Below are 55,440 nucleotides of genomic sequence, written 5' to 3'. Positions count from 1 at the left end.
CCGCCACTCCGGCACGGCCGAGATCGACGCCGTGAGCCTGGTGCGCGACGAACTGCTGCCGCTCGCCGAGGCCGGGCTGAACGGGTGGGGCATCGAACCGGCGGACCGGGACCGCTACCTCGGCGTCATCGAGGAGCGGTGCCGGCGGCGGACCAACGGCGCCCAGTGGCAGGCCGCCACCTTCCACCGGGCGCGCGAGGAGCAGGGCATGGGACGGGAAGCGGCCCTGGCCGCCACGACCCGCCGCTACTGCGAGCTGATGCGGCTGGGCGAGCCCGTCCACACCTGGCCGGTCGGCCTGCCGGAGCCGGTTCCGCTGGGCTGAGGGCTGAGGGCTGCGGCTGAGGGCGGAGAGCGGAGGGCCGTGGGCCGCCGCTGACGCGCCGCCGTCGCCGGTCACGGCCGTCCCTGCCGGGGGTCGGCCGTGACCGGGCGGGCCGGATCGGGCAAGCTGTGACCTCCTACGACGGTGTACGGGAGGCGCGTGTGCAGGCGGAGGCGGGACCGGAAGCCGATTCCTCGCCCGGGGAACGGCCGGCGCGGCGGATCGTGCGGGACGAGACGCTGCTCGTCCTGGCCCTCTCGCTCGGGGCGAGCGGAGTGTCCGCCCTGATCAGCTTCATCGGCTCGCTCACCAAGCCGGGCGGCCTCAAGCACCAGGCCGCCACCCTCAACGCCTCCGCCGCGCCGGGCCGCCCCTGGCTCGACCTCGCCTGGCAGCTCTTCGGCATCGCCGGCGCGCTGGTGCCGGTCGCCCTGGTCGCGCACCTCCTGCTGCGCGAGGGCCGGGGTCTGCGCACCCTCGGCTTCGACCGCACCCGCCCCTGGCCCGATCTCGGCCGGGGCGCCGCGGTCGCGGCGGTCATCGGCAGCACCGGGATCGCCTTCTACCTGGCCGCCCGCGGTCTCGGCTTCAACCTCACCGTGGTGCCGGAGGCACTGCCCTCGGTGTGGTGGAAGTTCCCGGTGCTGGTGCTGTCGGCGGTGCAGAACGCGGTCCTCGAAGAGGTCATCGTCGTCGGCTACCTGCTGCGCCGCCTCGGGCAGCTCGGCTGGGCCCCCGGCGCGGCGCTGGCCGCCAGTGCGGTGCTGCGCGGCTCGTACCACCTCTACCAGGGCGTGGGCGGGTTCGTTGGCAACATGGTCATGGGCGTGGTGTTCGTCTGGCTGTACCGGCGGTGGGGCCGGGTCGGGCCGCTGGTGGTGGCGCACTCCCTGCTCGACATCGGCGCCTTCGTGGGCTACGCCCTGCTGGCGGGGAAGGTGGGCTGGCTGCCCACGGCGTGACCCCGACCCGGGAGATCGCGGGGAGTACGGGGCCGGCGTGCGTACGGGATCGTCGTGTCCTACGGGATCGTCGTGCCCTACGGGACCGTCGTGCCGTACGGGATCGCCCTGCCGTACGCCTCTTTCCGCTTCCGCGGGTCAGGCCAGCAGTTCGCCCTCGATGACCGTGACGGCGTGGCCGGTGAGCAGGGTGCGCGCGCCGCGCAGGCCGGTGCGGACCAGACCGGAGCGCGGCGACGCCTGCAAGCCGGTGAGGTCGGGGCGGCCCAGGCGCTCGGACCAGTAGGGGGCCAGGGCGGTGTGGGCGCTGCCGGTGACCGGGTCCTCGTCGATGCCGACGTTCGGGAAGAAGCAGCGGGAGACGTAGTCGTAGCCGCGGGCGGGGTCCTCGGCGCGGGCGGTGGCGATGATGCCGCGCGCCGAGTAGGCGGCCAGGGCCTTGTGGTCGGGGGCCAGGCCGCGGACGGTCCTCTCGTCGGCGAGTTCCAGCACCAGATCGCCGACGTGCGGGCCCGTGTCGAACGCGGTGCGCGGCTCGGCGCCGAGCGCCTCCGCGACCCCGTCGGGCAGGTCCACCGCGGTGAGCGGGGCGGTGGGGAAGTCCAGGGTGATCGCGCCGCCGTCGGCGGGTGTGGCGATGAGGACGCCGCTGCGGGTGGCGAAGCGCACCGGGCCCGTGTGCGCGCCGGTGGTGTGCAGGACATGGGCGGTGGCGAGCGTGGCGTGGCCGCACATCGCCACCTCGGTGGCGGGGGTGAACCAGCGCAGCGCCCAGTCGGCCTCCCCGCCCTCGGGCAGCGGGTGCGCGAAGGCCGTCTCGGCGTGGTTGACCTCCAGGGCCACCTGCTGGAGCCGGTCGTCCTCGGGGAAGGCGTCCAGGAGCAGGACCCCGGCCGGGTTGCCGGCGAAGGGACGGTCGGTGAAGGCGTCGACGATACGAATCCGCATGGCTCGACCGTAGGGGGCGGGGGGAGCGGACGGCCAAGGCCAATTCGGGGTCGGCGGCATGGAAACCCGGAGGCGGTGCTGCGCGCTGCGGCCTGCCGCTCTTCAGCGGCGCGGGCGGGGGGCGAGCCGGTCAGTGGTGCGGGCGGGTGTTGAGGCGGGCGGCCTGGCGTGTCAGGTGGTCGCGTTCGGCGAGATTGGACGCCTTCCCGGCCGCCTCCGCGTACAGCCGCGCGGCCGTCGCCAGGTCGCCGTCGCGTTCGTGCAGGTGGGCCGCCACCGCCGTGTGCCGGGGGAGGGAGGCGTCCAGCGAGGCCAGCGCCGCCAGTCCGGCGCGCGGGCCGTCGGCCTCGCCGACCGCCACCGCGCGGTTGAGGCGGGCGAGGGGGCTGCCGGTCAGGCGTACCAGTTCGTCGTACCACTCGACGATCTGGACCCAGTCGGTCTCCCCGGCCGTGGGCGCGTCGGCGTGGAGTGCCGCGATGGCGGCCTGGGCCTGGAACTCGCCCAGCCGGTCGCGGGCGAGGGCCGCCTGGAGGATCCCGACGCCCTCGGCGATCGCCCTGGTGTCCCACCGGCCGCGGTCCTGTTCCGCGAGCGGCACCAGGCTGCCGTCCGGCGCGGTCCGCGAGGCGCGCCGGGCGTGGTGGAGCAGCATCAGGGCGAGCAGCCCCGCCACCTCGGGGTGGTCGATCGCGGCCGCGAGCCGCCGGGTGAGCCGGACGGCCTCTGCGGCGAGGTCGACATCGCCCGAGTAGCCCTCGTTGAAGACCAGGTACAGGACGCGCAGCACGGTGGCGACATCGCCGGGCCGGTCGAACCGCGCGCCGGACACGGTCCGCTTGGCCCGGCTGATCCGCTGGGCCATGGTCGCCTCGGGCACCAGATACGCCTGGGCGATCTGCCGGGTGGTCAGCCCGCCCACGGCACGCAGGGTCAGCGCGACCGCCGAGGACGGCGTCAGCGCGGGGTGCGCGCACAGGAAGTAGAGGTGGAGGGTGTCGTCCGCCGAGGGCACGGGCCCGGGCGCCGGCTCGTCCTCGACGAGGTTCTCGCGCCGGCGGCGGGCGGTGTCCGACCGGGCCGCGTCGAGGAAACGCCGCCAGGCCACGGTGACCAGCCAGCCCTTCGGGTCCCGCGGCGGGGTGTCCGGCCAGACGCGGAACGCCTCCACCAGCGCGTCCTGTACGGCGTCCTCCGCCGCCGCGAAGTCGGCTCCGCGGCGGACGAGGACGGTGAGCACCCCGGGCGTGAGACTCCTCAGCAGGGCCTCGTCCATCGGGGAGGTCACTCCGTGACGGTGGGCGGCTCGGTCAGGAAGGGGCGCAGCTCCAGCCACTCGTGCAGCGGCTCGCCGCCGGAACCGGGCGCGGCCGACAGCTCGCCGGCCAGTTCGAGGGCGCGCTCGTAGCTGTCGACGTCGATCACCATCCAGCCCGCGATGAGGTCCTTGGTCTCGGGGAACGGTCCGTCGGTGACCGGCGGGCGCCCCTCGCCGTCGTAGCGGACGAACGTCCCCTCGGGGGCGAGCGCCTGGGCGTCGACGAACTCCCCGGTCCCCTCCAGCCGGGCCGCGAAGTCCTGCATGTACCGCACGTGCGCGGAGATCTCCTCGGGCGTCCACCGGTCCATGGGCACGTCGTTCGCGCAGGCCGGGGCGCCGCGGTAGTGCTTGAGCAGCAGGTACTTGGCCATGGTGACTCTCCTCGGTGCGGGTGCGGCCCATTGTGGCCGCCTTCGCCCCGGGGACGGAGCCGGCCGCGGGTTCTCGACATCGTCGGCCGAGAAATCTGAAAACTCGGGCAGGGCGTTGTCAGGCGAGCTATTCCGATATATCGTTGAGACATCGCGACAGATCAACGATGGAATGGAGTGGTAGCGATGCGTTCCCACGGATACGAGCGTGGACACCGGCACGAGGGCTCCCGGCACGGCCGGGACGGATTCGGCGGCTTCGGTGGTTTCGAGGGGCGGCGGGCGGCCTTCGGCCCGTTCGGGCCGGGTGGCCCGGGCGGACCCGGCTTCGGGCCGGGCTTCGGGCCCGGCCCCTGGGGCGGGCGCGGGCGCGGCGGACCGCGCGGCCGGGCGCGGCGCGGCGACGTACGGGCCTCGATCCTGGCCCTGCTGAAGGACCGTGCCATGCACGGCTACGAGATGATCCAGGAGATCGCCGAGCGCAGCGGCGGCGCGTGGAAGCCGAGCCCCGGTTCGGTCTACCCCACCCTCCAGCTGCTGGAGGACGAGGGCCTGATCGCCAGCGAGTCCGAGGGCGGCAAGAAGCTGTTCTCGCTCACCGAGGAAGGCCGCGCCGCCGCCGGAGAGGGGCCGGACGCGCCCTGGGAGGAGGCGACGCGCGGGGTCGACTGGGAGGCGCTCGGCGAGATCCGGCAGGCCGGCTTCGGTCTGATGGAGGCGTTCGGGCAGGTCTGGAAGACCGGCAGCAAGGAGCAGCGGGAGAAGGCGCTCGCCGTCATCAACGAGGCCCGCAAGAAGCTGTACCTGATCCTGGCCGACGAGGGCTGACCGCCGGCCGGGTCAGGAGGGAAGGCGCCCCGCGAGTGTTCGCGGGGCGCCTTCGCGTGCGGCTGTGTGCCGCCCCGGCAGTGTCTGTGCGGATTGGCCTGATCTCATCCGTAAGGAGGAGATTCGGATCGCTCGGGTCCACTTTTCGCGGGACGTGGAAATGCTTCCCGCCGGGGATGACGGGGGCTTGCGGGGCTGATGGGCTGGGAGCTGTGCACCCCCGTATCCCCAGGCAGCCGGTGCCCGAGCAGGGCGGCCCGCTTCCGGACATCGATGTCAGGCTCGGCGCGGAGCTGGCGGCGGTGGTCGCCGGTGCCCGCAGGAGAGCGGTCAGGGACGGGGACCGGCAGGTCGACACCGCCCATCTGCTGCACTCACTCCTGGAATCCGACCCGCGGGTACGGGCTCTCTTCGGCAGCGGCCCGCGGATCGTCCGGCTGCTCGGCTACCTCGTGCAGCGCAGCATCGGCTACGGCCTGCGCTGGCAGAGCGGTGTCGAGGATTCCGGGGCCCTGCCCGTGGTGACCGCCGCGGACGGGGACGGGGACGGGGACGGGGACGGGGACGGAGGCGGAGGCGCGGGGGCCGGGAGCGCCGGGGCCGGGGGCGACGGCTGCTCGCCCGTGGCGTCGGCCGCCCTGGAGTACGCCTGGGAGCGCGCCGCCCGCCGCGGCGACGGCCCGGTGTCCGGCCCCGACCTGCTCGCCGGGGTCGTCGCGGACCCGGAGGCACGGGCCGTCGAGGTGCTCGTCCACGCCGGGATCGACGTGAGGGAGCTGGCCGCCCGCCTCGACGACGATGCCGCGGCGCGCGGTGGCCCGTACGCCCGGGAGGACGGGGCCGCCTGCTGAACCGCCGCCGCGCGTGCCCCACGTCCAGCCCGTGAGACAGGTGCCATCGAGAGTGACGCTCATGTCGTCCCCTGTCATCATGTGCCGGTGGTGACCTCTCTTTTCAGCCAGGGGAAGACCGGCAAGGGAGCCGGTCTCTGCCTCGCACTCGTCTCCGCGGTCGCCTTCGGCGGCTCCGGTGTCGCGGCCAAGCCGCTGATCGAAGCGGGCCTCGGCCCGCTGCACGTGGTCTGGCTGCGGGTCACCGGCGCCGCGCTCGTCATGCTGCCGCTCGCGGTGCGCCACCGCGCGCTGCCCCGCCGCCGCCCCGCCCTGCTCGCCGGGTTCGGACTGCTCGCCGTGGCGGGCGTCCAGGCCTGCTACTTCGCCGCCCTCTCCCGCATCCCGGTCGGCGTCGCGCTGCTCGTCGAGTACCTGGCCCCGGCCCTGGTGCTCGGCTGGGTGCGGTGCGTGCAGCGCCGGCCGGTGACCCGGGCCGCCGCGCTCGGCGTGGTCCTCGCGGCCGGCGGACTGGCGTGCGTGGTCGAGGTGTGGTCGGGCCTGAGCTTCGACGCCCTCGGCCTGCTGCTCGCCCTCGGCGCCGCCTGCTGCCAGGTCGGCTACTTCGTCCTGTCCGATCCGGGCGCCGACGCCGGTGAGCAGGCCCCGGACCCGCTCGGCGTGATCGCGTACGGGCTGCTCGTGGGCGCCGTCGTACTCACCGCCGTGGCCCGCCCCTGGGCGATGGACTGGTCGGTGCTCGCGCACACCGCGCACATGAACGGCACCCCCGTACCGGCCGCCTTCCTGCTGGCCTGGATCGTGCTGGTCGCCACGGTGCTGGCGTACGTCACCGGGGTGCTCTCGGTGCGCCGGCTCTCCCCGCAGGTCGCGGGCGTGGTGGCCTGCCTGGAGGCGGTCATCGCCACCGTGCTGGCCTGGGTGCTGCTGGGCGAGCACCTGTCGGCGCCGCAGGTCGCGGGCGGTGCCGTGGTCCTGCTGGGCGCGTTCATCGCGCAGTCCTCGGCGCCCGCGGAAGCGGCGGCGGAGCCGGTGGCGGCCGGCGGCGCGGAAAGGGAGTTGTCGGCCCGCGGAACGGGTGCCTAGGGTGGCCGTCATGCACGCACGCGCACTCGTCCTCCCGCCTCCGGCCGCCTGAGCGCGGGCCCCCGGTGACCGAGCCCGGCGTCTCGCCGGGCCGGACGGTGCTGCCCGCAGAAGAAGTCCGACGACCCCGCCTGCCGGGGTCCTCCCTGCCGAACTTCTGCACCGCTGCGGAGAGAACTCGTGTCGCACACTTCCTCCGGCCTGCCCGTCGGGCGTGGCCTTCTGTATCTGACCTTCGCCGGCGCCGCCTGGGGCACCGCGGGCGCGGCGGCCTCACTGGTCTACCGGGCCAGTGACATGGGGCCCGGCGCCCTGTCCTTCTGGCGCTGCGCGGCCGGTGCCGTGCTGCTGTCCGCGGCGCGCCTGCTGCGTCCCCGCGCGCGCGGCCGTACCGGCTCGCGCACCCGCACCCGTCCGGCGGCGGCCGTCGCGCCGGTCCGCAGGCTGCTGCGGGCCGGGGCCACGGGCGCCGGGCTCGCCGTGTTCCAGACCGCGTACTTCGCCGCCGTGGCGGCCACCGGGCTGGCCGTGGCGACCGTCGTCACCCTCGGCGCCGGACCGGTGCTCATCGCGCTCGGGGCCCGTATCGCGCTGGGCGAACGCCTGGGCCGGGCCGGACTGCCGGCGGTGGCCGGGGCGCTCGCCGGACTGGGCGTGCTGGTGCTCGGCGGCGGCGATGCCACCGTACGGCCGTGGGGGGTGCTGCTCGCGCTCCTGTCGGCGGCCGGCTACAGCGCGATGACCCTGCTCACCCGCCGCTGGGGCCGCGACGGCGGCGCCGACCACTCCGCCACGACCCTGGGCGCGTTCACGGTCGCCGCGCTGTGCCTGCTGCCGTTCGCGCTGTCCGAAGGGCTGGTGCCGCACACCGCCGAACCCGTCCGGCTGCTGTGCCTGCTGGCCTACATCGGCACGGTCCCCACGGCCCTGGCCTACACCCTGTACTTCGCGGGCGCGGCCGTGGTCCGTTCGGCGACCGTGTCGGTGATCATGCTGCTTGAGCCGGTGTGCGCGGCGGTGCTGGCGGTGCTCCTGCTCGGCGAGCACCTGACGGCGCCGACGCTCGCCGGCACCGCCGTGCTGCTGGGATCGGTGGGCGGCCTCGCCGTCGCGGAGGCCCGCTCCGCCCGGACCGCGAGGCGGGAACCGGTCCTCGCCTGACCCCCGCCTGATCTCCGTCTGATCTCTGCCCGGCCTCCGCCTGGTCTCCGAAGGCCGGGTGGCCCTCCGCCGTCGGGGGCCGCCCGGCCCGCACATCGCGGAGTCACGGCGTCACGGCGTCAGTCCCGCTCCTGCGCAGCAGCTGCTCGCGGGCCGCCGCGTCCCGCGGACCGGCCCGCTCGGCCAGGCGGTCCGCGATCCGGTCCCGTACGTCACCGGACCGCTTCCCGGCGTACTTGAACTTGGCCCGTACGCCGGTCACCTCCAGCCGCAGCCCGCGGATGCCGGACAGCAGCCGCCCGTACGGCGCCTCGCCCGCCGCCGCGCGGGCCGAGCCGCCCTCCGGCTGGAAGTGGCCGACCTGCCGGTTCAGCAGGTCCGCCTTCTCCTGCGGATCGTCCACGACATGGGCGGTGCAGCGGAGTTGCACGGTGGCGTAAAAGCTGGTCGGCACGCCGTGCTCGGAGGGGACCGCGGGCTCCGCCTGCCAGGGGCCGGGCACGTAGACGTAGTCGTCGACCACGCTCAGCAGCACCTGCGGGGCCGCCTCCAGCGCGGGCCACAGCGGATTGGGGCGGGCGAGGTGGGTGACCGCCTCGCCGCGCGCGCTGTCGTAGGCGAAGTGCAGCGGTTGCACCAACGGCGGTTCGCCGGACGGGCCGTTCACGGCCAGCTGGCCGAAGTCGTGGCCGGCCAGCCAGTGCTGCCACTCGGCGTCCTCGCGGGGCGCGTCCCAGGGGTGGACCAGCATCACAGGTCCGCTAGGTAGTCCGGAAGCCCGGTGCCGGGCGCCAGGTCCGGTTCGGCGAGCGGGGTGCCGTACGTCCTGCGGACCGGGACCACGCCGGCCCAGTGGGGCAGGGCCAGGTCCTCAGGCTCGTCGTTCACCCCGCCGGTGCGCAGCTTGGCGGAGACCTCGGTCAGGTCCAGGCGGAGCACGGCGGTGGCGGCCAGCTCCTTGGCGCTGGCGGGGCGGGAATCGGCCGAGCGGCCCGGCACCACGTGGTCGACCAGCGCGTCCAGGGCCGTGCGCCGCTCCTCGGGGTCGGTGACCTGGTGGGCGGTGCCGTGCACCACGACGGAGCGGTAGTTGATCGAGTGGTGGAAGGCGGAGCGGGCCAGCACCAGGCCGTCGACATGCGTGACCGTCAGGCACACCGGCAGCCCCGGGTCGGCCCGGCCGGCCATGCGCAGCGGGCGCGAGCCCGTCGAGCCGTGCACGTAGAGCCGCTCGCCGACCCGGCCGTACAGGGTCGGCAGCACCACGGGCGCGCCGTCGCGGACGAAGCCGAGGTGGCAGACGTAGCCCTCGTCGAGTATCTGGTGCACCAGCTCCCTGTCGTACGAGGCCCGGTTCGCGGACCGGGTGGGAACGGTCCGGTCGGTCGGGGCGTAGGCGTCGGCCGCGGGCGTGGGCTCCTGGGTCCCCTGCATTGCGCTCTCCGTTGCACTAGTGCATAATTATCTTTGTGCTAGGAGAATATCGGATCGAGGGGCGCCGCGCAGCAGAGATCGCGGCCAGCGTCGAACGGGCGGTCGGGTCCGGCGGGCTGGAGCCGGGGCAACTCCTGCCGCCCATGCGGGAGTTGGCTGACCGGCTGGGGGTGAATCCCAACACCGTGGCGGCCGCGTACCGGACGCTGCGCGAGCGCGGGGTCATCGAGACCGCCGGGCGCCGCGGCAGCCGGGTGCGGCCCGCGCCCGCCACCACCGGGCGCGACCACATCCGCGTGGACGTCCCCGAGGGCGTGCGCGACCTCGCCGCGGGCAACCCCGATCCGGCGCTGCTGCCGCCGCTGGCTCCCGTGTTCGCCGCGGCCGCCGCCGAGGGCGACCGCGAGCCCGTGCTGTACGGGAACGTGGCCGTGGACCCCGGCCTGGCCCGCCTCTCCCGGGCCGAGCTGGACGCCGCCTCGGTGCCGGAAGGGCCGCTCGCCGTGCTCTCCGGCTCGCTGGACGGCGTCGAACGTGTCCTGACCGCCCACCTCAAGCCGGGGGACACGGTCGCCGTGGAGGACCCGGGCTGGGGCAGGACGCTCGATCTGGTGCCCTCGCTCGGGCTGCGCACCGTCCCCGTCGGGGTCGACGACGAGGGGCCGCGCCCCGAGGACGTACGCCGTGCCCTGGCCGGCGGCGCGCGTGCCCTGATCGTCACCGACCGGGCGCAGAACCCGACCGGGGCCGCGGTGAGCGCCCCCCGCGCGCACGCCCTGCGCGCCGTCCTCGCGGAGCACCCGGAGACCCTGCTGATCGAGGACGACCACGGGCACGGGATCGTCGACCTCCCGCTGCATCCGCTCGCCGGGACCACCCGGCACTGGGCCTTCGTCCGCTCGGTCGCCAAGGCGTACGGCCCCGACCTGCGGCTCGCCGTGCTCACCGGGGACGAGGTGACCATCGACCGGGTGCGCGGCCGGCAGCGGCTCGGGCCCGGCTGGGTGAGCCTGCTGCTGCAACGGGCCGTGGTGCGGCTGCGGACGGACGGCGGCCTCGACACGCGCGCGGTGGCGGCGGAGTACGGGAGGCGGCGTGAGCTGCTGATCGGCGCACTGGCCGAGCGGGGGATCGCCGCCCACGGGCGCAGCGGGATGAATGTGTGGGTGCCCGTGCCGGACGAGACCGGGGCCGTCGCCCGGCTGCTGCACGCCGGCTGGGCCGTCGCCCCCGGCGCCCGCTTCCGGCTGAGCGCGCCCCCGGGCATCCGCGTCACCGTCTCGCCGCTCCGGGAGGGCGAGACGGAGCGGCTGGCGGACGCGGTGGCGGCGGCGCTGGGGCCGGCCCCAGCGCGGAGTTACGTCTGACGCGTGGAGTTACGTCCGGGCCGGGTGACGGGCCCGGCCTGCCGGGCGGCGTTCCTGGCACCGGTCCCCGCACTGCTCCTGGCACCGGTCCCCGCACTGCTCCTGGCGCCGGTCCCCGCACTGCTCCTGGCGCCGCTCCTCACGCCGTTCCTGGACCTGGACCCGGGCCGGGCCTGGGTCAAGGCCGCGCCCGCCAGGACGATCGCCGCGCCGACCGGGGTCGACCAGCTCAGGTGCTCGCCGAGCACGAGGACACCGGCGGTGGCGGCGATGATCGGCACGAAGTAGGTGACCATCTGCGCGGTCGTCGGACCGACCTCGGCGACCATGCCGTACTGGACGAGCATCGCCAGGCCGGTGCCGAGGGCGCCCAGCGCGGCGATCGCGAGCAGCGCCACGACGTCCAGGTGGCTCGGCACCTCGGTGAACAGCGGGGTGACGACGGCCAGTTGCACGGTCGCCAGCAGCAACTGGCCGCCGGTCAGCGACAGGTGCGACGCCGTGGAACCGGCCAGCGTGCGCCGGACGTAGATCCAGCCGACCGGGTAGCTCAGCGAGGCCAGCAGCGCCATCGCCGTGCCGCCGGCGTCCAGTCCGTGGAAGCCCTGCCAGGCGCCGAGCACCGTGAGCACGCCCAGGAAACCGAGCCCGAGGCCCGCGACCCGCACCCGCGTCGGCCGGTCCTCGGAGAGGGCGACCAGCGACAGGGCCATGCCCCACAGTGGCGAGGTCGCGTTGCAGATGCCCGCGAGCGTGGAGGGGATCGTCAGCTCGGAGTACGCGAAGAGCGAGAACGGCAGGGCGTTGAGGAGGAAACCGGCGACCGCCAGGTGGCCCCAGGTGCGGGCGCCGCGCGGCAGCCGCTCCCGCTTCACCGCCATCACCGCGGCGAGCACCGCCGTGCCGAACAGCAGCCGTCCCAGCGTCACCTGGAAGGGCGCGAAGCCCCGCGTGCCCACCTTCATGAACAGGAAGCTGAAGCCCCAGATCAGGGCCAGGAAGGCGAACCGGACCCGCCAGTGCGCCGGGCGGCGGGCCCCCGTGGCCGGAGCGGGGCGGGGCGGTGAGGAGACGGTCGGGGTGCTCATGGCCGTACGATGCACGCCCATGACCTTGTAGCACAATCGAGAATTCGCGTCCGGTACCTCGTAGTATCGCTTACGTGTTGAATCTGGAGCGCCTGCGCACCCTGGACGCCCTCGCCCGGCACGGCTCGGTGAGCGGGGCGGCCGACGGACTGCACGTGACGACCTCGGCGGTCTCGCAGCAGCTGGCCAAGCTGGAGCGCGAGGTGGGCCAGCAGTTGCTGGCCAAAAACGGCCGGGGCGTACGGCTCACGGACGCCGGCCGGCTGCTCGCCGAGCACGCGGCGCGCATCCTCTCCCAGGTCGAGCTGGCCCAGGCCGACCTGGAGGCGCAGCGCGGACAGGTGGTCGGCGAACTGCGGCTGGGCGCGTTCCCCACCGCGGCGCGCGGACTGTTCCCGGTGGCGCTGGGGCGCCTCCGCTCCCGCCATCCGGGGCTGCGGGTGAGCACCGCCGAGGTGGAGCCCGCGCCCGCCGTGCGGGCGGTGCTGCGCGGCGACGTGGACCTGGCCGTCGTCCTCGACTGGTACAACAAGCCGCTGCCGGTGCCCGAGGGGCTCACCCGGGCGCCGATCCTCGACGACCCCGCCGACGTGGCCCTGCCCGCCGCCCACCCGTACGCGGACCGGGCCGAGGCCGCCCTGGAGGAGTTCGCCGACGACGACTGGATCACCTGGGCGGACGCCGAGTTCTGCCACGAGTGGCTGCTGGACACCCTGCGCTCCCAGGGCGTCGAACCGCGCGTGACGCACCGCGCCCAGGAGCACGCCACCCAGCTCGCCCTGGTCGCCGCCGGACTCGGCGTCTGCGTGGCGCCGCGGCTGGGGCGCGGGCCGCTGCCGGCCGGGGTGCGGACCGTGCCGGTGCGGCAGGCGGTGCGGCGGCACGTCTACGCGGTCTGGCGCGCCGACGCCGACCGCCGCCCCTCGATCCGCGCGGCGGTGGACGCGCTGCGGGAGGCGGGGGAGCGGGTGGTGTGAGCGGGCCGGGCGGCGGGACCGTCCGCGGGGGTGCCCGGCGGGGCTGTCCGGCCGGACCGTTCGCGGGGCCGTCCGGCGGCGCTGCCCGGCGGTGCTGCCTGGCGGGGTGGTCCGGAGGGGTGGTCCGGCGGTGCTGCCAGGCGGGGCTGTCCGGCCGTTCAGGCCAGTCGGATCCGGTCGCCCGAGACGGAGATGTCCCGGGCGGGCAGCGGGCGGGTCGCCGGGCCCTTCCTGACGCTGCCGTCGGCCGCGGAGAACTCGCTGCGGTGGCACGGGCAGCTGATCACGCCGTCGGCGACCGCGCCGACCGTGCAGCCCTGATGGGTGCACCGCGCGGAGAAGGCCATGAACCGCCCCTGCTCAGGCTGGGTGACGACCACCCCCTGCCCGGCGAAGACCTTCCCGCCGCCCTCCGGGATGTCGGCCGTCCTCGCGAGCACGGCCCCGGCCGGCCCCGCCGCGCCGGAGGACCCGGCGGAACTCCCCGTACCGGTGCCCCCGGTGGACTCCTTCGGGCCGGACGCCGACCCGGCCCCGGGCACCGACCCGGACGTCGGCCCCTCCCCGGACCCGCACCCGGCCAGCACGGCGGCGAGTCCCGCCGCGTCGGCCGCCGTCACGACGGCGCGGCGGGCCGGCGCCTCCTGGGGCCGAAGCGATTCGCTGTTCATACGGACGTTCCCCTCACGCCGGACTCGCTGACCGGACCGGACGGTCCGCACAGGGGTACGGCCGGGCGGCGCCCGCCGTTCAGGTGGTGGCGGGACGCGCGGGAAGCCCCCCAGTAACCTGGGGCGATGCTCAAGGAAGTCAACGCCACCCGCTTCATCACACCGCTGCGTGAGGGCGGTTCGCTGCCGGGACTCGTCGAGGCCGACGACTTCCGGACGTACGTCCTGAAGTTCACCGGCGCCGGCCAGGGCCGCAAGACGCTCGTCGCCGAGGTGGTGTGCGGGGAACTCGCCCGCCGGCTGGGACTGCGCGTGCCGCGCCTGGTGGCGATCGGGCTCGACCCGGTGCTCGGCCTCGGCGAGCCCGAGGAGCAGGTCCAGGCACTGCTGAGATCCAGCGGCGGCACCAACCTCGGCATGGACTTCCTCTCCGGCGCGCTCGGCTTCGACCCGCTGGCCTTCCCGGTGGACGCCGATGAGGCCGGGCGGATCCTCTGGTTCGACGCCCTGGTGAACAACGTCGACCGGTCCTGGCGCAACCCCAACCTCCTGCGCCGGCGCGAGGAGCTGTGGCTCATCGACCACGGCGCCACCATGATCTGGCACCACAACTGGCCCGCGGCCGAGACCTCCGCCGCCCGCCCGTACGACGCCCGCGACCACGCCCTCGCCCGCTTCGGCCCCGATGTCACGGCCGCCGCCGCACAGCTCGCCCCGCTGGTCACCGAGGACCTGCTCGCCGAGGTGACCGCCGAGATCCCGGACACCTGGCTGACCGGCGAGCCGGGCTTCGACACGCCGGACGACCTGCGCCGGGCCTACGCACGGCCGCTGCTCGCGCGGGCCGCCGTCATCCATGAGCGCATCCAGGGCATCGAGGGGACCAAGTGAGCGACCACCACATCATCGGCGGCCGGCAGGCGGGCGAGCGCCACATGATCGGCAGCCGCACCAGCGATCGGGACGTCTTCGAGTACGCCGTGCTGCGCGTCGTCCCGCGCATCGAGCGCGGCGAGTGCGTCAACGCCGGAGTGCTCGTCTACTGCCGGGCCAAGAACTACGTCGGCGCCCGCACCGACCTCGACCAGGCCCGGCTGCTGGCCCTGGACCCGCGCGCCGACGTGGCGGGCGTGCGGGCCGCGCTCGCCGCCGTGGAGGGCGTGTGCGCGGGCGGCGGCGCCGCCGGGCAGGCCGCGGGCGACGACGCCGGGCGGCGGTTCCGCTGGCTGGTCGCGCCCCGGTCGACCATCGTCCAGCCCGGTCCGGTGCACACCGGGCTCACCGCCGACCCGGCCGCGGAGACGGAACGGTTGCTGGACCTCCTGGTGAGGTAATGGATCACATACACCCGGTGTGCCGTTGACACCGCGTGCCAGGGCTTCTAGCGTCACATCCACCCGAGGTACTAAGCGGTCGCTCACCGCCGTGTCGCGCACCGCGGCCGGAGGTCCGGAACACCTCCGGAACCCTCCGGAACAGGTTCTCTCAAGGCCGAGGAGAAGCAGCAATGTCCACCACTGACCAGCGGGTCGCCATCGTCACCGGAGCCGCGCGCGGCATCGGCGCCGCCACCGCCGTACGCCTGGCCGCCGAGGGACGCGCGGTCGCCGTGATCGACCTCGACGAGTCCGCGTGCAAGGACACCGTCGAGAAGATCACCGCGGCCGGCGGCAGGGCCGTCGCGGTCGGCGCCGACGTCTCCGACGAGGCACAGGTCGAGGCGGCGGTCGCGCGCATCGCCGAGGAACTCGGCGCGCCGACGATCCTCGTCAACAACGCGGGCGTGCTCCGCGACAACCTGCTGTTCAAGATGAGCGTCTCCGACTGGGACACCGTCATGAACGTGCACCTGCGCGGTTCCTTCCTGATGACCCGCGCGGTCCAGAAGCACATGGTGGACGCGGGCTTCGGCCGGGTCGTCAACCTCTCCTCGTCCTCGGCGCTGGGCAACCGCGGCCAGGCCAACTACTCGGCCGCCAAGGCGGGCCTGCAGGGCTTCACCAAGACCCTCGCCAAGGAACTGGGCAAGTTCGGCATCACCGCCAACTCGGTCGCCCCCGGCTTCATCGCCACCGAGATGACCAAGGCCACCGCCGACCGCGTCGGCATGGGCTTCGAGGACTTCAAGGCCGCCGCCGCCACCCAGATCCCGGTGCAGCGCGTCGGCGAGCCGGAGGACATCGCCAACGCGGTCGCCTTCTTCACGGGCGACGCGGCCGGCTTCGTCTCCGGCCAGGTGCTCTACGTCGCCGGCGGACCGCTCAACTAAGGGATCACGAACATGACTTCCGTGGAACCGACCGGCAAGGTCGCCCTCGTCACCGGCGCCAGCCGCGGCATCGGCTACGGCGTCGCCGAGGCCCTGGTGGCCCGGGGCGACCGGGTGTGCATCACCGGCCGCAACGAGGACACCCTCAAGGAGGCCGTCGACAGGCTCGGCGCCGACCGGGTCATCGGCATCGCGGGCAGGGCCCACGACGAGGCCCACCAGGCCGAGGCCGTCGACCGGGTCATGGCGGCCTTCGGCCGGGTCGACTACCTGGTCAACAACGCCGGTACCAACCCGGTCTTCGGCCCCATCGCCGACCTCGACCTGAACGTGGCGCGCAAGGTCTTCGAGACGAACGTGCTCTCCGCGCTCGGCTTCGCCCAGCGCACCTGGCACGCCTGGCAGAAGGACAACGGCGGCGCGATCGTCAACATCGCCTCCATCGCCGGGCTCGCGCCCTCGCCCTTCATCGGTGCCTACGGTGTCAGCAAGGCCGCGCTGATCAACCTGACCCAGCAACTCGCGCACGAGTACGCGCCGAAGGTGCGGGTCAACGCCATCGCCCCGGCCGTGGTGAAGACGAAGTTCGCGAAGGCCCTGTACGAGGGCCGCGAGGACGAGGCCGCCGCGGCCTACCCGCTCGGCCGGCTCGGCGTGCCCTCCGACATCGGCGGTGCCACCGCGTTCCTCACCTCCGGGCAGTCCGACTGGATCACCGGGCAGACGCTCGTCGTCGACGGCGGCCTGTTCCTCAACGCCGGGGTCGGCTGACCGTCCCGGGCGCCGTGCCCGCCGTACGCCGATGTCTTCGTTCACCGGCGTTTTCTGGACGGAATCGGCGCCCGCGCGCCCCGCGCGACACGCCCAGCCGGGTGACAACGTAGTCACAAAGATGCTGATCAAGGGCCCTTTTCCGAGCGGGCTCACGCCGTGTGACGCTGCGGTATGGTCTGCCGACCTTGGATGGCGGATCGAGGAGCGTGCGCGTGTTCAACCGGAACAGATGCCTGCGGCCGGCGGCGGCGATCGCGTCCCTGTCCCTGGTGACCGGGTGCGGCCTGTTCTCCGGCGACGGCCAGGACACCAAGGCGCCCATCGTCGTCGGGACCACCAGCGCGCCCAGCACCCTGGACCCGGCCGCGTCCTGGGACGGCTCCTGGGAACTGTTCCGCAACGTCTACCAGACCCTGCTGGCCTACCCGAACGGCGCGACCACGCCCCAGCCCGACGCGGCGCGCCACTGCGCCTTCACCGACTCCGGCAACCGCGTCTACCGCTGCGAACTGCGCGCCGGCCTGACCTTCTCCGACGGGCACCCGCTGGACGCCCGCGCCGTCCAGTACTCCATCGACCGCATCAGGAACATCAACGCCCCCTCGGGCCCGGCCGGCCTGCTCGGCAGCCTGGACCGGATCCAGACCACGGGCGACCGCGAGATCGTCTTCCGGCTCAACAAGCCCGACGCGACCTTCCCGTTCGTGCTCGCCACCCCGGCCATGTCGATCGTCGACCCGGACGACTACCCCGCCCACGCGCTGCGCCGGGACGGCAAGGTGACCGGCTCCGGACCGTACGTCCTGAAGTCCTACGACGAGGGCAGGCAGGCGGAACTGACCGGGAACGGCCGCTACCACGGGTACGCCGACCGCCGGAACGACGCGGTGACCATCCGCTACTTCCAGGACTCCGCCACCATGGTCGAGGCGCTGCGCGGCGGCCGGATCGACGTCACCTACCGGGGCCTGGCCGCCGGTGACGTCATCGACCTGCAAGGCAGCGGCGCCAAGGACCTCCAACTCGTCGAGGGGGCGGGCGCCGACATCAGCTATCTGGTCTTCAACCCCAAGGACCCGTGGGCGGCACGGGCCGCCGTCCGCCGGGCCGTCGCCCAGGTCGTGGACCGGCCGGCCATCGCGCACGACGTCTACAAGGACACCGTCGACCCGCTGTACTCCATGGTCCCCAAGGGCCTCACCGGCCACACCACCGCCTACTTCGACCACTTCGGCGACCCGAGCGCGAGCAAGGCCCGCACGATCCTCACCGCCGCGGGCATCACCCGCAAGGTGCCGCTCACCCTCTGGTACACCGGCGACCGCTACGGCTCCGAGACCGCCCTGGAGTTCCAGGAACTCAAGCGCCAGCTGGATAGCTCCGGCCTGTTCACGATCACCTTGAAGAGCCGGCCCTGGAAGACGTACGTCGAGGGCTACCAGAAGGGCGAGTACCCGGTGTTCGGCCGCGGCTGGTCCCCGGACTTCCCCGACCCCGACAACTTCATCGCGCCCTTCGTCGGAGAGCGCAACGCGCTGGGCACGCCCTACCCGGCGCCCGGGATCACCAAGGTGCTGCTGCCCGAGTCGCGCGGGGTGAGCGACCGCGCGGCCGTGGTGCAGCAGTTCGAACAGGCCCAGCGGGTGCTGGCCGACGACGCCCGGCTGCTGCCGCTGTGGCAGGGCCGGCAGTACGTGGCCGCCAGCGACGACATCTCGGGCGGCGAGCGGGCGCTCGACCCGTCGACGATCATGACGATGTGGGAGCTGTACCGCAAGACGAGCTGGTAGCGGGGCAGTTCCACGGGGGCGGGCGGCCGTTGTCAGTGGTCGCCTGTAGGTTCGGTGGTCTGGAAGTGACCGCACATCGTGAGGACGTTGACGTGACCGACATCGCCATGCTGCCCGAGTCCTGGCGCGGGGTTCTGGGCGACGAGCTGCAGCAGCCCTACTTCAAGGAGCTGACCGAGTTCGTCGAGGAAGAGCGGGCGAACGGTCCCGTGTACCCGCCGCGCGAGGAGGTCTTCGCCGCGCTGGACGCCACGCCGTACGACCGGGTGAAGGTGCTCGTCCTCGGGCAGGACCCCTACCACGGCGAGGGCCAGGGCCACGGCCTGTGCTTCTCGGTGCGCCCCGGGGTGAAGGTCCCGCCGTCGCTGCGGAACATCTACAAGGAGATGCACCAGGAGCTGGGCACGCCCGTCCCCGACAACGGCTATCTGATGCCGTGGGCCCGGCAGGGCGTCCTCCTGCTGAACGCGGTGCTCACCGTCCGGGCCGGCGAGGCCAACTCGCACAAGGGGCGCGGCTGGGAGAAGTTCACCGACGCGGTGATCCGCGCGGTGGCCGGCCGGCCCGACCCGGCGGTCTTCGTGCTGTGGGGCAACTACGCGCAGAAGAAGCTCCCGCTGATCGACGAGTCCCGGCACATCGTGGTCAAGGGCGCACACCCCTCGCCGCTGTCGGCCAAGAAGTTCTTCGGCTCCCAGCCGTTCACCCAGATCAACGAGGCCGTGGCCCGGCAGGGACACGAGCCGATCGACTGGCGCATTCCGGACCTGGGCTGAGCGGGGCCCTGGCCGGTGAGCGGGGGTCCTGGCCGGGCGGCCATCTCGGGCGGGCGGCAGGTGGGGCGGGGGCGTACCGGGCAGGGTGTGCCGGGAGGGGTGTCCCGTCCTCGCGTCCGGTCGGCCACCGGGTCGCCCGGTCGCCGTGTCGTGTCCCGGGCCGCCTGACGCCGATCGCCGGTGACGGCGACTAGCGTCGGGGGGTCGGGTCGGCGACAGGGCAGGAGGCGCCGTGACGGAACGGCAGGAGCAGACGGTGCCGGACGCCGTGATGACGCGCATCGGCCAGAGCGCCATGCTGCATCACGCCGGTGACCGCGAGGAGGCCCGCACCCGGTTCCTCGCCCTGTGGCAGGAGATCGGCGCGGACGGCGACCCCCTGCACCGCTGCACCCTGGCCCACTACATGGCCGACACCCAGGACGACCCCACGGACGAACTCGTCTGGGATCTGCGGGCGCTGTCCGCCGCCGAGGAACTCACGGACGCCGGGCCCGCCCGGCACCAGGACGCCCCGGCGGCTCGCGCCCTGTACCCCTCCCTCCATCTCAACCTCGCCGCCGACTACGCCAGGCTGGGCCGCGCCGAGGCCGCCCGCAGCCACCTCCGCCGCGCCCGGGGCGCGGCCGACGCCCTGATCGAGGACCGTTACGGCGACGGGGTCCGGGCGGCGATCCATCGGCTGGAGTTGCGGCTGGGTGAGGGTGGGGGTGGGGCGGGCTGTGAGGGGTCGGGGTCCGGTGGGCTCGGCCCGGGAGGCCCGGGAGGGGAGACGGGAGGGCCGCCCCGGCGGGGGAAGTAGAGGGCGGGGACCGTCTCAGCGGCCGTACGTCTGCCCGCAGATCTTCGCGGCGGGACTGTCCGGGTGCCAGCGGCCGTACTGCTCGCCGAGACCGCAGACGCCCGCATGGCCCGGTACGGGATGCGGGACGGGGGCCCGGCGAGGCGGTGGCGCGAGCCGGTGCGGTGGCGCGGGCGCCCGGTGGGGGAGTGAGCGGTCGGGGGAGCGCGGTGCCGCCTGCTGCTCCGGCGCCGCCGGGACGCGCGGGCGCGTGGCCGGAGACGGGGCGGGGGCCTGGGCGGGGGGCGTACCGACGCGGTCCAGGGCCTCCCGGGCCGGGGCCTGGACGGCCTGCGGCCCGGCGCTGCCGTCCGGGCGCGGGAGGGAGCCACCGGAGGGGGCCGTGGGCGGCACGGCGGCCGGTGGCCGCTGGACGGTGACACAGCCGGTGAGGGCCGCGACGGCCACGGTGATCAGGAGGGTCGCGGTGGTCGTCGTTCGATGCACCCGCGTCACTCTGCTGGGTCCGGGGCACCGGTGCGGGGCGGACGGGCGCAGGATGCCCCGCACGGGTGACGTCCCGGGCTCCGGCGCGACGCGGGCGGCTGACGCCGGCCCCGGTTCCCGGCGGTCAGTCCCCGGTCGCCCCGTCGACGCGCTCGCGCACGAGGTCGGCGTGGCCGTTGTGGCGGGCGTACTCCTCGATCATGTGGGTGTAGATCCAGCGCAGGCTGAACGGCTCCTCGCCGGACTTGTCCAGGCCCTTCGACAGGTCGTCCAGGCCGAGGCCGGCGGTGTTGCGGCGCCCGGTCTCGATCTCGGCCCGCCAGGTGGCGTACGCCTCGGCCCAGGTGTCGGCCTCGGTGAGGTGGAACTCGCCGTCGGGGTCCTCGTCGCTGAAGTAGAGGGGGCCCGCGTCCTCTCCCGCCAGCACCTGGCGGAACCAGATGCGCTCGACCTCCGCCATGTGCCGCACGAGTCCCATCAGGGTCAGCTCGGACGGCTGCACGGAGGCGGTCCGCAGCTGCGCGTCGGTCAGGCCCTCGCACTTCCAGGCCAGGGTCTGGCGGTGGTAGTCCAACCAGCCCTCCAGCATGGCGCGTTCATCGGCGTTCTGGGCGGGCTCGCGGCGCTCGCTGCGCTCCGTCGTCGTCATGGTCCGATCCTCGCCCGGTCGGGCCGCTCACACCACGTGTTTTCCGGCGGGGAACATGCCCGCCAGCAGCTCGCGCAGCCCGTCCCGCACCTCGGTGAGTTCCGGGACCCGCGCGTGGAAGGTGCCGGCCACACACGAGAACATCAGCCCGTCCGCCCAGGCGACCAGGGACAGTGCGTGCCGCTCCGGGGCGGTCGAGCCCAGGGCCGTGACCAGCGCGCCGAACTGCTCGCGGAAACGCGCGCCGGCCGCGTCGAAGGGGGCCCGCAGCTCCGGCCGGCGGGTCGCCTCCAGGGCCAGTTCCTAGCGGGCGAGGGTCAGTTCGCGGTTGCCGGTCAGCGCGCGGTGGGTGGCGAGGGCCAGCCCGTCCATCAGCGTGTCGAGGCCGCCGGTGCGCGGATCGGGCATCTCGTGCAGCGCGAGGACCCGTGCCTCCCGGTCGGCCGGCCGCCGTACCGCCAGCTCCAGCAGGACCTGGCGGGTGCGGGCGACGTTCGACGTCGAGCCCTGCGGCAGCCCGGCCGTCCCGTCCACTGCGAGGACCTCCCGGCCTGCACCGCCGCCCGGCTGCCCCGGACGACCGCGGTCGCCCGCCGGGCCGTCCGGGTCGCCCGCGTCGACATGGCGGGCAACCGCGCCGGGACCGCCGTACGGGACGCCCTGATCGGCCTCGTCTCCAGGACCCGGCCACAAGCGCCGCTGCGCGGCTTCGACGGCATCGCCGACCGGCGGCCCCCGCAGCCGCCGTATGCTGCCGTGCGGGCGGCGGTGACCACACCGGACGTCGAACTGGCGAGCGATGACGATGAACGACGACGAGCGATGAACGACGACGAGCGATGAACGACGACGAACGATGAATGACGAGAACGACGAAGGAGCGCATGTGAAGGTCGGCTGCATCGGACTGGGCGACATCGCGCAGAAGGCCTACCTGCCGGTCCTCGGCACGCAGCCCGGCGTCGAACTGCATCTGCAGACCCGGACGCCCACGACGCTGCACCGGGTCGCCGACGGCCTGCACCTGCCCGCCGAGCGGCGCCACACGGACCTGGACGCCCTGCTCGCCCAGGGCCTCGACGCCGCCTTCGTGCACGCCCCCACCGACGTCCATCCCGAGATCGTCACCCGGCTGCTCCAGGCCGGCGTGCCCACGTACGTCGACAAGCCGCTCGCCTACGAACTCGCGGACTCCGAGCGGCTGGTGGCGCTCGCCGAGGAGCGCGGTGTCCCGCTCGCGGTCGGGTTCAACCGCCGGTACGCCCCCGGGGTCGCGCAGTGCGCCGAGCACCCGCGCGAGCTGATCATCATGCAGAAGAACCGCGTCGGGCTGCCCGAGGATCCCCGCACCCTCGTTCTCGACGACTTCATCCACGTCGTGGACACCCTGCGGTTCCTGGTGCCGGGCCCGGTCGACGACATCACCGTGCGCGGCCGGATGCGCGACGGCCTGCTGCACCATGTCGTGCTGCAGCTCGCCGGGGACGGGTTCACCGCGATCGGCGTGATGAACCGGCTCAGCGGCTCCGCCGAGGAGATCCTGGAGGTGTCCGGGCAGGACACCAAGCGCCAGGTGATCAACCTCAGCGAGACGATCGACCACAAGGGGCAGCCCACCGTGCGGCGGCGCGGCGACTGGGTGCCGGTCGCCCGGCAGCGCGGCATCGAGCAGGCCGTGCTGGCCTTCCTCGACGCCGTGCGCGAGGGAAGGACGCTCAGCGCCCGGGACGCGCTGGAGACTCACGAACTGTGCGAGCGGGTGGTGCGGACGGTTCTGGAGCGCTCCGGCGCCGCCGCCTGAGCACCTCCCGCACGCCCTCGCCCGTGCCCCACGCGGCCAGCACGAGCAGCGCCGCGTACACCGTCCAGTCGCCGTAGCGGACGTACGGCGTGATCCCGTGCGCGGTCGGCAGGTCGTACACCCGCGCCGCGCCGGCGTCCGTGCCGAGCCAGGGGCCGATGCGCTGCCCGCTCGGGCCGTAGACGGCGGACACGCCGGTCAGGGTGGCGTGCACCATCGGCCGTCCGGTCTCGGCGGCGCGCAGCGCGGCGAGCGAGGCGTGCTGCTCGGGGGCCCAGCTGTGCTGGAACGTCGCCGTCGACGACTGGGCGAGGAGCACGTCGGCGCCGTCGCGCGCGAGGTGCCGGCTCATGTCGGGGAACGCGGTCTCGAAGCAGATCAGCGGGCCGACGCGCAGCCCGTGCCCGGCGTTCATCACGACCTGCTCGGTGCCGCGCCTGCGGTTCTCGCCCGCGGCCTTGCCGACGGAGGTCGCCCAGCCGAGCAGCGAGCGCGCCGGGATGTACTCGCCGAAGGGGACCAGCCGCATCTTGTCGTAGCGGTCGCCGGTCGGGCCGCCGGGGCCGACCAGCACGGAACTCTTGTAGATGCCGGGCCGGTCGGAGCGCCGGGCGTCCACGTTGACCAGGATGTCGGCGCCGACGTCCCGGGACAGGGCGGCGATCCGCCGGGCCAGGTCCGGCCGGTCCGTCAGGTCGAAGCCGACGCTGCTCTCGCCCCAGACGACCAGATCGACATGGCGGCCCGCCAGGGTGCGGGTCAGCTGTTCCTCACGGTCGAAACGCCGCTGACCGCTCTCGGCGCCGGCCACCGGGCCCGGCTGGACCACGGCGATACGGACCCGGCCGTCGAGAGCGGGCCGCGGCGCCCATATCCAGGCCGCGGAGCCCACCGCGGCCGTGGCGAGAAGTCCGGCGAGGGCGGGGACACGGGCCGCGCGGACGGCCACGAGCAGCGCGAGGGCGACGTTGACGGCGACCACCAGGAAACTCAGCAGCCACACCCCGCCGACCGAGGCCAGCCGCAGCGCCGGCGCCACCTGCCACTGGCTGGACCCGAGCATGCCCCACGGGCCGCCCAGTCCCTGCCAGGAGCGGACCAGTTCGACGGCCAGCCAGCCCGCGGGCAGCACCAGGAGGGCCGCCGCGCCCCGCCGCGCAGAGGGCCGCCCGGCCAGGAACCGCCGCACCAGCCACCCCCAGGGCGCCCACAGGACACCCAGGAGCGCCGCGAGCACCACCGTGAACACATGCAGGCTGGGCAGCAGCCAGTGGTGCACGGCCAGCATGAACCCCAGCCCGCCGCACCAGCCGTCGCAGGCGGCCCGCCGTCCGGTCGGGGCGGACCGGGCGAGCAGGATCCACGGCACCAGGGCGGCGTAGGCGAACCACCACAGCGCGGGCGCGGGGAACGCGAACATGGGCAGGGCGCCCGCGAGGGCGGCGAGCAGCGAGCGCCGCCAGGGGGAGGCGAGCCAGCGGCCGAACGTCGTCTTCATAGGGCGCCCTCCTACCCGCGGATGACCCCGCCTACCCGGCCACCCCGCGACGGCTCCAGTGTGCGCGCCGCGACGGCTCCCGCCCAGGCCGGACGGCTGCCGCCGGGCGAGCGCGGGGCCCCTCCGCGCCCCCTGCCCGCCGACGCCGCCACGCCACGCGCGCCCCGGCGCTTGGGGTGCGCTCCGGCCGGCTCCTTGGGCTGTTCGGGTGGAACGGGGACGGGGCGCCGCGGCGGCGGCTCACGAGCGGTCCCGTCACTGACCGGCTCCCTGACCGGCTCCCTGACCGGCCCTCTGTCCTGCTCCCTGTCCGGCGAGGTGCTCGCGGGTGCGCGGGCCTAGGATGATCGCGGACGAGGTAGCCGCCCGGTGCTCGGGGACCGTGGTGGCGGAACGGCGGAGGAACGGCGGAGGTCCGCATGAAACGTCTCGTGACGGTCGTCACCGGTGGCGGCCGGGGCATCGGTGCCGCGATCTGCCGGCGGCTCGCCGCCGACGGCCATGACGTGGTGGTCGGCTACGTCCATGACACCCAGGCCGCCGAAGCGGTCGCGGACGAGGTGCTGGAGGCCGGGGCGCGCGGCGTCGCCGTGCGGATGGACACCTCCGTGGAGGCGGACGTCGAGCGGCTCTTCGCCGCCGCGGAGGAACGCCTCGGACCGGTGACGGGACTGGTGAACAACGCCGGTGTCACCGGGCCGCTGGGCCGCCTCACCGACACGGACACCGCCGATCTGCGCCGCGTCGTGGACGTCAACCTCCTGGGCACCCTGCTGTGTTCGCGCCGCGCGGCCCAGCTGATGGTCCCGCGCGGCAACGGCGTGATCGTGAACGTCTCGTCCGCCGCGGCCACGCTGGGCAGCCCCGGCGACTACGTCCACTACGCGGCGACCAAGGCCGCCGTGGACGCCCTGACGCTGGGGCTCGCCAAGGAACTCGGCCCGGACGGCATCCGCGTCAACGCGGTCGCGCCCGGCATGATCGACACCGAGATGCACGCGGCCATGGGCGATCCGGACCGGGCCCGGCGGGCCGCCGCGACCATTCCGCTGCGCCGCCCCGGCCACGCCGAGGAGATCGCCGCCGCCGTCGCCTGGCTGATGTCACCGGACGCCTCCTACGCGTCGGGGGCGGTGCTGCGGGTGTCGGGCGGGCGCTGAGCCCGCTCGTCGCTCAAGCCGTCGGTCGCTCAAGCCGTCGGTCGCTCAAGCCGCCGGTCGCTCGGATCGCTGGTCGCTCGGATCGGGGGGCGCCGGGGCGCGGGTCTCAGGCCGCCTCGGCGACCCGGCTGCGGATGGCGGCGGCCCAGGCGACCACCAGCAGTTCGTACTCCGCGCGCTCCTGGGCCGACAGGGAGCCGCCCGCGCGCAGCCAGAGCGCACGGATCCGCTCGTTCAGCTCGGCAGCGGACCGCACGGAACCAAGGGCCATGGAATCGGGGGACATGCCCCAAGCCTAGGGGCAAGCGCTGACTCTGCGCTACTGGACGGCTACCCGGACCGTATGGAGTCGGTCACCCGGACCGGGTCCGGACCGCCTCCGGCTCCCTGGACCGCCCCGCCGATACGCCCGCCCGCCGCCCTCAACGCACGCGCAGCTGATGGCGCTTGCGCCAGGCGACCGCCGCCCCCGCGAGGGCCGGTACGGCGATGCAGGCCATCGCGAGAAGAAAGACCGGCGAGGTCGGCGTGGCGGCGCGGGCACCGGCGACGGCGTACGCGGCGGTGTTCGGCACCGAGCCCAGCGCCGTCGCGAGCAGGAACGCCGGCCAGCCCATGCGGGAGACCGCGGCGCAGTAGTTCGCGGCCCAGAACGGCACTCCGGGGAACAGCCGGGCGGCCAGCATCGACCGGAAGCCGTGCCGGCTGAGCTGCCCGTCCGCCGCCCGCAGCAACCGGCCTCGCAGCAGCGGCCGCAGCGCGTCCTGGCCCAGCACCCGGCCCAGGCCGAAGGCGATCCCGGCGCCCAGGACCGTACCGCCCAGCGCCGCCGCGAGGCCCAGCTGCGAGCCGAACAGCGCGCCCGCGGCGAGGTTCAGCAGCGGCCGCGGCACGAACGCCACCGTGCACACGCCGTACGCCGCCGCGAACGCGAACGCCGCCGCGACGCCCCCGAGTTGCGGTGGCCAGCCATCGGCCAGCAGTCGCTGCGGCCGGAACAGCAGCACGCCCGCACCGGCCGCGGCGAGCAGCACGAGCAGCAGGGACAGCCGTGACCAGGGCGACAGCAGTGCTCTGCCGCACCGGGCGGGGAAGGTGAGCGGGACGGGCGCGACCGGGAGGACGGCACCGGCCGGGTCCGTGGCGCCGGTCCGGGAAGAGACCGTGGCGGTGCCGCCAGAGCGGGTGGTGGCATCGAGCATCTGGTGACCCTAACCGACGGATATGTGTGATCGCCGTAGGGTTCGTCTCATCGGTGTCACAACTGCGGAAATGTTCCGGCCGGTTCGGCGCCGCCGCCCGGATACCCCGGACACCCCGGATACCCCGGACACCCCGGATACCCCGGATACCCCAGACACCCCGAACACCGCTGACTGCCGTCCGTCGTCCGCCGGCTGTCGCGGCCGCCGCTAAAACCATTCGACGTGCGGCCGGTCCGTCCGCGATGATCGGCCCATGTTCCGGCACGCCTTCCTCCTCGCAGCATCCGCCACCGCGGATGCTCCGAAGGCTGCCGTCCGGATCCTCGCGGCCGCGGTCGACGGCGCCCGAAGCTGACCCTCCCCGGATCGTCCGGCGGACCCCGCAGGGGGAGGGTCGGCACTCTCCCGGGGTCCCGTCACCACCTTCACCAGGCTTCGAGGTACAGCCATGCCCAAGACGGCGTACGTCCGCACCAAACCGCATCTGAACATCGGCACGATGGGCCATGTCGACCACGGCAAGACCACCCTGACCGCCGCCATCACCAAGGTCCTCGCCGAGCGCGGGAGCGCCACCTTCGTGCCGTTCGACCGCATCGACCGCGCCCCGGAGGAGGCCGCCCGCGGCATCACCATCAACATCGCGCACGTCGAGTACGAGACCGACACCCGCCACTACGCGCACGTGGACATGCCAGGCCACGCCGACTACATCAAGAACATGGTCACCGGGGCCGCGCAGCTCGACGGGGCGATCCTCGTCGTCTCCGCGCTCGACGGGATCATGCCGCAGACCGCCGAACACGTGCTGCTCGCCCGGCAGGTGGGCGTCAATCACATCGTCGTCGCCCTCAACAAGGCCGACGCGGGCGACGAGGAGCTGACCGACCTCGTCGAGCTGGAGGTCCGCGACCTGCTCAGCGAGCACGGTTACGGCGGCGACGCGGTACCCGTCGTACGGGTCTCCGGACTGAAGGCGCTGGAGGGCGACCCCCGGTGGACGGCGTCGGTCGAGGCGCTGCTCGACGCGGTGGACACCTATGTGCCCATGCCCGAGCGCTACCTGGACGCGCCGTTCCTGCTGCCGGTGGAGAACGTGCTCACCATCACCGGCCGCGGCACGGTCGTCACCGGCGCGGTCGAGCGCGGCACGGTCCGCGTCGGTGACCGGGTCGAGGTGCTGGGCGCGGAGACGGAGACGGTGGTCACCGGCCTGGAGACCTTCGGCAAGCCCATGGGGGAGGCGCAGGCCGGGGACAACGTGGCCCTGCTGCTGCGCGGTGTGCCGCGCGACGCGGTCCGCCGCGGCCATGTCGTCGCGGCCCCCGGCAGCGTCACGCCCCGGCGGCGCTTCACGGCGCGGGTGCACCTCCTGTCGGCGCGCGAGGGCGGTCGTACGACACCGGTTACCACCGGCTACCGGCCGCAGTTCTACCTCCGCACCGCGGACGTGGTCGGCGTCGTCGACCTCGGTGGGGCCGGTGTCGCGCGGCCGGGGGAGACGGTCACGATGACGGTGGAACTGGGCCGGGACGTACCGCTGGAGCCCGGACTGGGCTTCGCCGTCCGCGAGGGCGGCCGGACGGTCGCGGCGGGGACGGTGACCACCGTGCACGGTTGACCGGCGGGCAGGAGTGACGGGAGTGACGGGAGTGAGGCGAGAGTGAGGTGAGTGCCGGGCGGGGCGGGGCAGCCGTGCGATCGTGCGGGTGCGCCGCCCTCGCCCGTCCCCGCCTGATCTGTCCCCGCCCGGCCTGTGTCCTGCTCCGCTCCGCCCTGTCCTGTCCCGTCCTCCCCTCCCGACCGGTGACCTGGGTCGGACCGGCACAATGGAGGGGTGACCGAGCCCATACCCGTGACCCGCGCCGTCGATCACGGGACCGCCAAGCTGATGCCCGACGTCGACCGGGAGCGGGCCTGGCTGCTGACCGTGGACGGGGCGCCGCAGTCCTACGTCGACCTGGACGCGCCCACCCACCTGGAGTTCGAGTACGCGCGCCGGCTCGGGCACGCCCTGGACACGGTGGCGCCGCCGGGCCGCCCGCTGGACGTGCTGCACCTGGGCGGCGGCGCGCTCACGCTGCCCCGCTACCTGGTCGCGACCCGCCCCGGCTCGCGCCAGGACGTCGTCGAGGCCGACCGGCAACTGCTGGACCTGGTCGCCGAACACCTCCCGCTGCCCGCGGGCGCGGGTGTCGCCCTGCACGCCGCCGACGCCCGCGCCTGGCTGGAAACCGTCCCCGCCGGTTCGGCGGACGTGCTGATCGCGGACGTCTTCGGCGGCTCCCGCATCCCGGCGCATCTGACGACCCTCGGCTACGCCCGTGCGGCGGAGCGCGCGCTGCGGCCGGACGGCGTCTACCTGGCCAACCTCGCCGACGCCGCGCCCTTCGCCTTCCTGCGCTCCCAACTCGCCACCTTCGCGGCCGTGTTCGAGGAACTGGCGCTCGTCGCCGAGCCGGGGGTGCTGCGGGGCCGCCGCTTCGGCAACGCGGTCCTGATCGCCGCGCACCGCCCCGTCGACACGGCGGCCCTGGCCCGGCTCACGGCCGCCGACGCCTTTCCCGCCCGGGTGGAACACGGGGCCGCGCTGCGGGAGTTCACCGGGGCCGCGAGCCCGGTCGGGGACGCGGCCGCCGTACCGTCCCCGGTGCCGCCGGGCGGGGCGTTCGGCATCGGCTGACCGCGCCGCCCGCCCCCGCCGCCCGCTCCCGTCGTCCACCCCCGCCGCCCGGCCCCGGAGCGACCGCCTGCCCGGCGGGATCAGTCCTCGCCGGTGGGCGTCCCGTTCAGCCGGACCGTGCCGAGGATCTTCATGACGGTGTCCTTGGGCACCTCGTCGTGGACGCCCTTGGCGCCGTAGAAGTTCCAGGACACGTAGTCGCCGGCGGAGTTCTTGAAGCCGAAGGTGAGCGCCTTGCCGTCGCTGGCGCACTTGCCCTTCTGCGGCGCGTTCGTCGACTGCGCCCAGGCGATGCTGCCCTGGATGCCCGACGTGGTCTTGAAGGGCTGGGCCTTCTTGTCGAAGGTGATGGACTTCTTGTCGGGCTGGGTGTAGCCGCCGTAGACCCACCAGGCCACGGTGTTCACCGCCACCTCGTCGGTGCTCTTGGCGCCCGAGGCGCCCTTGACACCCGCCGCGGCCAGCGACGTGTCCTCCGTGCGCCCGTCCTTGTCGTCGTCCGAGGAGCACCACTTCGACTTGTCCTCGGCGACGCCGGACATGATGGTGATCGGCTTGCCGTTCTTGTCCTCGAAGCCGATGCTCAGGCCCGGGGACTTGACCTCCCAGTCCGCGGGCACGTCGAAGGCGACACCCCACTTGGGGTTGACGACGACCTTCCAGCCCGCGATCTGCGGCTTGGCGGTCTCGGTGCCGCGCGGGTTGTCGTCGGCGGCGGAACCGGAGGGGCTCGGGCCGGTCGAGGCCGACGCCGTCGCGGAACTGCTCGCCTTGGGGCCGGTCCTGCCGCCGTCGGCCTTGTCGTCCTTCTTCCCGCCGAGCACCAGGAACCCGGTCACCCCAGCGGCCACGACCACGGCGGACGCGGCGATGATCGCCACGAGCTTCGTCCGGTTGTCACCGCCCGAGCCGCCCGAGCCGCCGGGCCCGTTCGGCGGCTGCGGCATGCCCGCGGGAGTCGGCGCGCCCCACTGCGGCTGCGTCGGGGGCGGTGTCGGCAGCTGCTGGGCGTACGGGTTGGGCTGGCCGTATCCCGGCTGCTGGTAACCCGGTTGCTGATGACCGGGCTGCTGATAGCCGGGCTGCTGGTAGGTGTTCGGCTGCTGGTTCCCCGGCTGCTGCTGGTACCCCGGCTGCTGGTACGGGCTGTTCCGCGGGTCCTGCGGGTTCTGCGGGTTCTGCTCGCCCCCGGGCGGCTGCTGTCCTGGCCACATGGGCAGTAACCCTAGGGGGCCGGGGACACGATTCAGTCACCGGCCCTTGTCAGGGACGTACCAGAACGGGAGCGCCCGGGGCAGGGGGAGGTCTGGCCAGACTGATCTACTCATGAGTAACATGCCGTCATGAGCGCAGATCAGATGTCGATCGGCGAGTTGCTCGCCGCCACGGTGCCGATGGTTCGCACCCTGAACCTCGCCTACCTGGAGACCACTCCGGAGCGGGCGGTGCTGGCCCTGCCGGACCAGGAGGAGTACCGCAACCACGTCGGCGGACCGCACGCCGGGGCAATGTTCACGCTGGGCGAGTCGGCCAGTGGCGCCATCGTCCTCGCCGCCTTCGGCGACCAGCTCTCGCGGGCGGTGCCGCTGCCGGTGACCGCCGAGATCGCCTTCAAGAAGATCGCCCTCGGCCCGGTCAAGGCCACCGCCACCCTCGGCCGCCCCGCTGCCGAGGTGGTCGCCGAACTCGACGGGGGAGCGCGCCCCGAGTTCCCGGTGTTCGTGCAGATCCAGCGCGAGGACGGCGCGGTCACCAGCGAGATGACGGTCGTCTGGACCCTGCGTCCCAACAACTGAGCGGGTCTTCCGCGGCCGGCGCGTGCGGCGCGGCCGGATCACGGCCCCGGCCGGACAGGTTTCCCCTGTCCGGCCGGGGCTGTTTTCGTTCCGGGCGGTTTCCGGGCGGTTTCCGGGCGGGCTTGCTGGTCCGTACCACCGGAGCCCGCGATACGGACATTTTCGAAAACGGGTGTGGATACTCGCGGTAACGTCCGGTCCATTCCGTGCAGCGGCACATCGGCCTTTCGCACTCCTTGTTTCTCGTGAGTAGCCTGTGCCAAGGTGAGCCACTCCTGCGGGAAAGGCGACGGCCGGTCTCGCTTTTCCCGGTCAGGTGCGCACCTTTTGGCACCCGCTTTCCCGCGGACGCGTTCCGCGTGCCGTCCTGCGGCCTGGAAGGAAAAGGTTCAGTGCGACCCCCTCACCCCCCACCTCCCGCTCATCCGCCCCGCCCCGCGACGATCCCGGACGACTCCGACCGCCGTCTCGTCACCCGGCTGCGGGACCCCGACGGCGGCCACCACGCCGTCGCGCTGCTGCTCGCCCGGCACTGGCGGGCGACCTACGACTACGCCGCCATCTGCCTTGCCACGCCGGGGAGTTCGGCGGCGATGGTGGCCACCGCCGCCTTCCGCCGGGTGCTGGGCCGCCCGCCCTGCGGCGCGCTCGACGGCGCCCTGCGGCCGCGCCTGCTCGTCGCCGCCCGGGAGACGGTCCGGTGCTGGGCCGCCGACGCCGCCGCGCGCGCCGTACTGCCGGAACTGGGCAGGCCCTCCGGCGGACGCGGCCTGCGCGCGGTGAGATCTATGACGCCCGAAAAGCGGCACCTCGCCGAACGCGCTTTCCACGGCCTTCCGGACGCCTTCCAATGCCTGTTGTGGCATACCGAGGTCGAGGCGGACCCCATATCCGTACCGGCTGGTCTGCTGGGCATCGATCCCGATACCGCGACGGGTCTGCTGGAGCAGGCGCGCGAGCGATTCCGGGCGGGCTGCGTCCGCGCGCACCGGGAACTCGCGCCCACCGGTGAATGCCGTTTCTACAACCGCCTGCTCGACGTCCCGATGCGCCGGGGCGGCGCCCTGCTGCCCGATGTCCAGCGGCATCTGCGGGAGTGCGGCCACTGCCGGTACGCCGCCGACCAGTTGCGCCATTTCCCCGGCGGCCTGGGAGTGCTGCTCGCCGAGACCGTGCTCGGCTGGGGCGCCCGCCGTTATCTCGACTCCCGCCCGGACCGGACCGCCGGGTACGCGACGCCGTCCGCGCCCGGACCGGGCCGTACCCCGGGCGGCGGACGCCACCGCACCGCGCCGACCGGCCGCGCCGGACGGACGGGGCGGGACGGGAGTACAGGGGTGTGGCGCAGGCACCGAAGGGCGCTGGTGGCCGCGGTCGCCGGGCTGGTCTCCGTCCTGCTGCTGGTCGCGGTGCAGGCCGTCAAGGGCTGGGCGGACGACCGGGCCGCCCCCGCGCCCCGCACGACCGGGGGAGCGCCAGGCGGCGGCGTGGCCCGTCCCGCCCGGACGGGACCCGGGACGCCCGCCGTGTTCCCCGCTTGGGCCGCGGCGGCGTCCTTCGCCACCCTCGCACCGGGACGGCCCGCGCCCTGAAGCCCGCGCCCCGACGTCCGCACACCGACGCCCCCACATCGACGTCCGGGCGCCTCCGCCCGTGCGGCGACACGTGTCCGGAACCCGTCCGGGCGGCCCGCGCCCGAATCCGTCGCCCGCCGGTACCGGCGGGCGACCCGGTACCCTTCCAGAGGACCGCCTTTGCGGTGCCTTTAAACATCGCGTGGACGCGAGGCGGGGAGGAACCGGCGGTGCACGTCCAGGATTGGCTCGACACGGTACCGGCGGCGGCCGTCTACGCGGTGGTGGCACTGGTCATCGGTCTGGAGAGCCTGGGCATCCCCCTGCCCGGCGAGATCGTCCTCGTCTCCGCCGCGCTGATGTCCGCGCAGCACTCGGGCATCAACCCCGTCGTGCTCGGCGTGTGCGCCACCGCGGGCGCGGTCATCGGTGACTCCATCGGCTACGCCATCGGCCGCAAGGGCGGCCGGCCGCTGCTCGCCTGGCTCGGCGGGAAGTTCCCCAAGCACTTCAGCGAAGGCCATGTCGCCACCGCCGAGCGGTCCTTCGAGAAGTGGGGCATGTGGGCGGTGTTCTTCGGCCGCTTCGTCGCCCTGCTGCGCATCTTCGCCGGCCCGCTCGCCGGTGTGCTGCACATGCCCTACTGGAAGTTCCTGATCGCCAACCTCCTCGGCGGCATCTGCTGGGCGGGCGGCACGACGGCCGTCATCTACTACGTCGGCGTGGTGGCCGAGTCCTGGCTGAAGAAGTTCTCCTGGCTCGGCCTGGTGGTCGCCGTGCTGATCGGCCTCGGGTCGATGCTGGTGATCAAGCGCAAGGCGAAGAAGGCCCAGGCCACCCGGCAGGAGACCGAGGAACCGCGGCCGGTCCCCGCCGGGGAGTAGCGCCCGCCGCCGAGGCGTACACGCCCCACCGCCTCTCGGCAGAGGCCCTAGGCGTGCGCGTCCCGGTGCGCCGTGGCGAGTTCGACGTACACCGAGCCGTTGAGGGCGATTCCCTGGCGCTCCTCCTCCGTCAGCTCCCGCCGGACCTTGGCGGGGACGCCCGCGACCAGTGAGCCCGGCGGTACCCGCATGCCCTGCGGGACCAGGGCCTGCGCGGCCACCAGCGAACCGGCGCCGATCACCGCGCCGTTCAGCACCGTGGCGCCCATGCCGATCAGGCAGTCGTCCTCGACGGTCGCGCCGTGCACCACGGCGTTGTGCCCGACGGAGACGCGCTCACCGACGCGCACCGGGAAGCCGGGGTCGGCGTGCAGCGTGCAGTTGTCCTGGACGTTGCTGTCCGCGCCGACCGCGATCCGCTCGACGTCACCGCGCAGCACCGCGCCGTACCAGACGCTCGCGCCCGCGCCCAGCGCCACGTCTCCGATCACCGTCGCCGTGGGCGCGACGAACGCCTCCCCGTCCACCTGCGGCACCCGGCCGCCGATGCCCGTGATCAGCGCTTTCTGCGTCATCATCGTCCCGCCTTCCACTGCCTCGGGCCGCCTTGCCGCGGCCTGGTCTCCCGGCACCGTACGTCATCCGGTGGGGTGAAGATCACAGGAGTCCGACCGCCTGGGCGCGACGGCGGCTGAGTACGGTGAGCGGGTGCCCCAGCGCAAGAACACGTTCTCCTCATGGTCGCGGCGACTCGCGCAGCGCGCCGTCCACTCGGGCTGGGCGTGGGTGCAGCGCACGGGTTCCGTCACGGCCGAGCACCCCGGGCGCCTGCGCTTCGGCGCGCTGGGAACAGGTACCAGGCTGGCGTTCCCGCTGGGCACGGTCTTCGGTGAACCCTGGATCCGCCTCGGCGCGCACTGCATCATCGGTGAGCAGGTCACGCTGACGGCCGGTCTGATGCCCGACCTCGATCTCGGCCCGGACCCCATCCTGCGCATCGGCGACGGTGTGGTCCTCGGCCGCGGCAGCCATGTCATCGCCGACACCACCGTCACCATCGGCAGCGACTGCTACTTCGGGCCGTACGTCTACGTCACCTCCACCAACCACTCCTACGACGACCCGCACCAGCCCATCGGCAAGCAGTGGCCGCGGATGGAGCCGGTGGAGATCGGGTCCGGGTGCTGGATCGGCACGGGGGCGGTGATCCTGCCCGGTGCGCGCGTCGGCCGGAACGTGGTGGTCGCGGCCGGTGCCGTGGTCCGCGGTGACGTGCCCGACCACGCGGTGGTCGCCGGGGCGCCCGCCCGGATCGTACGCCGCTGGACAGCAGCCGAGGGCTGGCAGCCGCCGCTGCGGACGCCCGCGCCGGTGCCGATCCCGGACGGCACGACCCCTGAGCAACTGCGCGCGCTGGCCCGTCTCGACGAGGAGGGGCTCACCCGCCTCACCGGTCTCACCGGACTCTCCGCGGGGGCGGCCCGGCGCGTGACCGAGCCGGCGCCGGGGGAGTGAGCCCCGCCGCTGCCCGGCGCGGACTCAGCCCGTGGCCAGCAGCAAGGTGCCGACCAGGGCCAGGCCCGCTCCCGCCGCCTGGACGGCCCGCAGCCGTTCGCTGAGGAAGCCGCGGGCCGCCAGGGCGGTCACCACCGGGTAGAGCGAGGCGAGGACGGCGGCGACGGTCACCGGGCCGTGCTGGGCGGCGACCGAGTACGTGCCGTTGGCCGCGACGTCCGCGAGACCCACGAACGCCAGGGCCGGCAGCGCGGCCCAGGCGAAGCCGCTCTCCGGCAGCGCGGTGCCGCCCCGGCGCACCGACACGTACAGCGCGGCCCCGCCCGCGGCCACATTGGTCACCCGCTGCACGAACAGCGCGAGGAAGAGGCCCGTGACCGTGGAGGACGCCTGCGCGATCAGTGCGAAGACCGTGCCGAAGCCGAGTGCCGCGACCAGCGCCAGCCAGATCGTCCGCCGCTGCACCGCCGCGCCCCGCAGCTGGGGCCCGCCCGCCAGTACGACCCCGGTGACGGCGACCGCGATGCCCGCCGCCTGCACGATCCCCGGCCGCTCGCCGAGCACCAGGCCCACCCCGAGGGGGACGGCCACGCCGAGGGTGGCCAGCGGCGAGACCACACCCATGGGACCGCGTGCGAGCGCCTCGTAGAAGCAGAGCATCGCCACCGGCCCGGCCAGGCCCGCGGCGACCGCGAACCACAGCCGGGGACCGGCCTCGCTCCAGCCGCCGGTGGCGGCCACGAGCACGCCGAGGACCGCCGCCGCGATCGTCTGGGAGACCACGACGACGGTCAGCGCCGGGTTGCGCCGTGTGAGCAGCCCGCCGCCGAAGTCGGCCAGTCCCCACAGGAGGCTGGTGGCCAGGGCGAAGAATGCTGTCACGGCGCGCCTCGCAGTACAGTTCGGTGAACGATCGGGTGCAACCCACCGTAGTTCAGCGAAGTAAACTCTGTCATCCAGAATATTGGACGGAATGTGTCGGACCTCGACCTGCTGACCCAGTCCCTGGCGCGCAACGTCAAGCGCTGGCGCACCGAGCGCGGTTTCACCCTGGACACGCTCGCCGCCCGCGCGGGAGTCAGCCGCGGCATGCTCATCCAGATCGAGCAGGCCCGCACCAACCCCAGCCTCGGTACCGTCGTCAAGATCGGCGACGCGCTCGGCATCAGCATCACCACGCTGCTCGACTACGAGCAGGGCCCCAGGGTCCGGATCGTCCCGGCCGACCAGGCCGTGCGGCTCTGGCACACCGACGCCGGCAGCTACAACCGGCTGCTGGCGGGCGCCGAGGCCCCGGGCCCGCTGGAGATGTGGGAGTGGCGGCTGATGCCCGGCGAGGGCAGCCCCTCCGACCCGCACCCGGGCGGCACCGTGGAACTGGTCCACGTCACCGCGGGCGAACTGACGCTCACCGTCGACGGGGTGGAGCACCGGGTGCCCGCGGGCGCCAGCGCGTCCTTCGAGGCCAACGCCCCGCATGTGTACGCCAACGAGGGCGCCGTGCCGATGGACATGATCATGACGGTCTCGGTCCCGCCCGTGCACTGACACGTCCGGCCGGCCGGTGCCGTGCCGCTGCTGGCGTGCGGCCCTGCGCGCACCCCTCGGAGACTTCGACCGGGCCGCCCCGGCCCCCGACTGCCTCGACGAGCTGATCGGCCCGGTCGCCGACGCCGTACGCCACTGGCGCGGGCGCCGTCCGCGCCGACCGGATCGTCTACGTCGACACCGACCCGCAGTGGGCCGACACCGCCGTCTTCGTCGAGCACTACGGCCGGGACCTGCTCGACAAGTCGGCCAACTGCGTGGTGGTGGCGGGCCGGCGCGGCGGTGAGACCCGCCTGGCCGCGTGCGTGGTCCCGTCCACCACCCGCGTCGACGTCAACGGTGTCGTACGCCGCCGCCTGGACGCCCGCAGGGCCTCGTTCGCGCCGATGGAACTGGCCACGGGGAGACCGGCATGGAGTACGGCGGCATCACCCCGCTCGGCCTGCCCGGGGGCCGGCCCCTCCTGGTCGACCCGGCCGTCGTCGACCTGCCGTACGCGCTGGTCGGCAGCGGCCGCCGGCGCGGCAAACCGCTGGTGCCGGGCAAGGCGTTCGCGCAACTGACCGGGGCGGACGTGGTGGCGGGGCTGGGCGTCTGAGTCGCGGCCGGTCTCAGAGGTGGTCCCCCGTGCCCAGGTACTGCTCCGCGAAGGAGGCGGCGGCCGTGGGGGAGGAGAACAGGCGTCGCAGCCGGGCGAGCGTCGTACCGGCCCGGTAGGGGTCGCCCGACGCGGCGCCGTGGTAGACCTCGGCGAGCCACCGCGAGAACTCCTGGTAGTCCCACACGCGCCGCAGGCACGCCCGCGAGTATCCGGTCAGGCCCTGTTCGTCGCCCGTGGTGAGGTACGCGGCGAGCGCCTCGCCGAGCAGGAAGGCGTCGTGCAGGGCCAGGTTCATGCCCTTCGCGGCGATCGGCGCGGTGAGGTGGGCGGCGTCGCCGGCCAGGAAGAGCCGGCCGGACGCCATCGGCTCCACGACGTAGTCGTGCAGGTCGAGCATCCGCTTCTCCAGCAGCGGGCCCTCCGTCAGTGGCGGGGTGTCCGCCGCGGCAAGCCGCCGGCGCAGCTGTGTCCAGACGCGCTCGTGCGGCCAGTTGTCCGGGCTGTCGCCCGGCGGGCACTGGAGGTAGTAGCGGGTCGTTCGCGGGCCGCGCGGCATCCGCCCGGCGAAGCCGTCCGGGTGGACGCCGAACAGGACGTGGTCGGCGGAGGCGGGCGCCTCGGCCAGCAGCGCCAGCCAGCCCACCCCGTAGTCGTGCCGCGCGATCCGGGCGTGCCGGGGTGCCAGTGCCGCCCGGCTCACCCCGCGCGCTCCGTCGCATCCGGCGACGAAGTCGCAGTGCACAACGCGCCGTCGTCCCGTCTCGGGGCAGCGGTAGGACACCGAGGGCCGGTCCGTGCCGGTGTCGTGCACGGCGACGTCCCGCACGCCGAAGCGGATCTCGCCGCCGCGTACGTCGGCGTACTCGCGTACGAGGTCCGTCACGAGCAGCGGCTGCGGGTACACGAAGTGGTGACGGCCGGTCAGCGCGGTGTAGTGGAAACGGTGCGCCGAGTCGTCGAAGCGGAACTCGCACAGGGTCTGCCGCCCGGCCCGCTCCAGCAGTCCGGAGGCCAGGCCGCGCTGTTCGAGTCCGCGGACGGCCCATTCCTCCAGGACCCCGGCGCGCGGCCGTCGTTCTATGAAGTGCCGGGACTCGGTCTCCAGGACCAGGCAGTCCACCGAGGCGGCCCGCAGCAGGCCGGCGACGGTCAGGCCCGCCGGTCCCGCGCCGATGACGACGACCGGGAAACGGTCGCGGGAGGGGGATTCGGGGTGGGGGGAAGGGTGCGTCACCCGGGCATTATGACGGTGTCCCGTCAGACACGGCCGCGGTGGTGCGACCGCGCCCGGCGGGACACCGGGCAGGAAGCGGAAGGAGTCGGGAGGAGTCGGGAGGGGATGTGGCGGCGGTCAGTGCGCCGGGGCGTCGGTGACCACGACCTCCTCGATGCTGCGCTCGATCTCCTCGGGCCCGGAGGCGGTGGCTTTCGCCCAGTAGTAGACGCCCACCGAGAAGGCCGCGACGACGGCCATGTCCCACCACAGGCCGATGTGGCCCTGGCCGCCGAAGCCGCCCTGCCAGGAGATCAGGCCCATGCCCACCAGATAGCCCGGCAGCCACTGGGCGGCCTTGAAGTCCATGCGGGGCGCGTCGGGCAGGCCCTTGCGGGTGGCGTACAGGGCGTAGCCGCCGAGCAGCAGGTAGCCGAGGACGATCGCGATGCCGAGCCGCCACAGCGTGTCCCAGCCGGCCCAGTAGATGATGAGGTTGGCGACCACGAAGGAGACCGGCGAGATCACCTTGCCGCCGGGCAGCCGGTAGGGCCGCTCGTGGTGCGGCAGCCGGTCGGCGAAGACGCCGTAGGCCAGTGGCGCGCCGGCGTACATCAGCACGCTCGCCGAGGTGATGAAGCCGACCAGCTCCTGCCAGCTCGGGAAGGGCAGGAAGCAGACCACGCCGGTCACGAAGGAGATGGCGATGCCGAACCACGGCACGCCCCGCGCGTCGGTCTTCTCGAAGAGCTTGGGCGCGTAGCCGTTCTTCGCCAGGCCGTAGGAGACGCGGGAGGTGGCGGTGGTGTAGATCAGGCCGGTGCCGGCGGGGGAGATGACCGCGTCGAGGTAGAGCACCACGCTCAGCCAGCCGAGGCCGACCAGGGTCGCGATGCCCGCCCAGGGGCCGCTGATGCCGGGGAAGTCCAGCTTCGCCCAGCCGTGCGCGAACGAACTCACCGGCAGGGCGCCGATGAACACGACCTGGAGCAGGACGTAGATGGTCGCGCCGATGGCGACCGAGCCGAGGGTGGCGCGCGGCAGGTCCCGCTTGGGGTCGCGGCTCTCGCCGGCCAGCTGGATCGCCTGCTCGAAGCCCAGCAGGGCGAAGATGATGCCGCTGGAGCTGATGGCGCCGAGCACGCCCTTCGCGCCGAACGGGGCGAAGCCGTGCGCGGTGAAGTTGTGCGGGTGGAAGTTGCCCACCGCGACGATGAAGATCGTGGCCAGCGGCACCGCGATCTTCCACCAGGTGGCCGCGCTGTTGGTGTGCGCCAGCACCCGCACACCCAGGAAGTTGACCACGACGAAGACGGCCATCAGCACGACGGCGACGATCAGGCCGCTGGCCGTCAGGGTGCCGTCGGTGTGCTGGAAGCCGCGCGCGAAGTGCCAGTGACCGGCGTAGCCGATCATCGCCTCGACCTCGATGGGGGCCACGGTCGCCGCCTGCAGCCAGGAGAACCAGCCGAAGGACATGCCGGCCAGGCCGCCGAAGGCGTAGTGCGGGTAGCGGGCCGTGCCGCCCGCCACCGGGAACATGCCGCCCAGCTCCGCGTGGACGAGGGCCAGCAGCACGATCGCCACCGTGCCGATCAGCCACGAGACGATCGCGGCGGGTCCGGCCGTGACCACGGCCTTCTCCGCGCCGTACAACCAGCCGGAACCGATGATGGAACCGACCGAGGCCCACATCAGACCGATCAGACCGACGTCGCGCCGCAGACCGGTCCGGTCCCGCGCGGCATCGGGGGCTGCCTGGTCCAGTTTCACCATGGCAAGGGCCTCTCGCTCTCTGAACATCGAATGAACGCCCGAAGGCGGCTCAGAGTAGGAATACGAGACAGCTCCACAGAAGACCGCAGGCCCATATTTGACTCTTCCGTGGGTACTTCCTTGAAGTGTCCTTTACCCAGGTCAGCGGCGGCCTGAAGAATGTTGCTATTCAGTTGCGAAATGGCGGCAGAGCTTGCGACAACCTAGCCCAGGCGAGGAATTTCGATCGCCGGGCAGCGGTCCATGACCATCTCCAGTCCCGCGGCCCGGACCCGCGCGCCGGCGGCCTCGTCGACCACACCGAGCTGGAACCACACCGCCCGCGCGCCCTTGGCCACCGCCTCGTCGGCGACGGCACCGGCCAGCTGGCGGTTGACGAACACGTCGACCACGTCCACGTCGAAGGGGATGTCCGCCAGGGTGGCGTAGCCCCGCTCACCGTGCACGGTCTCCGCCCGGGGATGCACCGGGACGACCCGCTTGCCGAACCGCTGGAGCACCTGGGCCACGCCGTACGCGGCACGGCCGGCGTTGTCCGACAGGCCCACCACGGCCCAGGTGTCACCGAGTCCGGTCAGGACCTTGCGTACCGTCGCCGCATCGCCGTACACCACACGTCTCCTCGCGTCGGGGGAAGGGAACCCGACTGCGCCAACAGCGCGCCCGCCCGCCCGATTCCCCGCCGGCCGCGTCCGCATAGGCTGGCCGGATGCAGGACGAGTACCGCACAGTGGCCCGCGCGGGCGTGCACGAGACCGAGATCAACCGCTCCCGCTTCCTGTGCGCCCTCGCCCCGGCGGCCACCGAGCGGGAGGCGCAGGAGTTCGTCGCCCGGGTCCGCAAGGAGCACGCCGACGCCACCCACAACTGCTGGGCCTACGTCATCGGCGCCGACGCCGGCGTCCAGAAGGCCAGCGACGACGGCGAACCCGGCGGCACCGCGGGCGTCCCCATGCTCCAGATGCTGCTGCGCCGCGACATGCGGTACGTCGTCGCCGTCGTCACCCGCTACTACGGCGGCGTCAAGCTCGGCGCGGGCGGGCTCATCCGCGCCTACGGCGGAGCGGTCGGCGAGGCCCTGGACGCGCTCGGCACCCGTACCCGCCGGCGCTTCCGGCTGGCCACGGTGACCGTCGGCCACCAGCGGGCCGGCAAGGTGCAGAACGATCTCAGGGCGACCGGCCGCGAGGTGCGGGACGTGCGCTACGGCGAGGCGGTCGCCATCGGGATCGCCCTGCCCGACGCCGACGTGGACGCCTTCCGCGCCTGGCTGGCCGACGTCACGGCCGGCACCGCCGGGTTCGAGCTGGGCGGGGAGGCGTACGGCGACGCGTGAGGCGGCCGGCCGCCGTGCTCAGCGGTGCCGCGCGGGCCGGCCGGTGGCCGGGCGGGTGAGCACCACTCCGAGCAGGGCCGCCTCCGGGACGTAGCCGAAGTGGCGGGAGTCCTGGGTGCGGGCCGCGTCGCCCCGGACGACCAGCGAACCGGCGGGCACCCGGCCGCCGGCCTCGGCCCCGACGGCCGCGCGCACGTCGGCGGGCACCGGGTCGCCGGGCAGCGCACCGACCCGCTTGACCAGCCACGCCAGGCGGTCGTCGCCCTCACCCGACGGGCGGGGGTTGCGGAAGACCACCGCGTCGCCGCGCCGCACCCGCCGGGTGCGGCGCACCAGCAGCCGGTCGCCGTCCGCGAAGGACGGGGCCATGCTCGATCCGGTGACCCGGACGAGCGCGAGGCGGGAACGCGCGGCGCGCACGGACAGGAACAGCACGGACGGGAACAGCACGGCCGCGCCCGCCACCGCGGCCGCCGCCGTCCGGCCGGTACCGGTCATGGTGAGTGCCTTCCGTCGCGGGCGGCTCATGGCGCCGCCTCGGTGGTCGTGGTCGTGGTCGTGGCCGTGGTCAGGTCGGCGCCGGTGTAACCGGCCGCCTGGAGGCCGAACAGCCGGGCGTAGTGGCCGTCGCCGAGGGCCATCAGCTCGTCGTGGCTGCCGAGTTCGGCGATCCGGCCGTCCACCAGGACCGCGATCCGGTCCGCCGCGCGCAGGGCGCCCAGCCGGTGCGAGACCAGCAGCGCGGTCCGGCCCCGGCGGTGGTCGCCGAGCGTGCGGTGCACCTCGTGCTCGGCCTCCGGGTCCAGGCCCGAGCTGGGCTCGTCCAGGATCAGCAGATCGGCCTCGCCGCGCATCAGCGACCGGGCCAGCGCGACCCGCTGCCACTGGCCGCCGGAGAGGGTGACCCCCGCGGTCCCGTCCTCCTCGTCGAGATGGACCCGGCTGAGCTGGGTGGCGTACCCGTCGGGCAGGGCGCGCAGCGTGGCGTCGATGCCGGCCAGCCGGGCGCTGTCGCGGACCCGCTCCCGGTCCGTGCGGTGCGGCAGGTCGCCGATGCCGATGTTCTCGGCCGCCGAGAGGTCGTACGTCATGTAGTCCTGGAAGGTGACGCCGATCCGGCGGCGCAGCGCGGCCACGTCCATGGTCCGGATGTCGGTGCCGTCCCACAGGATCGTGCCGCGTTCGGGGTCGTAGAAGCGGCAGAGCAGTTTGATCAGTGTGCTCTTGCCGGCGCCGTTGCGGCCCACCAGGCCCATCGAGGTGCCCGCCGGGACGGTCAGGTTCACCCCGCGCAGCACCCACGGCCCGGACGGGTCGTAGCGGAACCAGACGTCCCGCAGTTCGACGCACCCGGTGAGCGCCGGCGCGGGGGCCTCGCCCCGGGGCAGGTCGTCGGGGGTGTCGAGCAGATCGAGGTAGTGGCCGAACAGCCGCACGCCCTCGGCGGCGCTGCCCGCCTGGAGCACGATCCCGGTGAACGCGCTCTGCACGCCCGCGGCGGCGGCGATGAACAGCGTCACATCGCCCACCGTGAACCTGCCGCGGGCGGCGCCCGCCACCACGACGACCATGCCGAGCCCGGCGACCAGGGCGTTGAGCGCGGTGAAACCGGACTGCACCAGCGCGCCGCGCCGGGCCATCGCCAGCTCGGCCTCCGTGGCGTCGCTCAGCGCGCGCACCAGCCGGCCGTGCAGGAAGCCGCCGAGCCCGAACAGCCGGATCTCCTTGGCCGCGCGGGGGTCGGTCAGCAGCGAGCGGTAGAAGAGGTGGCGGCGCAGCCGGGCCGAGGTCAGTTCCCAGACCACCACCTGGCGGCGGGCCAGCGAGAGCCGGGCGATCAGCGCGGCGGCGCCCACCAGGAACAGCAGGCCCACCATCGGGGGCCAGACGGCGAGCAGGGCGCCGGTGAAGCCGCCGACCGCGGCGAGCGACCGCACGGCCTCCTGGGTGAACATGGTGATGTTGTGCGGGGCGTCCTCGGACGCCTGCTGGGCCAGTCGCAGCCGGTCGTGGAAGGCGGGGTCCTCGAACCGCCGCAGCCCGTGGAACTCGTCCACCTTGGCGAACAGCGTCCGCTCGACCTCGACGACCAGCCGCCTGCGCACCAACTCGTCCAGGTAGGCGGCCACTTGCAGCAGTACGGCGGAGAACGCGCCCAGCGCGGCCGTGGCGACGCCGAGGACGACGGCGTGCCCGGAGTCGGCGTGCGTGCCGCGGCCGAGTTCGTCGAAGAGCAGTTTGGCGAGCCAGGCCGCCAGTGCCGGTGCCGCGCCGACCCCCACGGTCGCCGCGAACAGCAGGCAGGCCCCGACGGGAGCGGCCCGGAACTGCAGGGCGACCGCCGTCCACGCGGCCCGCGACCGCAACCGGTTCCCCGGAGACGTGACCGTCTCCGGGGAACCGGCGGCTGAGCCGGAATGCGTCATCAGCAGGTGTTCGAGCGCTTGGTACACACGCCGTTACAGGCGAACCGGTACTGGTGCCCGCCACTGCAATAGCACATCTGGTTCACCTCGGGGACACAGGCCCCCGCGCGCTGCTCGTCGAGCACGAGCCGCAGCAGACGGTCGCCCATGGTGCCGATCATTCGCCTCATGACTGCCTCCTGTTCGCGTGACGCGATGGGTCGGGTGGGACGGAACTCAGCAGGTGCCGTCCTTCACGCACGGGCCGTTGCAGCTGAAGACGTACTTGACCTTGTTCGCGCACTTGCAGAAAGTGCCGTGCTCGGGGACGCAGGCGCCGGCCCGGTCCTCCTTCAGCAGTACGCCCAGCAGCCTGTCGCCCAGCGTGCCAATCACTCGGGTCATGGTGGACCTCCCTCGTAGGGGTGAAGACCGGACCTTGGGTGCGGACCGGCCGGGGCAGAAGCTATGTCGTGATGCCAATTGAGCGCAAGGGGAAAGAAGTTGACTGATTGGCTCCGGATTCTTGGCTTGTAACTGAGCGAAAAGTGGCCACTGTTGTTCGTGTCGACTTGGGGTTACATTGCCTCTGGCCCAGTCGTCCCAGGGGGGTGAGGATCGCTCGTGGCATATGCACTGCTCGCCGTCAGACTCCTCGTCGGCATCGTGTTCGCGGTGTCCGCGGCCGGAAAACTGCGCGGCGCCGCTGCCTTCCGGGGGTTCGAGGACTCCGCCCGCGCCATGGGCGTCCCGGCCCGCCTCGGCCGTCCGGTGGCCGTCGCCGTGGTGGCCGGGGAATGCGCCGCGGTGGTGCTGCTCGCCCTCGGGCCCGGCGGCGCCCCCGGCTTCGCCCTGACCCTGCTGCTCCTGGCCGCGTTCACCGCCGGCATCCTGCGCACCCTGCGCAGGGGGACCAAGGCGTCCTGCTCCTGCTTCGGCGCCTCCACCGTGCCGATCGGCCGCCGCCACGTGGTCCGCAACACCGTGCTGCTCGCCCTCTGCGCCTTCGGGCTGGCCGCCGGGCTCGCCGGGACACCGGCGCCGGACCAGGCCGCGGGCGTGCTGATCGCGGCCTTCGCCGCCCTGGTCGGAGCCCTGCTCGTGATCTTCACGGACGAGCTGGGCAGCCTCTTCGACGACGGCGCCCCCCGCACCACAGGCCGGGTCCGCGGACCCGCCCGCTAGACCCACCCCGGCCCGCCCGCACCCGCGGCCGGCCGGCCACCCGCCGGGCGCCGCGGCGCCCGGACCGGGGTACGCGCCGCACCCTTCGAAGGCGCCGCGCCCCGGACATCCCCACCGGCGGACACCCCGCCGCACGATGACACGAGACCCCGGAGTCACCCATGCCCTTTCTGGTCGCCGCCGTCGCCCTCATCGCCGTGCTGTGCCTGCTGAACCTGCTGCTCACCTTCGGGGTCATCCGCAAACTGCGCGCCCAGGCCCAGGAGAAGGACGCCAAGGTGGCGGAGGGGCTGATCATCCCGGCCGGCTCCCCGGTCCCCGCGTTCGACGCCGTCACCACCACCGGTGAGCGGATCGCCCGCGACGACCTCGGCGAGACCATGCTCGGCTTCTTCTCGCCCGGCTGCCGGGCCTGCGAGGAGCGGCTGCCGCTCTTCGTGGAGCAGGCCCGCACCACCGCGCGGGCGACCGGCCGCAGTGTGCTCGCCGTCGTGCACGGCACCGAGGAGGAGGCCGTCCCGCAGGTCGCCGCCCTGTCCGAGGTCGCCCATGTCGTGGTCGAGTCCGAGGACGGACCGCTCGGCCAGATCTTCGACATCACCGGCTACCCGGTCTTCGGCCTGATCACCTCCGACGGCACCCTCGCCGCCACCGCCTTCGACCCGGGCCGGCTGCCGGCGCCCTCGAAGGCCGGGGTCTGACCCGGTCCCTTCGTCCTCTCCGTCCTCTCCGTCGTCCTTTCTTCCTTCTCTTCCCTCTCCGTCTCCGCAGCCGCATTTCCGGCATAACGCCCCTTATGTGGGCGAATTATGAGGCCCATGGGGGGCCGGGCGCCGGGAGGCGTTAGCGTGGTGGCTGCCTCGCGTGAGCCCGTGCCGGTTCGCCGTGGTTCGTGTGGCGGGGCAGTTGCCGGAGGAGAAGGACACGTGCGGGCCGGAGCGGTTTCGTGAGATTGCTGCACACATCGGACTGGCACCTGGGCCGGACGTTCCACCGGGTGGGCATGCTCGACGCCCAGGCCGCGTTCATCGGCCACCTCGTGACGACCGTGCGCGAACGCGGCGTGGACGCGGTGCTCGTCTCGGGGGACGTCTACGACCGCGCGGTGCCGCCGCTGGCCGCGGTCGAGCTGTTCGACGACGCCCTGCACCGCCTCGCCGCCCTCGGCGTGCCCACCGTGATGATCTCCGGCAACCACGACTCGGCCCGCCGGCTCGGCGTCGGCGCGGGGCTGATCGACCGCGCCGGCATCCATCTGCGCACCGAGCCGGCCGCCTGCGCAACCCCGGTGGTGCTCGCCGACGCCCACGGCGAGGTGGCTTTCTACGGGCTGCCCTACCTCGAACCGGCCCTCGTCAAGGACGAGTTCGCCGTCGCCAGGGTGGGTCACGAGGCGGTGCTCGGCGCCGCCCTGGACCGGGTCCGCGCCGACCTCGCCACGCGCCCGCCCGGCACCCGCTCCGTGGTGCTCGCGCACGCCTTCGTCACCGGCGGCGAGCCCAGCGACAGCGAACGGGACATCACCGTCGGCGGGGTGGCCGCCGTCCCCGCCGGGATCTTCGACGGCGTCGACTACGCCGCCCTCGGCCATCTGCACGGCTGCCAGACCATCACCGAGCGCGTGCGCTACTCCGGGTCCCCGCTGGCGTACTCCTTCTCCGAGGCAGGGCACCGCAAGAGCATGTGGCTCGTCGACCTCGACGCCGGAGGGGCCGTCACCGCCGAGCGGATCGACTGCCCCGTACCGCGCCCGCTGGCCCGGATCAGGGGCCCGCTGGAGCACCTGCTCACCGACCCGGGCCTCGCCGTCCACGAGGAGGCGTGGGTGGAGGCCACCCTCACCGACGCGGTCCGCCCGGCCGACCCGATGGCCCGCCTGTGCGAGCGCTTCCCGCACACCCTCAGCCTCGTCTTCGCACCCGACCGGGCCCCCGACGACCCGGACGTCTCCTACGCCCGCCGGCTCGCCGGCCGCGACGACCAGCAGATCGCCGAGGACTTCGTCGCCCATGTGCGCGGCGCGGGACCCGACCCGCACGAGCAGACCGTCCTGCGCGAGGCGTTTGACACGGTCCGCACGGACGAGGCGCTGGGGGAGGGGGCGTGGTGAACCAGGGGTACGGGGGTGTGGGCATGAGTGCAGGCATGAGTGCAGGCGTGAGTGCGGGTGCGGGTGCGGGTGCGGGTGCGGCGGGGGCGGGGGCGGGGGCGCGTGGGGCGTTTCGTGCGTACGCCGGTGCGCGCGGTGTGCACGCCGGAGTGCGCCGCGTGAGCGGCCGCGCCGAGGACCGGCCGGGGGACCGTGCGGGAGGCGCCCGGTGAGACTGCACCGCCTGGAGATCACCGCGTTCGGACCCTTCGGGGGCTCCCAGCGGGTCGACTTCGACGCGCTGTCGGCCGCCGGACTGTTCCTGCTGCACGGACCGACCGGGGCCGGCAAGACCTCCGTCCTGGACGCCGTGTGCTACGCCCTGTACGGCTCGGTGCCCGGCGCCCGGCAGAGCGCTCAGCAGAACACCCTGCGCAGTGACCACGCCGCCGCGGCCACCCGCACCGGCGTCACTCTCGACCTCACCGTCGCCGGACGCCGGCTGGAGATCACCCGGCAGCCGCCCTGGGAGCGCCCGAAGAAGCGCGGCACCGGCACGACCGTGGACAAGGCGCAGACCTGGCTGCGCGAGTACGACGCGAGGACCGGCGCGTGGAAGGACCTCAGCCGCTCCCACCAGGAGGTCGGCGAGGAGATCACCCAGTTGCTCGGCATGAGCCGCGAGCAGTTCTGTCAGGTCGTGCTGTTGCCCCAGGGCGACTTCGCCCGGTTCCTGCGCGCCGACGCGGAGGCCCGCGGCAAGCTGCTCGGCCGGCTCTTCGACACGCACCGCTTCGCCGGGGTCGAGAAGCGCCTCGCGGAGCGCAGGCGCGCCACCGAGGCCCAGGTGCGCGAGGGCGACGCCGCCCTGCTGGCCGACGCCCACCGCATGCAGCAGGCGGCCGGCGACGCCATGGAGCTGCCCGGTCTCACCCCCGGCGAACCCGGCCTGGCCGAGGCCGTCCTGACCGCCGCCGCCGTCGCCCGTAGCACCGCGCGCGAGCAGCTGACCGTCGCCCACTGCCGGCTCACGGCCGCCGAGGCCGCCCAGGACACCGCCGCCCGCGCCCTGGACGGCGTACGCGAACTGGCCCGGCTGCAGGGCAGGTTCGCACAGGCGCGGGAGCGGGCCGCGCACCTGCAGGAGCGCGCCGGGGAGCACCGCGCCGCACAGCACCGGATGGAACGGGGGCGCAAGGCGGAGACCGTGGCCCCGGCGCTGGAGCTGCGGGAGGCCGCCGACGCCGAGCACCGGCGCGCCGCCGCGGCCGAGGCACGCGCCCGTGCCCTGCTGCCGGCGGACTTCGCGGACGCGGGCCCGGCCGGACTCGCCGCCGCCGCCCGCCGCGCCGCCGAGGAACTGGGCGGCCTGGAGTCGGCCCGCCGCGCCGAACGGCGGCTGGCCGCGCTCGTCACCGAACGCGCCGACGTGGACCGGCAGGAGCGCGCCGACGAGGACGTCCTGCGGGAGGCCGAGGGCTGGCTCGCCGGATGGGAGGCGACCCGCGGCGCGCTCCAGGCCCGTATCGAGGCCGCCCAGGACGCGGCCGGGCAGGCCGAACAGCTCGCCGCGCGGCGCGAACCCGCCCAGGCGCGGCTCGCCGCCGCCCGCACCCGCGACCGGCTCACCGGCGAGGCCGACGAGGCGCGGCGCCGCGCCCTGGACTCCGCCGAACGCGCCACGCGGGCCAAGGACCACTGGCTCGACCTCAAGGAACAGCGCCTGAACGGCATCGCCGCCGAGCTGGCCGCCCACCTCACCGACGGCGAACCCTGCACCGTGTGCGGGGCCACCGAGCACCCCGCGCCCGCGCGCAAGGACGCCGGGCACGTCGGCCGGGAGGCGGAGGAACGCGCCCTCGCCGCCCACCAGGACGCCGACGAACAGCGCGCCGGGGACGAGCGCCGCCTCGCCGCCGTGCGCGAGGCCCTGGCCGCTGCCACCGCCGAGGCCGGAGACACCCCCACCGCCCGGCTCGTCGAGGAGGCCGGCGAACTGGACCGGCTGCTCGCCCGCGCCCGGGCCGGCGCCTCCGCGCTGCACGCCGCCCAGGAGGAGCTGCGCGCCGCCGAGGACGAACGCGAACGGCGCCTCGCCGCCCGGCGGCAGGCCGAGGTCCGCGCCGCCGCCCGGCAGACCCGCAGGGAGACCCTGGACCGCGAGCGGACCACCCTGGAGAGCGAACTCGACCGGGCCAGGGGCGAGGCCCCCAGCGTCGCCGCGCGCGCCGCCCAACTGGAGCGGCGGGCGGCCCTGCTGGCCGACGCCGCCGACGCGGCCCGCGCCGCCGAGACCGGCGCCGAACGCCTCAAGGACGCCGACGGACGGCTCGCCGAGGCCGCCTTCCGGGCCGGTTTCGAGACCCCGCGGGCAGCCGCCGACGCCCTCCTCGACGACGCCGCGCACCGGCAGCTCCAGCACCGCCTGGACACCTGGCAGGCCGAGGACGCCGCCGTACGGGCGGTGCTCGCCGAGCCCGACACCCTGGCCGCCGCCGGCCGGCCGGCCGCGCTGCCGGCCGCCGCCGAGCAGGCCGCGGCCGACGCGGTCCGGCGGCTGCGGGAGGCCGCCTCCGCGCGGGACGCCGCCGCCCGCCGCTGCGCCGAACTGGACCGGCTCTCCGCCCGCGCGGCCACCGGCGTGCGCCGGCTCGCGCCGCTGCGCGAGGAGCACGACCGGGTGGCCCGGCTCGCCGCCCTCACCGCCGGCACCTCCGCCGACAACGAGCGCCGGATGCGCCTGGAGTCCTACGTCCTCGCGGCCCGCCTCGAACAGGTGGCCGCCGCCGCGACCGTACGGCTCCAGCGGATGTCGTCCGGGCGCTACACCCTGGTCCACTCCGACGACCGGGCCGGACGCGGACGCAGCGGACTCGGGCTGCACGTCGTCGACGCCTGGACCGGCCGGGAACGGGACACGGCGACCCTGTCGGGCGGCGAGACGTTCTTCGCCTCCCTCGCCCTGGCGCTCGGGCTCGCGGACGTCGTCACCGACGAGGCCGGCGGCATCCGGCTGGACACCCTCTTCATCGACGAGGGCTTCGGCAGCCTCGACGACCAGACCCTGGACGAGGTCCTGGACGTGCTGGACTCGCTGCGCGAACGCGACCGGAGCGTGGGCATCGTCAGCCATGTCGCGGACCTGCGGCGGCGCGTCCACGCACAGCTGGAGGTCGTCAAGGGCCGGTCCGGGTCGGCGGTCCGGCAGCGCACGGCGGGCTGATCCCGGTGCTTGCGAGCAGGGTGGCTCAGCGGCCCAGGGGGCGCCGCGGCAGGGGGGAGGAGTACACGACGCTCGTGGTCACCGAGCCCAGCGCGCCGATCCGGCCGGACACCTCCTCCAGGTGGCGCATGGAGCGTGCGGCGACCTTGATGACGAAGCAGTCGTCGCCCGTGACGTGGTGCGCCTCCAGGATCTCCGGGGTGACGGCCACCATGTCGTGGAAGGGCCTGTAGTTGCCGTTGGGGTAGCGCAGCCGGACGAAGGCGAGGATCGGCAGGCCGAGCCGCTCCGGGTCGACCACCGCCGCGTACCCCTGGATGACGCCCGCCTCCTCCAGGCGCCGCACCCGTTCGGTGACCGCGCTCGGGGACATGGACACGGCCCGCGCCAGCTCGGCGAAACTGGCCCGTCCCTCCCGCTGGAGGACGTCGAGTACGCGCCAGTCGGTGGCGTCCGGGGAAAACACGGTCATGGGCGAGGAATAGCAGGGAGTTCCCCGGCCGATCAAGGGGTGTGCCGGGGATCACCACTTCAGGGCGCTGCTCCGCGGCCGTAGATTTCGGGTCGTCGCCGCGAGCCGCGGGACGAGCCCCGGAGAAACGGAAGCAGCAGACGATGACCACCGCCCCCACGGCCCCAGCCACCTCCACCCCGACCCCCGCCACCGCGGCCACCACCTCTGCCACCTCTGCCACCGCGGCCACCACCTCTGCCACCGCGGCCACCACCTCTGCCACCGCGGCCACCACCTCTGCCACCGCGGCCACCACCCCTGCCGTCGCCGCCCACCCCGTTCTGCGGGTGCCGCCCGCCGCCCCGGCCGAGGCCGCCGGGTACTTCCGGGCGAGCCTCGCCTTCCACGCCGACGTGTCCGACGTCGCCGCCGCGCTCGCGGCCGGCGGCGACACCGGGTTCGTCCTGCTCGACTCCCGCTCCACCGAAGCTTGGGACCAGGGGCACGTCCCCGGCGCGCTGCACCTGCCCACCGCGCTGATCCCCGAGCGGGCCGAGGAGCTGCTGGACCGGTCCGTCCCGGTGGTCACCTACTGCTGGGGCCCCGGCTGCGACGGCGCCACCCGCGCCGCCCTCGCCCTCGCCGAACTCGGCTACCGGGTCAAGGAGATGCTCGGCGGCTTCGAGTACTGGGTGCGTGAGGGCTTCGCGTACGAGACCTGGGAGGGCGAGGACCGCCGGACCGCGGACCCGCTGACCGCACCGGCCGAGGGCGACGACTGCGGCTGCTGATCCACCAGGGCCGACACCGGAAACAGGGGGGTGCGGGGGCGGCCGCGTACGACCGCCCCCGCACCCCCCTACCGGGTCAGAGCTGTGACAGCTCGTCCAGGAGATCGTCCAGGCCCAGCGACCCCTGGGAGAGGGCCGCCATGTGCCACGCCTTCGCGTCGAACGCGTCGCCGTGCCGCTCGCGGGCGTTCTCCCGGCCCAGCAGCCAGGCCCGTTCGCCCAGCTTGTAGCCGGTCGCCTGGCCGGGCATCGACAGATAGCGGACCAGCTCGCTCTCCACGAAGTCAGCCGGCCGGCTGCTGTGCGCGGCGAAGAACTCCTGCGCCAGCTCCGGCGTCCAGCGCTCACCCGGGTGGAACGGCGAGTCCGCCGGGATCTCCAGCTCCAGGTGCATGCCGATGTCGACGATGACCCGGGCGGCGCGCATCATCTGCGCGTCCAGGTAGCCGAGCCGCCGCTCCGCGTCCGTGAGGAAGCCCAGTTCGTCCATGAGGCGTTCCGCGTACAGGGCCCAGCCCTCGGCGTTGGCGCTGACGATGCCCACCGTCGCCTGGTAGCGCGAGAGGTCGTCCGCCACGTGCGCCCACTGGGCGAGCTGGAGGTGGTGGCCGGGGACGCCCTCGTGGTACCACGTCGACACGAGGTCGTACACCGGGAAGCGGGTCTGGCCCATGGTCGGCAGCCAGGTCCGGCCCGGACGCGAGAAATCCGCGGACGGCGCGGTGTAGTAGGGGGCCGCGGCGCCGCCGGGGGGCGCGATGCACGACTCCACCCGCCGTACCCGCTCGGCCAGTTCGAAGTGGGTGCCGTCCAGCGCCTCGATCGCCTCGTCCATCAGGCCCTGCAGCCAGTCGCGGACCTCGTCCACGCCCTCGATGTGCGTGCCGTGCTCATCCAGGTGGGCGAGCGCCACCCACGGGGTCTCGGCGCCCGGCAGGACCTTCTCGGCCTCCTTCTTCATCTCGCCGAGCAGCCGGTGGAACTCCGACCAGCCGTACGCGTACGCGTCGTCCAGGTCCAGGTCCGTGCCGTTGAAGAAGCGGGAGAAACGCGCGTAGCGCTCGCGGCCCACCGTGTCCGGGGCGCCCTGCACCGCCGGCGCGTACACGTCGCGCATCCAGTCCCGCAGCTCGACGACGGCCGCGGTCGCGGTCGCCGCCGCCTCGTCCAGCTCACCGCGCAGCGCCTCGGGCCCGGCCGCGGCGAACTCCTCGAACCAGCCGCGGCCCCGGCCGTCCGTGTCCGACCACTCGGTGAGCTGCCCGATGAAGGTCTCCGTCGGCCGCGGGCCTCCGTACAGCTTGCGCTCCAGGCCCAGGGCCAGGGACTCGCGGTAGCCGCGCAGCGCCTGCGGTACGGCGCGCAGCCGCTCGGCGACGGCGGCCCAGTCCTCCTCGGTGTCGGTGGGGTTGAGGGTGAAGGCCTCGCGCACCGAGTGCACCGGGCTGTGGATGTTGCTGACCGCGCGCAGGCCCTCGTCGGCCTCGTGCACGGCGAGTTCCGCGGTGAGCCGCTCCCGCAGCAGGCGCGCGCACCGGCGCTCGGCCTCACTGTCCGCGCCGGGGCGGCGCTCGGCCTCCGCCAGCCGCGCCAGGGTGGTGCGCGCCAGCTCCGCGAGCGCCTCCTGCCCGGCGGGCGAGGTGTCGGGCAGCTTGCTGGAGCTCTCCTTCACACCGAGGTACGTGCCGGTGACCGGGTCGAGGGCGATGAGATCGTCGACGTAGGCGTCGGCGACCTGGCGGGGCAGCGGGCTGTTGGTCGTCTTTGACATGCGGCCCATCCTCGTACGAGGACGCGGCCCGCGTCAGCCCGGAATACCGGCCCGCGAACCGCCCCGCGTCCGGTATCCAGTCGTTCCGTCCGATATCCGGCTGGTGTCGGGCCGGTATCCGGCCGGAGCCCCGCCCGCGGCCGACCGGATTTCGCTCAGGGCGTTCCCGTCCCGGTTCCCGATCCCGGCCCCGTTCCTGCCCCCGACCCCGTTCCTGCCCCCGACCCCGTTCCGGCTCCTGGCCCCGGCCCCGGCCCCGAGCCCGGCCCCGGCCCCGAGCCCGGCCCCGGCCCCGATCCCGGCCCCGGCCCCGAGCCCGGCCCCGGCCCCGAGCCCGGCCCCGGCCCCGAGCCCGGCCCCGGCCCCGAGCCCGGCCCCGGCCCCGATCCCGGCCCCGGCTCCGTCCTCCTGCCGGGCGGCAGCAGCGGGCCGCAGTCCCACTGCTGGAAGATCAGCCGGGTCTCCACCCGGGCCACCTCCCGCCGGGAGGTGAACTCGTCCAGCACCAGCCGCTGCAGATCCGCCATGTCCGCGACCGCCACATGGACGAGGTAGTCGTCAGGGCCGGTCAGATGGAACACCGTCCGCGACTCCGGCAGCGCCCTGATCCGCTCCACGAACGGCCCCACCAGCTCCCGGCGGTGCGGCCTGACCTGCACCGACAGCAGCGCCTGGAGGCCGCGCCCCAGCTTGGCCGGATCGAGGCGCAGCTGATGGCCGAGGATGACGCCAGAGCGGCGCAGCCGGGTCACCCGGTCCAGGCACGTCGACGGCGCCACGCCGATCTGCGCGGCGAGATCGCGGTAGGTGATCCGGGCGTCGTTCTGCAGCAGCCGCAGCAACTGGAGGTCCACCGGATCCAGTACGACGGATTCCGACATCTGCCGAACGTAACACGGAGACCGAGCCCGACGCCCCGGCCGGTGTTCACCCTACGGTCATGGACACGCCCTTGGACTCAGCGAGCACGTCCGCGTACGACGCCGTACGCCCCGCACCCCGCGCACTGGCCACCGAGGCCGTGCACGCCGGCCGCGAGGACCTCGCCCGGCAGGGACTGCACGCCCCGCCGATCGACCTGTCCACCACCTACCCCTCCTTCGACAGCCGGGCCGAGGCCGCCCGCATCGACGCCTTCGCCGCCGACGGCGCCGAACTCGACGGCCCCCCGGTCTACGCGCGGCTCGGCAATCCGACCGTCTCCCGCTTCGAGACCGCGCTCGCCCGGCTGGAGGGCACCGAGTCCGCGGTCGCGTTCGCCAGCGGAATGGCCGCGCTCAGCGCGGTCCTCCTCGCCCGCTCCGCCATGGGCCTGCGGCACGTCGTGGCGGTACGCCCCCTGTACGGCTGCAGCGACCACCTGCTGACCGCAGGACTGCTCGGCTCCGAGGTGACCTGGACCGACCCGGCCGGGATCAGCGACGCGCTGCGCCCGGACACCGGTCTGGTGATGGTGGAGTCCCCGGCCAATCCGACCCTGGCCGAGGTCGACCTGCGGGCCGTCGCCCACTCGTGCGGGTCGGTGCCCCTGCTCGCCGACAACACCTTCGCCACGCCGGTGCTCCAGCGCCCGGCCGAGCAGGGCGCCCGGCTGGTGCTGCACAGCGCCACCAAGTACCTGGGCGGGCACGGTGACGTGATGGCCGGCGTGGTCGCCTGCGACGAGGAACTCGCCGGGCGGCTGCGGCAGGTGCGGTTCGCCACCGGCGGCGTCCTGCATCCGCTCGCCGGGTACCTGCTGCTGCGCGGCCTGTCCACCCTGCCGGTGCGGGTGCGGGCCGCCTCCGCGACCGCCGCCGAACTGGCCGCCCGGCTGGCGGCCGACCCGCGGATCGCCCGCGTGCACTACCCGCGCATCGGCGGTGCCATGGTCGCCTTCGAGGTGCACGGCGACCCGCACGCCGTCATCGGCGGGGTCCGCCTGATCACCCCCGCCGTGAGCCTCGGCAGCGTCGACACGCTGATCCAGCACCCCGCCTCCATCAGCCACCGCATC

Annotated in this window: 55 protein-coding genes and 4 pseudogenes (2 of these 59 only partly in view); 33 read left to right on the top strand and 26 right to left on the bottom strand. The window is 74.2% G+C overall.

The window, feature by feature from the left end; all coding sequences use genetic code 11:
• A protein-coding gene (locus ABZ858_RS09705; RefSeq protein ID WP_361374449.1) for a glutamate--cysteine ligase crosses the window boundary here: on the top strand, positions 1 to 325 show its final stretch. It extends 1,196 nt beyond the left edge of the window; only the last 325 of its 1,521 coding nucleotides appear in the window; its start codon lies off the left edge, out of view; the stop codon is at positions 323 to 325.
• Positions 326 to 486: 161 nt separating this feature from the next.
• On the top strand, positions 487 to 1,287 hold the full coding sequence (locus tag ABZ858_RS09700) for a type II CAAX endopeptidase family protein (protein ID WP_361374547.1): 801 nt from the start codon (positions 487 to 489) through the stop codon (positions 1,285 to 1,287).
• Positions 1,288 to 1,425: 138 nt separating this feature from the next.
• On the opposite strand, the gene ABZ858_RS09695 is transcribed toward ABZ858_RS09700, so the two are convergent.
• The 3 genes from ABZ858_RS09695 to ABZ858_RS09685 all read right to left on the bottom strand — a co-directional run bounded on the left by ABZ858_RS09695 (position 1,426) and on the right by ABZ858_RS09685 (position 3,927).
• Entirely contained in the window at positions 1,426 to 2,235 is an 810-nt protein-coding gene (locus ABZ858_RS09695) for a PhzF family phenazine biosynthesis protein (protein WP_361374447.1), read from the bottom strand.
• Between the two features lie 130 nt (positions 2,236 to 2,365).
• Entirely contained in the window at positions 2,366 to 3,511 is a 1,146-nt protein-coding gene (locus tag ABZ858_RS09690; protein WP_361374545.1) for a DUF6596 domain-containing protein, read from the bottom strand.
• Positions 3,512 to 3,519: 8 nt separating this feature from the next.
• Positions 3,520 to 3,927, bottom strand: coding sequence for a YciI family protein (locus ABZ858_RS09685; protein WP_361374445.1), 408 nt, complete (start codon positions 3,925 to 3,927; stop codon positions 3,520 to 3,522).
• Positions 3,928 to 4,113: 186 nt separating this feature from the next.
• Here ABZ858_RS09685 and ABZ858_RS09680 point away from each other — a divergent pair, with 186 nt between their 5' ends.
• The 4 genes from ABZ858_RS09680 (at position 4,114) to ABZ858_RS09665 (ending at position 7,853) form a co-directional block, all read left to right on the top strand.
• Positions 4,114 to 4,755: a PadR family transcriptional regulator gene (locus tag ABZ858_RS09680; protein ID WP_361374443.1), complete on the top strand. Its 642-nt coding sequence runs from the start codon at positions 4,114 to 4,116 to the stop codon at positions 4,753 to 4,755.
• A 212-nt stretch (positions 4,756 to 4,967) separates the two neighbouring features.
• Positions 4,968 to 5,606: a Clp protease N-terminal domain-containing protein gene (locus ABZ858_RS09675; protein ID WP_361374441.1), complete on the top strand. Its 639-nt coding sequence runs from the start codon at positions 4,968 to 4,970 to the stop codon at positions 5,604 to 5,606.
• An 81-nt stretch (positions 5,607 to 5,687) separates the two neighbouring features.
• Positions 5,688 to 6,692 (top strand): EamA family transporter, encoded by a 1,005-nt coding sequence (locus ABZ858_RS09670; protein ID WP_361374439.1) that lies wholly within the window; start codon positions 5,688 to 5,690, stop codon positions 6,690 to 6,692.
• Positions 6,693 to 6,872: 180 nt separating this feature from the next.
• The gene (locus ABZ858_RS09665) at positions 6,873 to 7,853 is read left to right on the top strand and encodes an EamA family transporter (protein WP_361374437.1); all 981 of its coding nucleotides are present in this window, start codon (positions 6,873 to 6,875) and stop codon (positions 7,851 to 7,853) included.
• A gap of 103 nt (positions 7,854 to 7,956) precedes the next feature.
• Here ABZ858_RS09665 and ABZ858_RS09660 read toward each other — a convergent pair whose 3' ends face one another.
• Positions 7,957 to 8,604 carry an FMN-binding negative transcriptional regulator gene (locus ABZ858_RS09660; RefSeq protein WP_361374435.1) on the bottom strand — a complete coding sequence of 216 codons (648 nt, stop codon included), beginning with the start codon at positions 8,602 to 8,604 and terminating at the stop codon, positions 7,957 to 7,959.
• Positions 8,604 to 9,287 (bottom strand): pyridoxamine 5'-phosphate oxidase family protein, encoded by a 684-nt coding sequence (locus ABZ858_RS09655; protein WP_361374433.1) that lies wholly within the window; start codon positions 9,285 to 9,287, stop codon positions 8,604 to 8,606. Before ABZ858_RS09655 ends, ABZ858_RS09660 begins: the two co-directional genes overlap by 1 nt.
• 35 nt (positions 9,288 to 9,322) lie before the next feature.
• Here ABZ858_RS09655 and ABZ858_RS09650 point away from each other — a divergent pair, with 35 nt between their 5' ends.
• On the top strand, positions 9,323 to 10,654 hold the full coding sequence (locus ABZ858_RS09650) for an aminotransferase class I/II-fold pyridoxal phosphate-dependent enzyme (protein ID WP_361374431.1): 1,332 nt from the start codon (positions 9,323 to 9,325) through the stop codon (positions 10,652 to 10,654).
• Here the strand turns inward: ABZ858_RS09650 and ABZ858_RS09645 are convergent.
• Entirely contained in the window at positions 10,645 to 11,742 is a 1,098-nt protein-coding gene (locus tag ABZ858_RS09645; protein WP_361374429.1) for a DMT family transporter, read from the bottom strand. The two genes, ABZ858_RS09650 and ABZ858_RS09645, sit on opposite strands and share 10 nt — an antisense overlap.
• A gap of 74 nt (positions 11,743 to 11,816) precedes the next feature.
• Here ABZ858_RS09645 and ABZ858_RS09640 point away from each other — a divergent pair, with 74 nt between their 5' ends.
• A complete protein-coding gene (locus tag ABZ858_RS09640; protein WP_361374427.1) occupies positions 11,817 to 12,719 on the top strand; it encodes a LysR family transcriptional regulator in 903 nt (300 codons plus the stop codon).
• Between the two features lie 158 nt (positions 12,720 to 12,877).
• Here ABZ858_RS09640 and ABZ858_RS09635 read toward each other — a convergent pair whose 3' ends face one another.
• Positions 12,878 to 13,390 (bottom strand): Rieske (2Fe-2S) protein, encoded by a 513-nt coding sequence (locus ABZ858_RS09635; RefSeq protein WP_361374425.1) that lies wholly within the window; start codon positions 13,388 to 13,390, stop codon positions 12,878 to 12,880.
• A 126-nt stretch (positions 13,391 to 13,516) separates the two neighbouring features.
• Between ABZ858_RS09635 and ABZ858_RS09630 the strand changes: the two genes are divergently transcribed.
• The 7 genes from ABZ858_RS09630 to ABZ858_RS09600 all read left to right on the top strand — a co-directional run bounded on the left by ABZ858_RS09630 (position 13,517) and on the right by ABZ858_RS09600 (position 19,801).
• Complete coding sequence (locus ABZ858_RS09630) at positions 13,517 to 14,281, top strand: HipA family kinase (protein WP_361374423.1); 765 nt, start codon at positions 13,517 to 13,519, stop codon at positions 14,279 to 14,281.
• 44 nt (positions 14,282 to 14,325) lie between these two features.
• Complete coding sequence (locus ABZ858_RS09625) at positions 14,326 to 14,724, top strand: DUF3037 domain-containing protein (RefSeq protein WP_361374543.1); 399 nt, start codon at positions 14,326 to 14,328, stop codon at positions 14,722 to 14,724.
• A gap of 173 nt (positions 14,725 to 14,897) precedes the next feature.
• Positions 14,898 to 15,659, top strand: a complete 762-nt coding sequence (gene fabG, locus ABZ858_RS09620) for a 3-oxoacyl-ACP reductase FabG (protein ID WP_361374421.1) — start codon at positions 14,898 to 14,900, stop codon at positions 15,657 to 15,659.
• A 12-nt stretch (positions 15,660 to 15,671) separates the two neighbouring features.
• On the top strand, positions 15,672 to 16,430 hold the full coding sequence (locus ABZ858_RS09615; protein WP_361374419.1) for an SDR family oxidoreductase: 759 nt from the start codon (positions 15,672 to 15,674) through the stop codon (positions 16,428 to 16,430).
• A gap of 215 nt (positions 16,431 to 16,645) precedes the next feature.
• Positions 16,646 to 18,223: an ABC transporter substrate-binding protein gene (locus tag ABZ858_RS09610; protein ID WP_361374417.1), complete on the top strand. Its 1,578-nt coding sequence runs from the start codon at positions 16,646 to 16,648 to the stop codon at positions 18,221 to 18,223.
• 92 nt (positions 18,224 to 18,315) lie between these two features.
• A complete protein-coding gene (gene ung / locus ABZ858_RS09605; protein ID WP_361374415.1) occupies positions 18,316 to 18,999 on the top strand; it encodes a uracil-DNA glycosylase in 684 nt (227 codons plus the stop codon).
• 232 nt (positions 19,000 to 19,231) lie between these two features.
• Entirely contained in the window at positions 19,232 to 19,801 is a 570-nt protein-coding gene (locus ABZ858_RS09600) for a hypothetical protein (protein ID WP_361374413.1), read from the top strand.
• Between the two features lie 15 nt (positions 19,802 to 19,816).
• Here ABZ858_RS09600 and ABZ858_RS09595 read toward each other — a convergent pair whose 3' ends face one another.
• The 3 genes and pseudogenes from ABZ858_RS09595 to ABZ858_RS09585 all read right to left on the bottom strand — a co-directional run.
• Complete coding sequence (locus ABZ858_RS09595) at positions 19,817 to 20,287, bottom strand: hypothetical protein (RefSeq protein ID WP_361374411.1); 471 nt, start codon at positions 20,285 to 20,287, stop codon at positions 19,817 to 19,819.
• 124 nt (positions 20,288 to 20,411) lie between these two features.
• The gene (locus tag ABZ858_RS09590; protein WP_361374409.1) at positions 20,412 to 20,936 is read right to left on the bottom strand and encodes a DinB family protein; all 525 of its coding nucleotides are present in this window, start codon (positions 20,934 to 20,936) and stop codon (positions 20,412 to 20,414) included.
• A 27-nt stretch (positions 20,937 to 20,963) separates the two neighbouring features.
• Positions 20,964 to 21,473: pseudogene (locus tag ABZ858_RS09585) on the bottom strand (TetR/AcrR family transcriptional regulator); the annotation flags it as partial.
• Here ABZ858_RS09585 and ABZ858_RS09580 point away from each other — a divergent pair.
• Positions 21,468 to 21,779, top strand: a pseudogene (locus tag ABZ858_RS09580) (hypothetical protein); the annotation flags it as partial. The pseudogenes ABZ858_RS09585 and ABZ858_RS09580 overlap by 6 nt on opposite strands.
• Before the next feature lie 43 nt (positions 21,780 to 21,822).
• The gene (locus ABZ858_RS09575) at positions 21,823 to 22,737 is read left to right on the top strand and encodes a Gfo/Idh/MocA family oxidoreductase (protein ID WP_361374541.1); all 915 of its coding nucleotides are present in this window, start codon (positions 21,823 to 21,825) and stop codon (positions 22,735 to 22,737) included.
• On the opposite strand, the gene lnt is transcribed toward ABZ858_RS09575, so the two are convergent.
• Positions 22,652 to 24,235: an apolipoprotein N-acyltransferase gene (lnt, locus tag ABZ858_RS09570; protein ID WP_361374407.1), complete on the bottom strand. Its 1,584-nt coding sequence runs from the start codon at positions 24,233 to 24,235 to the stop codon at positions 22,652 to 22,654. The two genes, ABZ858_RS09575 and lnt, sit on opposite strands and share 86 nt — an antisense overlap.
• A 419-nt stretch (positions 24,236 to 24,654) precedes the next feature.
• Here lnt and ABZ858_RS09565 point away from each other — a divergent pair, with 419 nt between their 5' ends.
• Complete coding sequence (locus ABZ858_RS09565) at positions 24,655 to 25,395, top strand: glucose 1-dehydrogenase (protein ID WP_361374405.1); 741 nt, start codon at positions 24,655 to 24,657, stop codon at positions 25,393 to 25,395.
• A 106-nt stretch (positions 25,396 to 25,501) separates the two neighbouring features.
• On the opposite strand, the gene ABZ858_RS09560 is transcribed toward ABZ858_RS09565, so the two are convergent.
• Both ABZ858_RS09560 and ABZ858_RS09555 read right to left on the bottom strand, forming a co-directional pair.
• Positions 25,502 to 25,681: a hypothetical protein gene (locus ABZ858_RS09560; protein ID WP_361374403.1), complete on the bottom strand. Its 180-nt coding sequence runs from the start codon at positions 25,679 to 25,681 to the stop codon at positions 25,502 to 25,504.
• A gap of 136 nt (positions 25,682 to 25,817) precedes the next feature.
• The gene (locus ABZ858_RS09555; protein WP_361374401.1) at positions 25,818 to 26,597 is read right to left on the bottom strand and encodes a VTT domain-containing protein; all 780 of its coding nucleotides are present in this window, start codon (positions 26,595 to 26,597) and stop codon (positions 25,818 to 25,820) included.
• Between the two features lie 451 nt (positions 26,598 to 27,048).
• On the opposite strand from ABZ858_RS09555, the gene tuf reads away from it, so the two are divergent.
• Complete coding sequence (tuf, locus tag ABZ858_RS09550) at positions 27,049 to 28,221, top strand: elongation factor Tu (protein ID WP_361374399.1); 1,173 nt, start codon at positions 27,049 to 27,051, stop codon at positions 28,219 to 28,221.
• A gap of 216 nt (positions 28,222 to 28,437) precedes the next feature.
• Complete coding sequence (locus tag ABZ858_RS09545; RefSeq protein WP_361374397.1) at positions 28,438 to 29,283, top strand: fused MFS/spermidine synthase; 846 nt, start codon at positions 28,438 to 28,440, stop codon at positions 29,281 to 29,283.
• Between the two features lie 80 nt (positions 29,284 to 29,363).
• Here the strand turns inward: ABZ858_RS09545 and ABZ858_RS09540 are convergent, their stop codons facing one another.
• Complete coding sequence (locus ABZ858_RS09540) at positions 29,364 to 30,497, bottom strand: hypothetical protein (RefSeq protein ID WP_361374395.1); 1,134 nt, start codon at positions 30,495 to 30,497, stop codon at positions 29,364 to 29,366.
• Between the two features lie 144 nt (positions 30,498 to 30,641).
• On the opposite strand from ABZ858_RS09540, the gene ABZ858_RS09535 reads away from it, so the two are divergent.
• The 3 genes from ABZ858_RS09535 (at position 30,642) to ABZ858_RS09525 (ending at position 33,537) form a co-directional block, all read left to right on the top strand.
• Complete coding sequence (locus ABZ858_RS09535; RefSeq protein ID WP_361374539.1) at positions 30,642 to 31,079, top strand: DUF4442 domain-containing protein; 438 nt, start codon at positions 30,642 to 30,644, stop codon at positions 31,077 to 31,079.
• A 392-nt stretch (positions 31,080 to 31,471) separates the two neighbouring features.
• Entirely contained in the window at positions 31,472 to 32,671 is a 1,200-nt protein-coding gene (locus ABZ858_RS09530) for a hydrolase (RefSeq protein ID WP_361374393.1), read from the top strand.
• A gap of 212 nt (positions 32,672 to 32,883) precedes the next feature.
• The gene (locus tag ABZ858_RS09525) at positions 32,884 to 33,537 is read left to right on the top strand and encodes a DedA family protein (RefSeq protein WP_361374391.1); all 654 of its coding nucleotides are present in this window, start codon (positions 32,884 to 32,886) and stop codon (positions 33,535 to 33,537) included.
• A 47-nt stretch (positions 33,538 to 33,584) separates the two neighbouring features.
• Here ABZ858_RS09525 and ABZ858_RS09520 read toward each other — a convergent pair whose 3' ends face one another.
• Positions 33,585 to 34,112 (bottom strand): gamma carbonic anhydrase family protein, encoded by a 528-nt coding sequence (locus ABZ858_RS09520; RefSeq protein WP_361374537.1) that lies wholly within the window; start codon positions 34,110 to 34,112, stop codon positions 33,585 to 33,587.
• A 133-nt stretch (positions 34,113 to 34,245) separates the two neighbouring features.
• On the opposite strand from ABZ858_RS09520, the gene ABZ858_RS09515 reads away from it, so the two are divergent.
• Positions 34,246 to 35,052, top strand: a complete 807-nt coding sequence (locus tag ABZ858_RS09515; protein ID WP_361374389.1) for an acyltransferase — start codon at positions 34,246 to 34,248, stop codon at positions 35,050 to 35,052.
• A gap of 24 nt (positions 35,053 to 35,076) precedes the next feature.
• Here the strand turns inward: ABZ858_RS09515 and ABZ858_RS09510 are convergent, their stop codons facing one another.
• A complete protein-coding gene (locus tag ABZ858_RS09510; protein ID WP_361374387.1) occupies positions 35,077 to 35,934 on the bottom strand; it encodes a DMT family transporter in 858 nt (285 codons plus the stop codon).
• Positions 35,935 to 36,027: 93 nt separating this feature from the next.
• Here ABZ858_RS09510 and ABZ858_RS09505 point away from each other — a divergent pair, with 93 nt between their 5' ends.
• Positions 36,028 to 36,600, top strand: a complete 573-nt coding sequence (locus ABZ858_RS09505) for an XRE family transcriptional regulator (RefSeq protein ID WP_361374385.1) — start codon at positions 36,028 to 36,030, stop codon at positions 36,598 to 36,600.
• A gap of 43 nt (positions 36,601 to 36,643) precedes the next feature.
• Positions 36,644 to 37,198, top strand: a pseudogene (locus tag ABZ858_RS09500) (YbaK/EbsC family protein).
• Between the two features lie 13 nt (positions 37,199 to 37,211).
• Here the strand turns inward: ABZ858_RS09500 and ABZ858_RS09495 are convergent.
• From ABZ858_RS09495 to ABZ858_RS09485, 3 genes are all read right to left on the bottom strand, one after another.
• The gene (locus tag ABZ858_RS09495; protein ID WP_361374383.1) at positions 37,212 to 38,435 is read right to left on the bottom strand and encodes a 4-hydroxybenzoate 3-monooxygenase; all 1,224 of its coding nucleotides are present in this window, start codon (positions 38,433 to 38,435) and stop codon (positions 37,212 to 37,214) included.
• Positions 38,436 to 38,552: 117 nt separating this feature from the next.
• Positions 38,553 to 40,190, bottom strand: a complete 1,638-nt coding sequence (locus tag ABZ858_RS09490) for an APC family permease (protein ID WP_361374381.1) — start codon at positions 40,188 to 40,190, stop codon at positions 38,553 to 38,555.
• A gap of 203 nt (positions 40,191 to 40,393) precedes the next feature.
• On the bottom strand, positions 40,394 to 40,801 hold the full coding sequence (locus tag ABZ858_RS09485) for a CoA-binding protein (RefSeq protein ID WP_361374379.1): 408 nt from the start codon (positions 40,799 to 40,801) through the stop codon (positions 40,394 to 40,396).
• Positions 40,802 to 40,899: 98 nt separating this feature from the next.
• Between ABZ858_RS09485 and ABZ858_RS09480 the strand changes: the two genes are divergently transcribed.
• Positions 40,900 to 41,526 (top strand): YigZ family protein, encoded by a 627-nt coding sequence (locus tag ABZ858_RS09480; protein ID WP_361374377.1) that lies wholly within the window; start codon positions 40,900 to 40,902, stop codon positions 41,524 to 41,526.
• 18 nt (positions 41,527 to 41,544) lie between these two features.
• Here ABZ858_RS09480 and ABZ858_RS09475 read toward each other — a convergent pair whose 3' ends face one another.
• From ABZ858_RS09475 to ABZ858_RS09460, 4 genes are read right to left on the bottom strand one after another with little or no spacing between them, the layout of a single operon-like run.
• Entirely contained in the window at positions 41,545 to 42,024 is a 480-nt protein-coding gene (locus ABZ858_RS09475; RefSeq protein WP_361374375.1) for a S26 family signal peptidase, read from the bottom strand.
• 26 nt (positions 42,025 to 42,050) lie between these two features.
• Complete coding sequence (locus tag ABZ858_RS09470) at positions 42,051 to 43,892, bottom strand: ABC transporter ATP-binding protein (RefSeq protein ID WP_361374373.1); 1,842 nt, start codon at positions 43,890 to 43,892, stop codon at positions 42,051 to 42,053.
• A 59-nt stretch (positions 43,893 to 43,951) separates the two neighbouring features.
• Entirely contained in the window at positions 43,952 to 44,122 is a 171-nt protein-coding gene (locus ABZ858_RS09465) for a hypothetical protein (protein WP_361374371.1), read from the bottom strand.
• Between the two features lie 46 nt (positions 44,123 to 44,168).
• On the bottom strand, positions 44,169 to 44,336 hold the full coding sequence (locus tag ABZ858_RS09460) for a hypothetical protein (protein ID WP_361374369.1): 168 nt from the start codon (positions 44,334 to 44,336) through the stop codon (positions 44,169 to 44,171).
• Between the two features lie 219 nt (positions 44,337 to 44,555).
• On the opposite strand from ABZ858_RS09460, the gene ABZ858_RS09455 reads away from it, so the two are divergent.
• The 4 genes from ABZ858_RS09455 to ABZ858_RS09440 all read left to right on the top strand — a co-directional run bounded on the left by ABZ858_RS09455 (position 44,556) and on the right by ABZ858_RS09440 (position 50,428).
• Positions 44,556 to 45,116, top strand: coding sequence for a MauE/DoxX family redox-associated membrane protein (locus ABZ858_RS09455; RefSeq protein ID WP_361374367.1), 561 nt, complete (start codon positions 44,556 to 44,558; stop codon positions 45,114 to 45,116).
• Positions 45,117 to 45,277: 161 nt separating this feature from the next.
• Complete coding sequence (locus ABZ858_RS09450) at positions 45,278 to 45,817, top strand: hypothetical protein (RefSeq protein ID WP_361374365.1); 540 nt, start codon at positions 45,278 to 45,280, stop codon at positions 45,815 to 45,817.
• Positions 45,818 to 46,062: 245 nt separating this feature from the next.
• Entirely contained in the window at positions 46,063 to 47,226 is a 1,164-nt protein-coding gene (locus tag ABZ858_RS09445) for an exonuclease SbcCD subunit D (RefSeq protein ID WP_361374363.1), read from the top strand.
• A gap of 208 nt (positions 47,227 to 47,434) precedes the next feature.
• Positions 47,435 to 50,428, top strand: coding sequence for an SMC family ATPase (locus ABZ858_RS09440; RefSeq protein WP_361374361.1), 2,994 nt, complete (start codon positions 47,435 to 47,437; stop codon positions 50,426 to 50,428).
• 25 nt (positions 50,429 to 50,453) lie between these two features.
• On the opposite strand, the gene ABZ858_RS09435 is transcribed toward ABZ858_RS09440, so the two are convergent.
• A complete protein-coding gene (locus tag ABZ858_RS09435; RefSeq protein ID WP_361374359.1) occupies positions 50,454 to 50,900 on the bottom strand; it encodes an Lrp/AsnC family transcriptional regulator in 447 nt (148 codons plus the stop codon).
• 323 nt (positions 50,901 to 51,223) lie between these two features.
• Between ABZ858_RS09435 and ABZ858_RS09430 the strand changes: the two genes are divergently transcribed.
• On the top strand, positions 51,224 to 51,673 hold the full coding sequence (locus ABZ858_RS09430) for a rhodanese-like domain-containing protein (protein WP_361374535.1): 450 nt from the start codon (positions 51,224 to 51,226) through the stop codon (positions 51,671 to 51,673).
• A 76-nt stretch (positions 51,674 to 51,749) separates the two neighbouring features.
• On the opposite strand, the gene ABZ858_RS09425 is transcribed toward ABZ858_RS09430, so the two are convergent.
• Positions 51,750 to 53,444, bottom strand: coding sequence for a DUF885 domain-containing protein (locus tag ABZ858_RS09425; protein ID WP_361374357.1), 1,695 nt, complete (start codon positions 53,442 to 53,444; stop codon positions 51,750 to 51,752).
• Positions 53,445 to 53,857: 413 nt separating this feature from the next.
• A pseudogene (locus ABZ858_RS09420) lies at positions 53,858 to 54,325 on the bottom strand (Lrp/AsnC family transcriptional regulator); the annotation flags it as partial.
• A gap of 71 nt (positions 54,326 to 54,396) precedes the next feature.
• Here ABZ858_RS09420 and ABZ858_RS09415 point away from each other — a divergent pair.
• A protein-coding gene (locus ABZ858_RS09415) for a PLP-dependent transferase (RefSeq protein WP_361374533.1) crosses the window boundary here: on the top strand, positions 54,397 to 55,440 show its 5' portion. It continues 165 nt past the right edge of the window; only the first 1,044 of its 1,209 coding nucleotides appear in the window; its start codon is at positions 54,397 to 54,399; the stop codon falls past the right edge of the window.

Origin of the sequence: Streptomyces sp. NPDC047017, assembly GCF_040644175.1 — a bacterium.
Classification (GTDB): Bacteria; Actinomycetota; Actinomycetes; order Streptomycetales; family Streptomycetaceae; genus Streptomyces.
Note: the sequence above shows the minus strand (reverse complement) of the source record. Positions and strands in the feature narration are given on the sequence as shown.

Bases quoted from the DNA above. Each gene is read 5' to 3' on its own strand.
- ABZ858_RS09645 (WP_361374429.1), bottom strand. From the start codon at position 11,742: ATGAGCACCCCGACCGTCTCCTCACCGCCCCGCCCCGCTCCGGCCACG.
- ABZ858_RS09680 (WP_361374443.1), top strand. From the start codon at position 4,114: ATGCGTTCCCACGGATACGAGCGTGGACACCGGCACGAGGGCTCCCGG.
- ABZ858_RS09435 (WP_361374359.1), bottom strand. From the start codon at position 50,900: ATGACCGTGTTTTCCCCGGACGCCACCGACTGGCGCGTACTCGACGTC.
- ABZ858_RS09615 (WP_361374419.1), top strand. From the start codon at position 15,672: ATGACTTCCGTGGAACCGACCGGCAAGGTCGCCCTCGTCACCGGCGCC.
- ABZ858_RS09480 (WP_361374377.1), top strand. From the start codon at position 40,900: ATGCAGGACGAGTACCGCACAGTGGCCCGCGCGGGCGTGCACGAGACC.
- ABZ858_RS09520 (WP_361374537.1), bottom strand. From the start codon at position 34,112: ATGACGCAGAAAGCGCTGATCACGGGCATCGGCGGCCGGGTGCCGCAG.
- ABZ858_RS09465 (WP_361374371.1), bottom strand. From the start codon at position 44,122: ATGAGGCGAATGATCGGCACCATGGGCGACCGTCTGCTGCGGCTCGTG.
- ABZ858_RS09555 (WP_361374401.1), bottom strand. From the start codon at position 26,597: ATGCTCGATGCCACCACCCGCTCTGGCGGCACCGCCACGGTCTCTTCC.
- ABZ858_RS09490 (WP_361374381.1), bottom strand. From the start codon at position 40,190: ATGGTGAAACTGGACCAGGCAGCCCCCGATGCCGCGCGGGACCGGACC.
- ABZ858_RS09635 (WP_361374425.1), bottom strand. From the start codon at position 13,390: ATGAACAGCGAATCGCTTCGGCCCCAGGAGGCGCCGGCCCGCCGCGCC.
- ABZ858_RS09630 (WP_361374423.1), top strand. From the start codon at position 13,517: ATGCTCAAGGAAGTCAACGCCACCCGCTTCATCACACCGCTGCGTGAG.
- ABZ858_RS09655 (WP_361374433.1), bottom strand. From the start codon at position 9,287: ATGCAGGGGACCCAGGAGCCCACGCCCGCGGCCGACGCCTACGCCCCG.
- ABZ858_RS09565 (WP_361374405.1), top strand. From the start codon at position 24,655: ATGAAACGTCTCGTGACGGTCGTCACCGGTGGCGGCCGGGGCATCGGT.
- ABZ858_RS09460 (WP_361374369.1), bottom strand. From the start codon at position 44,336: ATGACCCGAGTGATTGGCACGCTGGGCGACAGGCTGCTGGGCGTACTG.
- fabG (WP_361374421.1), top strand. From the start codon at position 14,898: ATGTCCACCACTGACCAGCGGGTCGCCATCGTCACCGGAGCCGCGCGC.
- ABZ858_RS09590 (WP_361374409.1), bottom strand. From the start codon at position 20,936: ATGACGACGACGGAGCGCAGCGAGCGCCGCGAGCCCGCCCAGAACGCC.
- ABZ858_RS09425 (WP_361374357.1), bottom strand. From the start codon at position 53,444: ATGTCAAAGACGACCAACAGCCCGCTGCCCCGCCAGGTCGCCGACGCC.
- tuf (WP_361374399.1), top strand. From the start codon at position 27,049: ATGCCCAAGACGGCGTACGTCCGCACCAAACCGCATCTGAACATCGGC.
- ABZ858_RS09625 (WP_361374543.1), top strand. From the start codon at position 14,326: ATGATCGGCAGCCGCACCAGCGATCGGGACGTCTTCGAGTACGCCGTG.
- ABZ858_RS09685 (WP_361374445.1), bottom strand. From the start codon at position 3,927: ATGGCCAAGTACCTGCTGCTCAAGCACTACCGCGGCGCCCCGGCCTGC.
- ABZ858_RS09660 (WP_361374435.1), bottom strand. From the start codon at position 8,604: ATGCTGGTCCACCCCTGGGACGCGCCCCGCGAGGACGCCGAGTGGCAG.
- ABZ858_RS09535 (WP_361374539.1), top strand. From the start codon at position 30,642: ATGTCGATCGGCGAGTTGCTCGCCGCCACGGTGCCGATGGTTCGCACC.
- ABZ858_RS09695 (WP_361374447.1), bottom strand. From the start codon at position 2,235: ATGCGGATTCGTATCGTCGACGCCTTCACCGACCGTCCCTTCGCCGGC.
- lnt (WP_361374407.1), bottom strand. From the start codon at position 24,235: ATGAAGACGACGTTCGGCCGCTGGCTCGCCTCCCCCTGGCGGCGCTCG.
- ABZ858_RS09540 (WP_361374395.1), bottom strand. From the start codon at position 30,497: ATGTGGCCAGGACAGCAGCCGCCCGGGGGCGAGCAGAACCCGCAGAAC.
- ABZ858_RS09690 (WP_361374545.1), bottom strand. From the start codon at position 3,511: ATGGACGAGGCCCTGCTGAGGAGTCTCACGCCCGGGGTGCTCACCGTC.
- ABZ858_RS09475 (WP_361374375.1), bottom strand. From the start codon at position 42,024: ATGACCGGTACCGGCCGGACGGCGGCGGCCGCGGTGGCGGGCGCGGCC.
- ABZ858_RS09560 (WP_361374403.1), bottom strand. From the start codon at position 25,681: ATGTCCCCCGATTCCATGGCCCTTGGTTCCGTGCGGTCCGCTGCCGAG.
- ABZ858_RS09450 (WP_361374365.1), top strand. From the start codon at position 45,278: ATGCCCTTTCTGGTCGCCGCCGTCGCCCTCATCGCCGTGCTGTGCCTG.